The organism is Burkholderia sp. YHN3-13, from assembly GCF_055810675.1.
Window position 1 is genome coordinate 284,320 of the sequence record NZ_JBVVNQ010000003.1, and the last position, 46,503, is coordinate 330,822.

Sequence of the window (46,503 nt, forward strand, 5' to 3'; positions counted from 1 at the left end):
AGCTGCCGCGTGGAATTCAGCCGGTCGCCGCCGCCGAGCGTCGGGCCTTGCGCGAGCGCCGCCTGCAGCACGGCGGGGTCCGGGCGTGCCAGCAGCAGGCCGGTCGGCCGCCCGTGGCGGTCGCGCCGAAGCTCGCCGCCGGGCGGATCGGGCGTGTCGCGCCCGTAGCCGAGCGCGCGCACCGCGGCCGCATTCAGCCACGCGCTGTCGTCCAGATGCTGGATGAACACCGGCGTATCGGGCGCGATCGCGTTCAGTTCGGCCACCGTCGGGCCGCGCTTTTCCGCGAACTGGAAGGCGGTCCAGCCCGCCGCGACGCGCGCCCACTGCGGCGCGGGCGTGCGCTGCACCTGGCGGCGCAGCAGGTCGAGCGCATCGGCGAGCGACGTCACGCCGTCCCAGCGCAATTCCATGTTGAAGCTCAGGCCGCCGCCGATCGCGCCCAGATGCGCGTCGTTCAGGCCGGGGATCGCGGTGCGCCCGTTCAGGTCGATGCGGGTCGTGCCGGCACCCGCGTGACGCAACACGTCGCGATCGCTGCCGGTCGCGACGATGCGCCCGCCCGCGACCGCGATCGCGCTGACGAACGAACGCGTGTCGTCCTGGGTCGCGATCTTGCCGTTGAAGACGACGAGGTCCGCCGCACGTGCGGAGTCCACGGCCCTAAGCACCCTGCGCCCTCCCGAGCGGCTCGGCGGGCGCGCGGCGCCCGCGTGCCGGCATGCCGTCCGGCGGCACGCGGCGAGCCCGACGTCGCGCGTCCGTATGCCGGCACGCGGGCGCCGCGCCCCCGTCGAATGCGCCGTTGCGTGCCGCGTGAGTGCGCGGCCTGTCCGCCCTGCCATTCTCGCGCATCGTCATGCCACCGGCTGCGCCGCGTCGACGGCATCGCGCCGCCCGCGCGCCCGGCTTGCCGCGGGCATCGCGTCCGGGCGGACGAAATTCTGCACGCGCAGCAAGCGGCGCACGTCGTTCGCGCGCGAATGCGGATCGAAGTGCCGCGTGAGGCCCGCGACCAGCGTCGATGCCTGCCCGGTACGTCCGCGCTCGATCAGGTGATCGGCGAGATCGAGCGTGCTGCGCAGCGCCCACATCGCGGCGCCCTGCGCGTTCGCGGTCTGGATGGCCAGCTGCAGATGACGATGGCCGTCCGCTTCGTATGCCGCCGCGAGACTCGCGGTGGCGGTGCGCGCCTGTTCGAGCGTCGCCACGCCCCTGACGCGCAGCAGTTCGGGCACGAACAGATGTTCGCCGTGCGCGCGGCAGCGCGCGAGCGTCGCGTCGAGCCGGGTGCGCGCCTCGGCCGCGCGGCCGGTGCGCGCGAGTCCTTCCGCATGCGCGGCGGTCAATGGCGCGAGCAGGCGCCGGAAGCCGCTTGCCTCGAGGCGCCGCAACGCGGGTTCGAGCCGCGCGAGCCCCGCGCCCGGATGGCCGGTCTGAATATCGAACTGTCCCGTCAGGCATTCCGCATGGGTACGCCAGATGTCGAACCCGTGCGTGTCGGATACCGATCGCAGCGTCGCGAGATAGTCGGTCGTCGCGTCGTGGTCGCCGTAGCGCATGGCGATCGGCACGGCAGCCGTGCCGAGCACGAAGCACAGCGCCAGGGCCGACGGGCCGCGGCGCGCGCCCTCCACCGCTTGCGCGGCCAGCCGCATCGCGTGCTCGGGGTCGCCCTGCAGCCACGCGAGCCGCGTGAGCATCGTGCCGCCGAACGTCGCCATGTCGACACCCAGCGCCGCCTGCGCGCACGGCGGCTCGCCCGCGCCGGCCAGTTCGGCCGTCGCGGCCTCGAGCCGCTCGCGCGCCTGCGCGTGCTCGCCGAAGTAATGCAGCGACGTCGCGACCATCGCGTTCGCCAGCAGGCACTGCGCGCGGTCGCCGCGCCGCTCGGCGGCCCGCTCGAAGCGCGTCGCGTAGCGCAGCGATTCGTGAATGTCGGACAGCGCCAGCATCGTGTGCCACAGCCCCATCAGCGCGCGCGCGTCGTACGCGTCGTCGCCGGCGCGCGCCGCGAGGTCGAGCGTCCGGTCCCACATCGCGGCGGCGGCGAGCGCGTCGCCGTCCGTGTGCAGCAGCGCGGACGCATACGCCGAGCGCAGCCGCATCTCGCCGCCCGCATCGGCCGTCCCGGCGTCGATGTCGCCGAGCATCCGTCGCGCCTGCACGGTACTTTCGCGCATCCGCGCCGGCTCGAGCAGCGCGCGCGCCAGCGCGTCCGGCCCGGCCACGTCCGGCGCGGTGCCCGCCGGCTCGCCGGCGGCCGGCGGACTCACCGCGACCGCCGCCGGCGACGCAGCCGGCACGTGGGCTTGCGCTTGCGTCCGCGCGCGTTCGTAGTGCGCGTGGCGTTCGGCGACGAGGTCGAACTCGCCCTCGTTGCGGAGTTTTTCGAGCGCATACGCGCGTGTCGATTCGGTCAGCCGGTAGCGCGCGGAAGCGCCGTGGAATTCGACCGTCACGAGCGATTTCGCGACCAGTTCGCCGAGCACGGCGATCATGTCGGCGGCCGACGAACCGGGCTCGGCCGCGACGGCGCGCGCCGCATCGAACGTGAACGGGCCGACGAAGCACCCCATGCGCCGAAACAGTGCGCGTGCCGCCGGCTCCAGCAGCACGTAGCTCCAGTCGAACGTCGCGCGCAGCGTCTGGTGACGCGGCAGCGCCGACCGCAGCCCGCCCGTCAGCAGGTTCAGGCGGTCGTCGAGGCGCGACGCGACGACCGCGAGGCCGAGCGTCGCCACCCGCGCGGCCGCCAGCTCGATCGCGAGCGGCAGCCCGTCGAGGCGCCGGCAGATGTCGGCGATCAGCCGCATGCCGGCGGCGTCGATCCGGCAATCGGGCGCGGCCGCGCGCACCCGTTCCAGAAACAGTTCGACCGCCGGGCTGCGGACGATCGCGTCGTCCGCCGCGCCGCTGTCCGGCACCGCGAGCGGGCTCACGCGCACCACGGCTTCGGCCGAAATATGCAGCGGCTCGCGGCTGGTCGCCAGCACGCGCAGCGAACCCGCGCCCGCGGTCAGCGTGTCGGCGAGATCCGCGACCACGTCGACGATATGTTCGGCGTTGTCGAGCACGAGCAGGCAGCGCGCATCGGCGAGCGCTTCGCCGATGCGCTCGACGGCGGGCGCCCGGTACGTGTCGACGCCGGGCGCGATCCCGAGCCCGGCGGCGAGCGCGGCGAGCACGTCGCCGCGCGTCGACGTGCGCGCCAGCTCGACGAACAGGACACGCTCGCGCGACCGGCTGCGGACGTCGTGCGCGACCCGCGCGGCGAGACTCGTCTTGCCGATGCCGCCGGCGCCGACGAGCGTGACGACCGCCGTCCCGTCGAGCATGTCGACGATCTGCGCGATGTCGGCCTCGCGCCCGATCAGGCGGGCCGGCAGGGACGCCGCGGCCGCCCCTGCGTCGGGTGCCGCCGCGGCGGGCGGCGGCTCGGCCGCCGGCGCGTGCGCCGCGCCCGCCACCAGCAGATAACCGCGGCCGGGGACCGTCTTGATCAGGTCGCGACTCGCGCCGAGCGCCTTGCGCAGCGTCGCCACATGCACCTGAAGGCGGTTCTCCTCCACGATCAGGCCCGGCCAGACCGCGTCCATGATGTCGTCTTTCGACACGACCGAACCGCCCGCGCGATGCAGGACCTCCAGAATGTCGAGCGCACGCGCGCCGATGCGCAGCGACGCGCCCTGGCTGCGTATGTCGCGCTGCTCGAAATCCACCGACAACGTTCCGATCTGGATCATGGCCGCCTCCGGGTACCTCGGGATGACAGCCCGGTGAACGCGGCAGCTCACCGGGCAGGAAGTCCGCGTCCGGCCCGCTGGGCGCGCCGGACGAAAAATGTCGAATTCGGGATCGAGTGTAGACACACGTGTCACGAAAATCTTGAAAGATAATGCGCTGTCCGGCGACTGCCGCCGGACCCCGTGCGGCCGGCCGCCGGCGACGCGCTATACTCCGCCGGGCCGCGTGTACGGGCGTTGCAACGGGGCGTGCAACGACCGCGTGCGGTCGCTTCGCCCCCGGGCGGCAGCGGACGTTTGTGCAAAATCATTTTTGAACGATCGCGCGCCCCTCTAAACTGGACCCGACATTTCGCGTGCCGAGTCCCTCCAGGAAAGCTTCATGCCAGAGCCCGCCCTCGCGCCGCCCGCCCCGTCGCCGGCGCCCATCCCGAAAGACACGCTCGGATGCGTGTCGAGCCTGCTGTCGAAGGATATCGAGCAGACCGTCGGCGGCCTGCGGCTGCATCGCAAGTGCATGCGCGACGCGTTCGTCGAGCACATCGACATGCCCGCGTGCGACCGCGGCTTCCTGGTCGGCGTCTCGCTGAACGGCGGGCACTCGCGCACCATTTACAGCCGCACGGGCGCCTCCGAGCGCCGGTTCCAGCCCCATTCGATCTACATCCGCGATTTCTCGCGGAATTTCCGGGCGGACCTGCACGGCCGGTTCGACTTCCTGCTGGTCGAGCTGCCGCACACGTATCTCGCCGGCCTCGGCCCCGAGCACGACGGCAGCGCGACCGGCGGCCTGCGCTGCCGCCCGGACGCGTGCGACCCGGTGCTCGGCCACCTCGCGCTCGCGGTGGCCGAGGGCCTCGACGCGACGGGGCCGTTGAACACGCTGTTCGTCGAGCAGGTCGGGCTCGCGATCGGCACCCACGTCGTGCGCCGCTACGGCAATCTGCGCGCACGCGACCTGCAGCGCACGGGGAACCTGTCGCCGGCGAAAGTCGCGCGCGCGCAGGAACTCCTGATGGAAAAGGCCGATCTCGGCGTGTCGATCGAGGAAGTGGCGGCCGAGTGCGAGCTGTCGCGCGGGTATTTCATCCGCGCGTTCTCGCGCACCACCGGCCGCACGCCGCACCAGTGGCTGCTCGAACAGCGCGTGATGCGCGCGCGGGACCTGATCGAAACGTCCGACATGACGCTCGCCGACATCGCGATGGCGTGCGGTTTCTCGGACCAAAGCCATCTCAGCCGCGTCTTCGTCAGAATCGTCGGCCATCCGCCCGGCGCCTGGCGGCGCGCACGGTCGCGCTGACGGGTGAAGCCGCGCTCGCGGCGCATCGCCTGAATCGTTCTGAAATCGTCCTGAAAGCCCGGCCCGCGCGCCGGCGGGCGCGCCGCCCGGCGCTAGAATGCGCACGGCATGCAACGCGACGTTGCATCCCGCATACGAGGCGATGACATGGACAAGCTCTCCGCGCTGCGCGCGTTCGTGGAAGTGGCGGAAGCCGGCGGCTTCTCGAGCGCCGGGCGGCGCCTGTCGCTCGCGGCGTCGTCTGTCGTGCGCGCCGTGGACGCGCTCGAGGCGTCGCTCGGCACCGTGCTGCTGAACCGCACGACGCGGCAGGTGACGCTGTCCGACGCGGGAGCCGTGTACTACGGGCGCGCCCGGCGCGTGCTCGAGGAACTCGCCGAGGCCGACGCGCTCGTCGCCGATCGCGGCGACACACCGTCCGGGCCGTTGCGCGTGTCGGTCCCGGTCGCCTACGGGCTGCGCTGCATTGCGCCGCACATCGCCGCGTTCGTCGCGGCCCACCCGAAACTCGACGTCGACCTGCAACTGACCGACGAGCGGGTCGACCTCGTCGCGAACCGGATCGACGTGGCGATCCGCCTCGGCGACGCGGCGCCGTCCGCGGACGTCGTCGCGCGGCCGCTCGGCACGTTCCGCCGCTACGTCGTCGCGAGCCGCGCCTACCTCGAGGCGCACGGCACGCCGTCGACGCCGGGCGAGCTCGTCGACCATGCGTGCCTGCGCTTTCACTTCGGCGTCGACCAGCAGACCTGGACGTTTGCCGACGCGCAGCGCACGACGCGGGTGATCGTCACCGGGCGGCTGAAATCGAATCACAGCGAGGTGCTGCGCGAGGCCGCGCTGGACGGCGCCGGCATCGCGCTGCTGCCCGACTGGCTGATCGGCGCGGATGTCGAGTCGGGCCGGCTGTGCCGGCTGTTCGATCGCCACGACGTCACGCCGGGCACGGCCCGCTCGGTCGTCACCGCGCTTTACCTGCCGAACCAGCGCGGCTCGAAACGCGTGGCCGCGTTCATCGATTTCGTCGCCGCGCTGGCGCGCGAACCGCGCTGACACGCGCGGCCGCACCCGGCGCGTCACCACCCGAACTTCGCCTCCATCCCGACGTAGTCGGCATTGCGGCCGCCGAGCGCACGGATCGAGCGACCGAGCTGGAAATGCACGGCTTCCACCGCCAGCGCGACGTTCGCGTTGACGAGCCAGTCCACGCGCGCCTGCGCGTACATGCCGGTCCACGCGTCACCGCGGCCGGCCGTGCCCGGCACCGCGGCCATGCCCTGCCCGTAGATCGCGTCGGCCGTCGTCGCGCGCCACTGGAAGCCGAGCGCCGTCAGCACCGTGACGCTGCTGGCCGGCTTGAACGTCAGCGAAGGCTTCACGTGAACCAGGTTGCTGTACCCGGTATAGCCGGCCAGCGTGAAGTAGTACCCGTTCGGAAACAGCGGGTTGAAGGTGCCCACGCGGCCGTCGCCGGGGTGCGTGTCGCCCGACGCGCCGTCGATCTGGATGCCGATGCGCGGCGTGCCGGCCGTCTTCGCGAACGTATAGCCGCCGAGCATGCCGAACGCCCACGCGCCGATCGTCGCCTGCCCGACGTGCCCGGTCTGCAGCATCGCCTCCGCGTCCCAGTCGAATCCGGCGGCCTTGCCCGCGTAGCGCATGTCGAACACGTCGCGCCGCTCGGTGCCGGACGCGCCGGGATAACGCGCGTTGTCGCGCGTATAGCGCGACCAGTACGCGGACAGATCGCCGGGCCCGGTGCCGTTGCGCTCGATGCGCACGCCGTCGAATCGCAGGTGCCGGTTCGACACGTCGTCGAACACCGCGTCGTCGCGGTATTGCACCGGGCGCGTCGCATAGCCGATCAGCCGCCATGGGCCGATTTCGTAATCGGCCCATACCGCATCGAACGCCTGGCGCACGTTCGGGCCGTCGCGCACCGACACGAAGCGCTGCAGGTCGAACGCCATCTCCTGCCGGCCGACCCGCGCCTTGAACGTGCCGGTGCCGAACTGGCCGACGTACGCGACGAACGCCTGCTCGATATCGAGCAGGTTGCGGTCGACCGTGCCGACCGTGTCCTTGCCGAACGGACGCGCATCCGCGAACTGCACGAATGCCTGCAGATGCTCGCGATAACGCAGGTCCGCATGCACCGTCGCACGCTCGATCACGTAGTGGTCGTCGTGCGCGGCGCCGAGGCCGAACAGCGGCGCGTTGTTCAGCTCGAAACGCTCGCGCAGGTTCGCGCCGAGCGACAGATAGGTCGACGGGTCGCCGCCGATCGGCAGGTACTTCAGCGCGTCGAACGGCTTGCGCGGCACGCACGGCGCGGCGAGCGCCGACCAGTCCTCCTGCCAGCGGTTGAACAGCACGGCCGGCCGCTTCGCGCCGCACGACGTGCCGGCGGCGTCCGTCGTCGCGGGCGCCTCCGCGCCGGACGCCGCGCCCGCGCACGTCGCGATGCCGCCGGCGAGCACGACGGACGGCAACGCGTTGCGCCACGATCGACCGATCGATCGCCGCACGCTCATTTCGACCGCGCGTGGATCTCGGCGACGTAGCCGCCCGGGAACTGCACGAGCGCCGCATCGCGGCCGTCCGACGCGAACGGCGGCACGAGCACGGTCACGCCCGCGGCCTCTGCCTGCTTCAGCGTCGCGGCGAGATCGGCCACTTCGTAGCCGGTCATCTCGCGGCCGAACGGGTAAGGCAAATGGCCGTCGGTGGCGAGCACCGTCATCTTGCCGAAGCCCGATTCGATGCGGATGCGCCGGTACGTGTCGTTCGGCCGGCCGATCTCGACGCCCGGCGCGCGGCGCACGTCGGACACGATCTTGCCGTGCGAGAACGCGACGAAGTCGCGCGCGAGCTTGCTCGCGCTTTGCGGCGACACGTACACGCGGTTTTCCGGCACCGTCTGCAGCGCGTCGTAGTGCGGCGGCTCGTTGTGCCAGTACAGCTGCATGTTCACGCCGCCCGGCCAGCGGACGATCGCGTCGCGGCCGATCGGATCGGGGAACGTGTCGACCACCACGTCCGCGCCGTGCGCGCGCGCCGACTTCATCGCGACGTCGAGATCGGCGACGAGATAACCGGTGCGCTCCGCGCAGAACGGATACGGGATCGGCGTCTTGAAGCCGAACACCGAGATCGTGCCGACCGGCGTGAGCACGAGCTGCGACATCGTCTGGCTCGGCGTGGGCGTGACCTGGAACACGCCCTGCTTCGACTTCTTGCCGCCGAAGGTCGCGACGAAGCTGTCGGTGAAGCGGTCGAAGTCCTCGGGTGCCACGCATACGTGCGTCGTGTCGTACTGCGGGCCGACCGAGACGTTCGGCGAGCGCGCGGCGGCGGTCTGGCGCGCCGTATCGTCCAGGTGCGTCTCGTCGGCGCGCGACGGCGCGGCGGCCAGCAGCGCGGCCAGCACGGCCGTCGACGCGGCCGTCATGCGCAGCACCTGGCGCAGGTTCAATGCATTCATCGGATTCTCCTTCGTTGAGGGTGGCGGGCACGGCGGCACGCCGCGCCCGGATGCAGCGTTCGGCGTCAGGCCGGTTGCCCGGCGCGGCGGCCGGAACGAAACGCGAGGAAGCCCAGCACCGCGAGCGGCAGCGCCAGCGCCCAGAACGCGGCGTACAGATAGGCGGTCGCGCCGGCGCCCGCCCCGAGCGCGAAACTCGCGACCGGCGGCAGCGTGCGGCGCAGCCGCGCACGCGCGGCTTCCCGTTCGGCGGGTGCGGCGATCGGCACGAGCCAGTCGAACGCGTCGATCACGGCCTGCGTGACGTTGCCGGTCATGACCGTGTTCGCGACGACCGCGCGTGCCGTCAGGCGCCCGTGCGCGTTCTGAACGCCCATCGCCGCGGCGCCGAGCAGGCCGCAGACGATCGTCGCCGGCGCATCGGCGTCGGCGATCGGCGACGCGATCACGCCGGCGAGCATGAATCCGCCCAGCAGCACCGCCTGCAGCGCATACAGCGAACACGCCCGCGTGCCGTGCCCGTATGCACGGATCCGGTGATCCAGCACGCGCGCCGCCACGATCCCCGCGATGAACGCCGGAAACGCGAGCAACTTGATCGCGAGCCCTTGCCCGACCCCGGCCAGGCCGGAGCCGATCAGGATGAAGTTGCCGGTGACGTGCGCGGTGAACAGGCCGAACAGCGCGACGAAGCCGAGCGTGTCGACGTAGCCGGCGATCGATGCGAGCAGTACGTCCTCGCTCCACGCGGCGCCGGGCGCGGCCGCGCCGCTCCCCGTTACTTGCCCCGGTTGCATGACGCGGGGTCCTGCGCGGGGTTGGCGGCGCTCGCGTCCTGCACCTGCGCGGCGGGCGGGCGCATCTGCGCCTGCACGAACGGGATCGCGTGCTCGCCGACGACGATGCCGAGCAGCCCCGCCAGCGCGATCAGCGGCGGCGCGGGCGACTGCACGCGCACGAGGTAGTACAGCAGGCCGACGGCGATGCCGGCCCCCATCGAGATCAGATAAGGCATGGTCCGTTCCGGTTGCGCCGCGCGGCCCGGCGCGGCCGAATGGCGCCCGGCCCGTGCGGCGGTTCGGAAGCAAGACTAGGGAACGGGGATCTGAAAGTCATGGCGGCGAACTGAATTGTTCTGAACGCGCCGCACGGGACTGCTTTCGAACCACGGATCATGCGCGCATCGCTCGCCGACCATGGCGTCGATATTCGTCAGGGGGAAAGAGGAACGAATGATGAGAACGCCGGGCTGCTTGCGGAACGGAAGCACCCGCGCCCGCGATGCCGGCGGCCTCCGCGGCGGCCGTCGACGAGTCGCATGGCGATCTGCCTGCCGGCGGTTGCCGGATGCCGCGCAACGCGCGGCCCGTCGCGGCGAAGCCCCGGCTCGACCCAAGTCAGGCCGGTGTCGGGCAGGCGCCCGCCGCGCCGACATTCCTGCGGCACGAAACGGCGTGCCGGCATCCCCTGCATCGACGCGCTGAAGAAAGGCACGGTGACGGAACGCGAATCGACGCAACGGCGGGCGCGCGTCCCGCCGTTTTCGTCACCCCCGCACGCGCCGCATCCTGAGCGTCGCCGACGGCGATTCGCCGAACGCCCGCTTGTACTCGATCGCGAACCGCCCGAGATGCGCAAAACCCCATTTCAGCGCGATGTCCGTCACCGACGCGAGCCCCGGCGTCTCGTCGGCCAGCAGTTCCTCGCGCACATGCTGCAGCCGCAACTGCCGCACGAAGCCCATCGGCGTGATCCCGTGGCGATTCCGGAACCCGGCGAACAGCGTGCTCGGGCTGACGCCGGCGAGTTCGGCAAGCCGCTCGATCGTCAGCGGCTCGTCGAGATGCGCGCGGATGTATTCCTCGACGCGCCGCACGTAGAACGGCGCGAGCACCACCGGCACGTGCCGCGTGCCGGCGCGCGCGCTGTTCGGGTGGCCGTGCAGCAGCAGGTTGAGCAGCGTCGATTCGAGCTGCTCGAACGCGAGCGGATGACGCAGCGGATGCGCGTCGGTCGAGATCGCGCCGGCGAGGATCGGCAGCAACTGCGCGAGGCACGTCCCCTGCGACGACGACAGGCTGAACACCGGCTCGAATTCGACCGGCGCACGCCGGTCGTCGCCGAAATGCCGCTGCGCATGACGCTCCATCACTTCGCGCTCGATGCGCAGGATCACCTGCGGACAGGCATCGCCCCACCGCATCTTCAGCGGCAGCGTCGGCGAGATCAGCGACGCGATGCCGGGCGCCGACACGAAGCGCGTCGAACCGCATTCGATCTCGGCGTCGCCGCGCAGCGGGATCTGCAACAGGAAGAAGTGTTCGAGCGGCCCGGGCTCGATGCTGACGCCGCCGCCATAATCGAGCAGGTTCAGCGACAGGTTGCCCCAGCGCGCGTGATGCATGCAGCTGTGCAGCGCACGCGATTCGCCGGTCGGCGTGAGCCGGTGCGGCTTGAACACGTCGGCGACGCGTGCGCGCACCTCGTCGACGTCGTTCGACTGCAGCATCAGGTTGTCGTGATTGAAACAGGCGGCGTCGGCCAGCCAGCCGGTTTCGGAAAATTGCGCCATCGAAGTTCTCCCGTCATGCTCGATCGCACTCGCGCCGTGCATCCGTTCCCCGGATCGGGGAATCCGCCGCACGATCCGGACAGCGCCCGGAGTATCCGGACAGTCCGGCCGTCAAGACACGCAAGTCCCGCGCAAACGACGCAAGAAGCGGACCGTCCGCGCATCGTAGAAAACTGTGCGGGGATTCCGCATCCGCACATACCCGCAGTCAGCCGCGCGCCTGCCCACGCGCGGCGGCCGGTGCAACAGGTTTCCGGAATTCGCGGATACCGGCCGAAGAAAGCGGATAGAAGCGCCCGTTTCGTCCGCCAATACTGGGCCCGTCACCGAGATGAACCGAATGGAGGGACACATGAAAGGACGTCACATCGAGATTCCGTCGCCGGACGGCGGCGCGTTTCGCGCGTACCTGAGCACGCCGGCCGGCGGCGCGGGGCCGGGCATCGTGCTGTGCCACGAGATCTTCGGCGCGAACGCGACGATGCGCGAAACCGCCGACTACTACGCGGAGGAAGGCTATACGGTGCTCGTGCCCGACCTGTTCTGGCGCCAGGCGCCGGGGCTCGAGCTCGGTTACGCGGCGGCCGATGTCGAGCGTGCGATGGCGCTGTATCGCGAATACGACGAGGACAAGGGCGTCGAGGACGTCGGCGTCGCGCTGGACGCGCTCCGGCAACGGCCGGAATGCACGGGCGAGGCCGGCGTGCTCGGCTACTGCCTCGGCGGCAAGCTCGCGTACCTCGCCGCGTGCCGGCTGCCGGGCGTGGCCGCGGCGGTCAGCTACTACGGCGTCGGCATCGAGCACGCGCTGGACGAGGCCGCGGCGCTGCGCGGGCGGCTCGTGCTGCAGATCGCGGGGCAGGATCGCTTCTGTCCGCCCGACGCGCAGCAGCGCATCGCCGACGCGCTGTCCGCGCGCGACGGCGTCGAGGTCTACGTGTATCCGGGTGTCGATCACGCGTTCGCCCGCCCCGGCGGCGATCATTTCGACAAGGCCGCCGCGATCATGGCCCACCAGCGCGCGATCGCCGCGTTCCGCGCCGCGCTCGGCCCGCACTACGACCTGTCCACCCTGTGGGAAACCCATCTGAAGCACGAATTCGACACGCGCAACGTCGACGCGACGATGGCCACGATGGTCGCCGAGCCGTACGTCAACCATATCCCGACGCTGACGGGCGGCGTCGGCCACGACGAGCTGAAGCGCTTCTACACCCACCATTTCGTGCATGCGAATCCGCCCGACACGACGATCACGCCGATCTCGCGCACGATCGGCGCGAGCCAGATCGTCGACGAGCTGCTGTTCTGCTTCACGCACACGACCGAGATCGACTGGATGCTGCCGGGCGTCGCGCCGACCGGCAGGCGCGTCGAGATCCCGCTCGTCGCGATCGTCAAGTTCCGCGGCGACAAGCTGTATCACGAACACATCTACTGGGACCAGGCGAGCGTGCTCGTACAGGTCGGCCTGCTCGAACCGGCCGGACTGCCGGTGGCCGGCGTCGAAACGGCCCGCAAGCTGCTCGACGAAACCGTGCCGTCGAACGGCCTGATGCGCCGCTGGCAGGACAGCGAACCGTCGGCGGGTGCGCGCTGACGCGGCCCGTCCCCCACTCACTCAACGATTCCGGGAGACACCCCATGACCGCCCTTGCAGGCAAAGTCGCAATCGTCACCGGCGGCGCCACGCTGATTGGCGCCGCGGTCGCGCAGGACCTGATCCGCGCCGGCGCGCACGTCGCGATCCTCGATCTCGATGCGCAGAACGGCGCGCGCGTGGCCGATTCGCTCGGCGAGCAGGTGCTGTTCGTCGCGCTCGACATCACCGACGACCGCGCGATCGCGCATGCGGTATCGGCCATCGTCGAACGGTTCGGCGCGATCGACGTGCTCGTCAACCTCGCATGCAGCTACGTCGACAACGGCATCCAGGCGACCCGCAACGACTGGCTGGCCGCGATGGACGTCAACGTCGTGTCGGCCGCGATGCTGGCGAAGGCCGTCCATCCGCACATGGCCCGGCGCGGCGGCGGCGCGATCGTGAACTTCAGCTCGATCTCGGCGCAGTGCGCGCAGACGGGCCGCTGGCTGTATCCGACCTCCAAGGCGGCGATCCGCCAGCTCACGCGCAGCATGGCAATGGATCTCGCGCCCGACCGCATTCGCGTCAACTCGGTGTCGCCGGGGTGGACGTGGTCGCGCGTGATGGACGATATGACGCACGGCGACCGCGCGAAGACCGACCGCGTCGCCGCGCCGTTCCACCTGCTCGGCCGCGTCGGCGATCCGTCCGAGGTCGCGCAGGTCGTCACGTTCCTGTGCAGCGACGCGGCGAGCTTCGTCACCGGCGCCGACTACGCGGTGGACGGCGGCTACGCCGCGATGGGCCCCGAACAGGCGGTGCCGGCCATTCCACGCCTGGCGGAGTGACCGCGCGTCGCCACCGCTTCCCGCAACCTTCCGGCCGTCACCCGGCCAACCAAGGACATTCCATGAGACACATCGCTATCGTCGGCGCCGGCCAGTCCGGCCTGCAACTCGCTTTCGCCCTGCTCGACCAGGGCTATCACGTCACGCTCTCGACCAACCGCGACGCCGAGCAGATCCGCACGGGCAAGGTCATGTCGAGCCAGTGCATGTTCCACACGTCGCTGCAGATCGAGCGCGACCTCGGTCTGAATGCATGGGAGGAAGCCTGCCCGGCCGTCGAAGGCATCGGCATCGCGGTGCCGCATCCGGACGGCAACGGCCGCAAGGCGATCGACTGGTCGTCGCGGCTGACGCGTTATGCGCAGTCGGTCGATCAGCGCGTGAAGATGGCCGACTGGCTCGACGGCGTCCGGCGCCGCGGCGCGGACGTGCGGATCGGCGACGTCGGTGTACCCGAGCTCGAGGCACTCGCGCGCAGCCACGATCTCGTGCTGCTCGCGGCCGGCAAGGGCGACATCGTCAACCTGCTGGGCCGCGACGACGCGCGCAGCGCGTTCGACCGCCCGCAACGCGCGCTGGCGCTCACCTACGTGAAGGGCATGGCGCCGAGCCAGCCGTATTCGCGCGTGCGCTTCAACCTGCTGCCCGGCATCGGCGAGTATTTCGTGTTTCCCGCGCTGACCACGACGGGCCCGTGCGAAATCATGGTGTTCGAAGGGATTCCGGGCGGCCCGCTCGACTGCTGGGCCGACGTGAAGACGCCCGAGCAGCATCTGGACCGGAGCCTGTCGTTCCTGCGGCAATACGTGCCGTGGGAATTCGAGCGCTGCCGCGACGTCGAGCTGACCGATCCGAACGGCACGCTGGCCGGGCGCTTCGCGCCGACGGTGCGCAAGCCGTTCTTCCGGCTGCCGTCGGGCCGTACGGTGTTCGGAATGGCCGATGCGGTGGTCGTCAACGATCCGATCACGGGCCAGGGATCGAACAACGCCGCGAAGTGCGCGCACGCGTATGCCGGCGCGATCGTCGCGCGCGGCGCCGCGCCGTTCGGCGAAGACTGGATGCAGCAGACGTTCGACGGCTACTGGGCGTACGCGCAGCATGTGGTGCGCTGGACCAACTCGCTGCTCACGCCGCCGCCGCCGCACATCCTCGAACTGCTCGGCGCGGCCGGCCAGCTGCCGTCGCTCGCGAAGGCGATCGTCGACGGCTTCGACGATCCGCGCCGGTTCTCGCCGTGGTGGTTCGAGCCGTCGGCCTGCGCGGCGACGATCCGCGAACACAGCGTGCGGGCGGCATGAACGACATGGAAACGCTCATGACCGACCGTTCCGTCCTCGACCCGATGCAACTGCGCGCCGCGTTCGGCCAGTTCCCGACCGGCGTCACCGTGATCACCACCTGCGCGCCCGACGGGCGCAAGGTGGGCCTCACCGCCAATTCGTTCTCGTCGCTGTCGCTCGATCCGCCGCTCGTGCTGTGGAGTCTTCGCAAGGTCGCGCCGAGCCGGCCGGATTTCATCGCGGCCACCCACTTCGCGATCAACGTCCTCGCGCACGACCAGATCGACCTGTCGCGCCGCTTCGCGACACCGAGCGCCGACAAGTTCGACGGCGTGCCGCATGCCGAATCGGACAGCGGCGGCGTGCCCTGCCTCGACGGCGCGAGCGCGCGCTTCGTGTGCCGCAACGTCGGCCACTACGAAGGCGGCGATCACCTGCTCTTCATCGGCGAGATCGAGCAGTTCGACGCATTCGGCAAGGCGCCGCTCGTGTTCCATGCGGGCCAGTATCGCGCGATCGCCGATCATCCCGATCTTTTACGCACTATTTGATTAGTCATCCATAAAAATACCCAGGAGGTGGTGAACATGAAACTCGGCTCTCGCCTGCTCGTCGTCGCAGGCCTCGCGATCGCCGGCATCGCCGGCAGCGCGCCGGCCCACGCGGCCGACCTGCCGTCGGTCAACCTCGGCATGACCAGTTTCCTCGACGGCATGCCGCCGGCCGGCTCCGGCTGGTACGGCACGCAGTACCTGCAGTACTACACGGCCGGCCGCGTCAACGACAATGCGGGCAACAAGGTCGGGCTGCCGAAGCAGGACATCGACCTGTTCGCGGGGCTGAGCCAGCTCGTCTACCAGTCGCCGCTGACGTTCGCGGGCATGCACCCGGGGCTCGACGTGATCCTGCCGTGGATCGCATCCGCGCGGACCGACGACGGTATCGGCAACGTCGCGCTGAATGCGCGCGCCGGGTTCGGCGACCTGCTGATCGGCCCGTTCATCCAGTTCGACCCGGTGATGGGCGCGCAGGGCCCGCGTTTCGCGCAGCGCGTCGAGTTCCAGTTCATCGCGCCGACCGGCGCGTACGATCCGGCGCGCGCGATCAACCCGGGCAGTCATTTCTGGTCGTTCGATCCGTACTGGGCGGCCACGCTGTGGCTCACGCCGAAATGGACCGTGTCGTGGCGGCTGCACTATCTGTGGAATGCGACCAACCATCGGCCGGCCGCGTCGCTCGGCCCCGACGTGACGTCGACGCGGGCCGGCCAGGCGATCCACGTGAACTTCGCGACCGAGTATGAAGTGCGTCCGGGCCTGCGACTCGGGCTCAACGGCTACTGGCTGCGCCAGACCACCGACATGCAGGCAAACGGACAGGACGTGCCCGGCACGCGGGAAGCCGTGTTCGCGATCGGGCCGGGCGCGATGTATAGCTTCTCGCCGCACGACCACCTGCTGTTCAACACGTACTTCGAGACCCATGCTCGCAACCGGCCGCAGGGGACGCGGCTGGTGCTGCGCTACGTGCATCACTTCCAGTGACGTAGGGCGCCCCGGCGCGTCGATGCGCGACACGCCGCTTCAATGGTTAGCAGTAGGGGGCAACCGTGAAGGCGGTGGACTACGGCTTGTTCCATGGCCGACCATGGGTCCAGGATGCGTTGACGCCGCTATGGTCGACCTGTCTCGCGGCGCCGCCTGGGGAGGGAGCCTCCATGAAGCCTGTTGCCGTGCCGGCCGACGGCGGTGTCGGGGCCGGCACGTTCATCCTGTGCAGCGCGGCCGGCGTCATGCCGGCTCGCCGCTCACTGCGCGATGCCCACGAACGTCGGCAGCAGCACGCGATAGACGTGGATCATCGCCGGCCCGAGCAGCACCAGCATCAGCGCGGGGAAGATGCAGAAGATCAGCGGAAACAGCAGCTTCAGCGCGATCTTCGCGGCCCGCTCCTCCGCGCGCATGCGCCGCCGCGTGCGCAGCATGTCCGACAGCACGCGCAGCGATTCGCTGATGCTCGTGCCGAAGCGATCGGCCTGGATCAGCATCGCGCAGAACGACTCGATGTCTTCCACGCCGGTGCGCAGCGCGAGATTGCGCAGCGCGGTTTCCTTCGTGAAGCCGGAGCGCATCTCGAGCAGCAGCAGGTCGAGTTCGCTCGCGACCACCTCGCTGCTGAACCGCAGCTCCTCGCTCACCTTCATCAGCGCCGCGTCGAGCCCGAGCCCCGCTTCGACGCACACGGTCAGCAGGTCGAGCGCATCGGGGAAATCCTCGAAGATCTTCTGCTGGCGCACCTTGATCCGCTGCGACAGCACGATGTTCGGGATGTAGTAGGCGATACAGGCGAGCACCACGAGGATGGCCGACAGCAACGCGCGCTCGTCGCCGAGCGACGTCGTGATCAGCACCGGCAGCACCGCGCACGGCAGCGCGAGCGCCGCCACCGTCTTCGCGGTGAAATACAGCGCGGCCGCACCGGGGTTGCGCCAGCCGGCATTCATCAGCCGGATGCGCAGCGGCGAATTCTCCCAGCCCTCCTTCGGCACCGACAGCTTCGAGATCGGGGTGGACAGCTCGACCAGCTTCGCGACCCAGCGCGACGTCAGGTCGTCGTCGCCGCCCGTGCCTGTACCTGGGCCTGCGACGGCGCCCGCACCGGCGCCGCCGGCCTGCTGGATCCGGCGCTGCAGGTTGCGCGGCGCGAACAGCAGCATCGCGACGAGCACACCGCCGGCTACGAAGATGAACAAGCCGCCCAGCATCACGGCCTGGACCACGCTCAGGTTTTGCATGACAGCCTCGCTACGGTTCGTTATTCGGCTCGCGCGTCAGACGCGAATGCGGACGATGCGGCGAATCCAGAACAGGCCGAACGCCATCGACACCAGCATCGTGCCGACCATCCGGATCCCGGCCGGATCCTCCCAGAGCACCGACAGGAATTCGCGGTTCAGCAGCGCCATCACCGCGGCGGTACCGAACGGCAGCAGCCCGAGAATCCACGCGGACAACCGCCCTTCCGCCGACAGCACCCGCACCTTGTCGAACAGCTTGAAGCGTTCGCGGATCAGCGCGCCGATGCTGTCGAGCAGCTCGGCCAGGTTGCCGCCCGTCTCGCGCTGGATCAGCACCGCGATCACGAAATAGCGCAGGTCCTGCACCGGCACGCGCGTGGCGAGGTTCATCAGCGCGTCGTGCAGCGACACGCCGTAGTTGACCTCGTCGAACGTAACGCGGAATTCGCCGCCCATCGGATCGGGAAACTCGTCGCCGACCATCCCGAGCGTGCTCGTGAACGAGTGGCCGGAACGCAGCGCGCGCGAGATCATGTCGCAGATGTCCGGCAACTGCCGCTCGAGCTTGCGCAACCGGCGCCCGCGGCAGCGCATCACGTACATCAGCGGCAGGCAGCCGGCCAACAGCGCGACCGGCAGCGCGGCGAGCTGCATGCGCGTGGCGACGCTCGTCGTGAACCATGCGAACGCCGCGAACACGGCACTGAGCACGATCAGCTTCGGCAGCGTCCAGTCGAGGCCCGATTGCTGGATCACGAGATCGAGCGCGTGCACGCGCGGCACGCGCAGCAGCATCCGGTCGAACGGCCTCGACTCGTCGAGCATCCGCTTCTTCAGGATCGACAGCCGCTCCTGCTGCACGCTGCCGCCTGCCGACATCGCGCGAATGCGCGATTCGATCCGGCGCGCGGCGGAGCCGTGCCGCGCGTTCCACCATTGATACGCCCCTTCGATGGTCAGCACGACCGCGACGAAGGTGAGAATCACAAAACCGTAAAAGATCGTGTTCATGAAGCCTCCCCGGCAGCAAACGGCGCGCTGTGATCAGTTCGTCTCGTACCGCTGGGACGGGTCGTAAAGCGAATCCGGCAGGTTGATGCCGAACGCCTGCAGCCGCTCGACGAACTTCGGCCGCACCCCGGTCGCGCAGAAGTGGCCGCGTACCGAACCGTCGCGGTCCACGCCCGTGCGCTTGAACGTGAAAATCTCCTGCATGTTGATGATGTCGCCTTCCATCCCGGTCAGTTCCTGGATGCTGACGATCTTGCGCTTGCCGTCGGTCAGCCGCGCGGCCTGCACGACCACCGAGATCGCCGACGCGATCTGCTGGCGCATCGTCTTCGGCGGCAGCGACAGCCCCGCGACGCTGATCATGTTCTCGAGCCGCGTCAGCGCGTCGCGCGGCGTGTTCGCGTGGATCGTCGCGAGTGAACCTTCGTGGCCGGTGTTCATCGCGTTGAGCATGTCGAGCGCTTCGGCGCCGCGCACTTCGCCGAGGATGATCCGGTCGGGCCGCATCCGCAGCGCGTTGCGCACCAGCGTGCGCTGCGTGATCTCGCCCTTGCCCTCGATGTTCGGCGGGCGCGTTTCGAGCCGCAGCACGTGCGGCTGCTGGAGTTGCAGCTCGGCCGCGTCCTCGATCGTCACGATGCGCTCGTTGCGCGGAATGTAGCCGGACAGGATGTTGAGCAGCGTCGTCTTGCCGCTGCCGGTGCCGCCCGATACGAGCACGTTCACCTTCGCGCGCGACAGCGCGTCGAGCAGCTCGGCCATCGGCGGCGTCAGGCTGTGGAAGCGCACCAGATCGTCCATCTTCAGCGGATTGACCGCGAAGCGCCGGATCGACATCAGCGGCCCGTCGATCGCGGACGGCGGGATGATCGCGTTCACGCGCGAGCCGTCGGGCAGCCGCGCGTCGACCATCGGGCTCGATTCGTCGATGCGGCGCCCGACGCGCGACACGATCTTCTCGATCACCTTCATCAGGTGCGCGTCGTCGTAGAACGTCACGTCGGTCAGCTCGAGCTGGCCGCAGCGCTCGACATACACCTGGCGGTACGTGTTCACGAGGATGTCGGAGATCCCGGGGTCGCGCAGCAGCGCTTCGAGCGGGCCGAAACCGAACATTTCGTCGTACACGTCGATCGCGAGCTGCCGGCGCTCGATGTCGTTCGCGGGCAGCCGCTCCTCGTCGAGGATGCGCGCGATCAGCGCGCCGATCTCCATGCGGACCTGATCCTGCGGCATCCGCGACAGGCGTTCGAGTTCGACGCGCTCGAGCACGGTCAGGTGAATTTCGCGGCGCAGCTTCTGGTAGGCGTCGCGTACCGACGAATGAGCCGGACCGGCCGGTTCGCTGCCTGCCGACAGCGGCTGGGCCCGGTGCAAGGACATCTGTTCGCGCAATGACATGATGGTTCCCCGGAAGAATTACATGGACTTGAGCTTCGGCGTGGCCTTGCGGCCGAACAGCCGGGACATCAGCGGTTCGCTGGGCGCCACGCTGCGTCCCGCGCGCGTTTCGCCGTCGACGAGTTGTTTCGCGCAGGCCTGCAACGCGCGCGCGACCGCCGTGCCGCGCGCGAGCCGCGACACCGGATGGCCCTGGTTGATCGCTTCGAGCACGGTATCGGCGTCGTCCGGAATCATGCAGGCGGCATGCAGGCCGAGCACTTCCTCGAGCGCCGTGCGGGTCCGGTCGCTCGCGCGCGTCGCGCGGTTCACGATCAGGCGCAACTGGTCGGTCGAGTAGCCGAGCGACACGAGGATCTCCAGCAGCCGGCGGCCGGCGCGCACGTGCGGCATCGCGGGCTGCAGCACGATCTGGATCTGGTCGCTGCGATCCAGCGCGACCATCGACAACGGATTGATGCCGACCCCGACGTCGAAGATCACGAAGTCGTAGCGCGGCGCGGCGACGCCGAGGATCCATTCGAGTGCATCCTCGCGCATCTCGGCGGCCTTGACCGGGTCGCCGGCGCCCGCGAGCACGTGAAAGTTCTCCGTCACGTGCGCGACGCTCGCGTCGAGAAACGCGCTGTCGAGCCGCTCGATCTGCGCGCATAGCTGCGGCAGCGTCGACGGCGGGGTTTCGTCGCTGACGAGGAAAGCCGCATCGGCGAACTGCTGGTTCAGGTCGATCAGCAGCACGCGGCGCTTGAAGCCCTCGGCGATCTCGAACGCGACGTTGCTGGCCGCGAAGCTCGTGCCGGCCCCGCCCTTGCACGACATGAACGACACGATCCGCGTATCGTCGCTGTCGCACCGCGTGCTTTGCGCGGCGGCGCGTTCGAGCGCGTTGCCGAGCGCCTGAGGATCGATCGGCCATTGCAGCACGTCGCGCGCGCCGGCGCGCATCGCGTCGAGCAGCACGTGCGGCGACGCATCGGCCGTCACCAGGATGCAGGTCAGGTTCGCATGCGCGCGGCAGATCCGCTCGATCGCCGACAGCTCCGACGGATCGAGCAACGTGCCGTCGACCAGCAGGATGTCGAACGCGTCGAGCCCGTCGGTACGATGCTCGATCTGGGACGGGCGCCCGGTCGCGCGCGTCGCGCGATAGCGTCCGCAGTCGGCCACGAGACGCGCGATCTGCGTGAGCCGCGCGGTATCGTCGGAAGCTACGAGGATGTTGATCATGTCGTGTGCCTCGTTTGTTCGGTCAGTTGCAGGCGGTGCCGCCCGTCGAGGAGGTCAGGCTCTCGCGCGGCAGCGTCGTCGTGAACGGCGGCATCCTGACCGTGACGTTCACGAACGGGATCATGGTCTTGACGGTGACGTTGGTGACGCTGACGGTCACGAACGCGCACGAGTTCACGTCGCAGCTCGCCGGCGAGTAGTTCACCGACACGTTCGCGTTCGACAGCAGCGGCATCAACGACCTCACGCGCTTCGTGACGCCGGCCGCGTTCACGTCGCACACCACCGCCGTGCGTGCGCCCAGACGCACGGCCTCGCTCGCGGTGTTCCAGTAGAACAGCACGCGGCCGAATTCGAAGATGCCGATCAGCAGCATGATCAGGACCGACGCGATGAGCCCGAACTCGACGATCGCCGAGCCGCGTTGACCGCGCCGGCGCGACAGCGAAACATGGCGCGCGTTCATGACACTTGCCTCATCACGGTGACGATGTTGTTGAAGGTGATCGACGGCAGCCACGGGTACGCGGGAATCGGCTGGTACCGGTAGCCCTTGATCTTCACTTCGACGACGTTGATCGCGCCCGTCGCCGTCCCGCTTGCCGCGTTGTTGTTCGAGTCGTAGGTCGGCAGGTTCGCGAACTGCGCCGGATCGGATGCGTCGCCGCAGCCGGTCGTGCGCTGCGCGTCGCAGATGGTCACCATCGACGTCGTGAGCCCCGGCACCAGCTCGGTGCCCGACGAACCGCACGTCGTGCTGCCGTAGACGACGAGACACTGCGCCTGCGACACCGGATACGCGCTGTCGGTCGGCAGCCAGACCGACAGGTAGCGCGCCGCGTCGCGCGTCGCCTTGGTCAGCGTCTCGTACTGGTAGATCGCGCGGCCGAACTCGGCCACGCCGGTCGCGAGCATGACCATCGGCATCAGCACGAGCGCGAACTCGACGGCAACGACGCCACGGGTACGCGAACGGCGCAACGGGAGCTTGTTCATGATCGCCTCGCTATTGAACGAGCATCGGAACCTGGGTCCCCGATGCACTGCCGCTGCCGGGTAATCCATGCGTCGCGCACGGGCTGTTGCCGGACACCGACGAGCCGAGGTATTCGAGGTGCGCCACGACGGCGCCGCTGCCGGCGCTGAACGGCAGCGGATCGAGCATCAGCACGCAATCCCATTGCGTGACGTGTACCTTCCCGCTGTTTCCCTTCAGCGTCGAGCAGTCGCCTTCCGGCGCGAGCGCGACGCGGCGGTCGCCGCCGTAGGTCGGGTAGTTGCTCGCCGTGACCGTGCCGTTGGTGGAAATCCCGCTTCCCGACGGCGGCGCGCCGTCGCCCTGGTACGGCTTGAAATTCGCGCGGTCGGTAACGAACTGCGTGTAGGCGTCACCCTTGATGCCCGCCGTTCCCGGCGGCCCGTAGTTCGGCCCGACGTACGCATAGCCGCTGAAGTCCGGCTGACCGCTCGAGCCGTTCGCGCCGTTCGTGTAGATCCCGAAGCGCGTATTCCACGCGCGCAGCGACGCCGACTTCAGGCCGGTGGTGCTCAGGTCGGGCGGGCTCGTGATGTTGCAGGTGTTGCCCGACAGCTCGCCCGCGAGCGTCGTCTCGTTCGTCGAGCCGTCGAGCGCCGCCCAGCCGAAGTTGCCGGGCCCGTAGGTCGACGACGAACCGGACGGCGACGAGATCCAGTCGCCGACCTTGTAGGCCGGATCGGACGGGCCGCGGCACACGAACACCGGAATCGCGCAGGTGGTCTGCCCGCCGCCGACCGTCGCGATCGCGCTCGCCGAGACTTCCGCCGCGTTCGCGAGCTTCATGCCCGGCAGCACGTTCAGCACCTCGATGAACCAGTGCGCGATGTTGCTCAGCTTGGCCGTGCATTGCACGTACTTCATGTTCGCCGGCGTCGTGACGGCGTTCTTCGTCAGGAACGGGTTGGTCAGCGAATCGCTGAACGTGACGTTCGCGTTCGTCGACATCTGCACCGCGTTGTTCTGGAAGAACACCAGATTGAGGTGGCCGGCGGCGATGCCATCGGCCTCGGCCACCGACAGGCTGATGGCCGACGTCAGGTCACGCGCAGCCGACAGCGCGCACGCATCGGCGCTGTTCTGCAGCTCGCTGCGCGTGACGTACAGCTTGCCGAGATCCAGCGCGAGACCGACGAACCCGATCATCACCGCCAGCGCGAGACCGACGATGATCGCGACGGCACCGCGCTGGCGATGCGGGCCGCGACGCGTGACTTTCGGATGACGTGCTGCGCTGTTCATGGCGTTCTCCCTGAGCATGCCGTCGTTACTGGGTGGCCTTGCCGATGCCGATCACGAACGCATTGGCGGGCGGCACGGTCTGCTTGAACGACCTGTCGTAGTTGTCGAGCGCGGCCGCGGCGGCGCTGCCGTCGACGCCCGACACCGAGGCCGCGTGTTCGGCGGCATGCGGGTCGATGATCTGGGCCTGCATCACGGTGCGGACCGAGTCGCCGAAGCGGCTGTCCCACACCGGTGTCGACGACATGCAGCCGGCAAGCGCGAACGCGAGCGGGACGGCGAGCGCCGCGCGGCGCACGAATACGAGGTAGGCGGTTTTCATGAGTGTCCCCTTGACGAGTTTCAACGATCGGTGGACTCGGGTGCCGCGCTCACGCGCGCAACCTGCGCCCGCGCGGCGGCCGGGATCCGGTGCCTGGGCCGCGCCGCCGGCTGGGCCGGCGTGTCGGGGCCGGCCGTCGCGAGACGCGCGGCGGCGGCCTCGATGCGCGCGATGCGCGCGGCGTCCGACGTGCCGGACAACGGTGCGGCGGCCACCACCGGCGCGGGCACCTGCTGCGGCTCGGCCAGCACCGGCTGCTGCGCATCGGCGCCTTGCGGCGCGCGCGGTGCGGGCAGCGCGGCGGCCGGACCGGCGGGCGCTTCCGATTGCGGCGCCGGTGCGGGTGCCGGCGCCTGGGCCGGTGACTGCGGTGCGGCGGCTGCGCCGTTCGCGGGTGGCGTGCCTGCCTTGCGAACCCCGCCGCGGCCTTCCATGTTGCCGGTCGCATAGACGTCGGCTTCGTTCGGCTTCGAGAAGCTGTCGGTCGGCAGCGCGACGTCCGCGGTCTGCAGCGGCTTCACCAGGTGCGGCGTGATCAGGAAGATCAGCTCGGTGCGATCCTGCTGGAACGACGTGCTGCGGAACAGCGCGCCGAGCACCGGCACTTCGCCGACACCCGGGATCGCCTTCAGCGCACCGGTCGCGTTGTCCTTGATCAGCCCGCCGATCGCGAACGATTCGCCGTCGCTCATCTGCACCGTCGTCGACGCGCGCCGCGTCGTGATCAGCGGCAGGATCGACGTGCCGCCGATGTTGGTCGCGCTCAGCGTGACGCCCGTCTGCGACAGCTCCGACACTTCCGGCGCGACCTTCAGGCTGATCCGGCCGTTCGCGAGCACCGTCGGCGTGAACTTCAGCGCGACGCCGAACTCCTCTTCCTGCAGCGTGATCGACGACGTGCCGTTGCCGCTGCTTTGCGGGATCGGGATGAAGATCTTGCCGCCCGCGAGGAACGTCGCTTCCTGGCCGCTGATCGTCACGAGATTCGGCTCCGCGAGGATCTTGACGAGGTTGTCGGTGTTCTGCGCGTCGGCCGCGATGCTGAACGGCTTGTTGTTCGCCTTGTTGAAGACGGCCCCGCTGGCGACGCCCGCGAGCAGGTTGCTGACCAGCGCGCCGCTCCACGAACCGAACCCGCCCTGGATGTTGAACGCGCTGCCCATCTGGTTGATCAGCGTCTTCGACACCTCGGCTACCTTCACCTCGAGCATCACCTGCTGCGGGGACGTGACGTTCAGCATGTTCAGCACGCCGCCGCCGCCCTTGCCGCCCGCGGCGGGATCGCCGGCGCTGTCGCCGTAGGCGCGGGCAATCTGCACGGCCTGCTGCGCGGCCTGCGAGCTCGACACGGTGCCCGCCAGCACGATCGTGCCGGCCGCGGTCGAGACGTGGATGTCGCGCTCGCCCGGCATCAGTTGCAGCAGCGACGCCTGCAGGCCGCCCGCATCCGCGCCGACCGCGACGTCGATCACGCGGCACGCGCCGCTCTTGCCCTGCACGATCATGTTGGTCGTGCCGACCGCAAGCCCGAGGATGTACAGCGTCTGCGGCGACACCATGGTGGCCTGCGCAACGGCCGGATTGCCGATCGTCCGATTGCGGACCGGCTCCGGCATCGGCACCAGCAGCGACTTGCCGAGCGGCACGCTGACGCTGGTCGACTCGCGCACGGCGCCGACGCAGTTCGGCCCGCGCAGCGGCCCTGCCGATGCGGCGGGCGCGGCGGCCGGCACCGGCCCCATGCTGATCGTCATCTGCATCGGCCCCTTGCCGACCGCGGCCGGCGCGCTGGCGCCGCCCTTCGTCAGCGCGGCCGACTCGACGCCTTCCTGCGCGAGTGCGCCATAAACGGTCAGCCATCCCGAACAGAGGATCGCGGCCATCATCGTGCCCCGTGCGACGCGCGTCCGCAGTGGGCCGGTACCTGTGCATTGCGGTTTGATCTTCATTTCGTCTGATCCCCCGAGAGACCGGCGCCGTGCCGGTTATCGACTTCCCAGGCCGCCGCGCGTGGCCGGCGGCCAATCTGTTGGTCTGGCTGGTTTGATCTGCTTCAGAAACACTCGACGCTGCCCTTCACGCCCGTCAGCACGCCGACGCAGTCGCGCCGTGCTTCCGGCGCCGCGTGCGATGCGACGTGCACGCGCACCGGCCGCACGTGGGCGGGAGGCGGCGGCGCGTCGGGCACGGGTTCCTTGCCCAGCAGCGTCAGCTTGGTCGCGCCGCCGGTGTTCAGCGTCTTCTGGTCGACCTGGTTGCGCAGCACGAGCGACAGCGTGCCGACGCTGCGCGCGAGGTCGAGCCGTTCGGCCTGGTCGGGCGTGACTTCCAGCGTCACCGCGTTGACGACCTTCGGTGCGGTGTCGTCGCGGCTGACCTGCTGCGCGACGGCCAGCACGAGGATGTGCTCGAGCACGATCTTGGAGATGCTCTGCCCGTCGGTCTTGCCCTGTTGTTCCTGCGTGTTGACGATCACGTCGACGTAGTTGCCCGGCAGCGCGAAGCCCGCGACGCCGACCACGTCGTTCACGCGCACCGTGATCGCGCGGCTGCCGTCGGCGATCACCGCGGACAGGCCGCCCTTGGTGCCGACGGGCGCGAGCTTCGACTCGATCACCGGCTCGCCGCGCGCGAGGCTGGTGCGCACGACGCGCCCTTCGAGCGCCTTCGTGTCGGTGAACGCGCCGGTCGGCACGCTGCCCGCCGGCCAGCTGACCATGTGGATCTGGTTCGGCCCGAGCGGTTCGCCCAGGTTCAGGTCGGTGGTGGCCACCGCGACCGGCGTGACCGAACTCGTGGATGTCTGCACCAGCCAGTGGGACGCGAAGACGACCGCGGCAAGACCCGCGACCATCGCGACGACCAGCATCATGACCGCTCGACTGTTTTTCATGGCAATGCTCCTCGACGAATCGTGAAAGGATCGGCTCAGCCGGTAATGAACGTGCGGCCGCCGCGCTCGATGGGCGGCGGATGGCCGCCGTCACGTTCGGGGGCCGCGCCGAAATAGCTCGCCCAGGCGTCGTACAGCGCGTCGTGCGTCACTTCGGGCGGATCGCCGCGATACCGCGCGCCGGCGGCCACGAGTCGCAGCAGGTCCGCCGGGAAACAGGCGAGAAACGCCTTGCCGGTCGGCAGGTGCAGCCGATGCAGCAGGTAATCGAAGGCATCGCTCGCCGACACGAGCCCGAGCGACGCGCAGGCCGCTTCGTACACGGCACGGTAGTCGTCGATCGACATCGGGCCGACATGCAGCTTCGATCCGAGGCGGCGCAGGAACGCGTCGTCGCAGAACTGTTCCGGCGCCAGGTTGCTCGAGAACACCGGCCACACGTCGAACGGCATCACGAAGCGGTTGCCGGATTCGAGCGTCATGAAATCGACGCCGCGGTCGAGCGGGCGCAGCCAGCGATTGAGCAGGTCGCGCGGCTCGACGCGCTGGCGGCCGAGATCGTCGACAACGTACATGCCCATGTTGGCTTTCATGTGCGGGGGCGCCTGATAGAAGCCGGCGGCCTCGTCGCGGCGCAGGTCGAGCTCGTCGAGCGTCAGCTCGCCGCCCGACATCACGACCGGCCGCGCGCACAGGCGCCAGCGACGATCGACCGACCGGCTGCCTGGCGACTGCCCCGCCTCGACATGCACGAGCGGGTCGTAGACCTGGATCACTTCGCCGGCCGCGCAGATCGCATGCGGCACCGGCACGCGGCCGTGCATCAGCGAGCCGAGCCGCTCGGCGAGGAAGGTCTTGCCGCTGCCGGCCGGGCCGTAGATCAGCAGCGGACGGCCGGCGTTCAGCGCCGCGGCCGCCGCATCGAGCACCGACGTGTCGATCACGATCCCTTCGAACGCGGCCCACACGTCGCTCTGGCCGATGTGCAGCTTGCGGACCGAATGCGCGCTCACGCATTTGAGATACGCGTCGAGCGTCACCGGCGCGGGGCCGCTGTAGCCGCTGCGTGCCCGTTCCTCGAGCGCGAGCACGCGGCCCGCGTCGGTCAGGCGGAACGTCACGTCGAGATCGGTCGCGCCGCGATGGGTCAGCTCGACGAGATGCTCGCGCACCAGGAACGCGAAGACCTCGTCGAGCACCGCGAGCGGCAGGCAGTGCCGCTCGACCAGGTCGCCGTACGACGGGCGGCCGAGTACCAGCGTCGACTTCAGCACGAGCCCGGCGACGAACGTCATGCTCAGCCCGGTTTCCTCGAGCGTGCGCGGCGCCGCCGGCAACTGCGTGCCCAGTTTCGTATGGGCCTCCCGCGACGGCAACGGATCGGGCAGGTGCGCCACCTGCGCGTCGCGTCTCGGTTCGGTATGGTTCGTGTTCATGATCGCTCCGTCCTCGTTGCCTGTGCGTCGCGCTATGCGCACGACGCGAACAACATGCCCAGCGTGCCGGCCGCGATCGCGACGCCATACGGCAGCGTGCCGACCGAGGCGATTTCCACGGAGCCGCCGGCGGCCTCCGCGTGCGCCCCCTGCGAACGGCGCGCGATCAGCACGCGGACGTTCGCCCACATCTGGCGCATCCGGCCGCGCAACAGCGCGAACGCAACGGCGCCGATCCCGCCGGCCAGGAACGTGGCCAGCACGATGTAGAACGTCATTTCCGCCCCGACCCACGCGCCGATCGCGAGCATCAGCTTCACGTCGCCGGCCGCCATTCCGCGCAACAGGTAGAACGGCAGCAGCAGGCCGAAACCGGTCGCGGCACCGGCGAGCCACGCGAGTGCGCCGGCCGGCAAGCCGTGCAGCATGCACTGCGCAACCAGCGCGCCGACGAGCCCGACCGCGACGAGACGGTTCGGAATGCGGCGAGACGCGATATCCGTGCTGGCCGCCGCCACCGCGAGCAGCGTCACGCACAACGGAATCGGGTAAGGCGGCGCAACAGGTAGCATGGCGAACCTCTCGGGTCGAATTCGTCGAATCAGGAAACCATTGCCAGCGCGGTGGTGACCGCGGCCGTCACGGCCGCTGCAATCACCTCGTACGTATCGGCAAGCGAGCCTTTCAGCGTGACGACGCTGCCGAGCACCGCGGTGGCGAACATCGCCGCGAGCAACGCGTATTCGATCGACGTCACGCCCTGCTCGTCGACGATCCAGCGACGGACGGCACGCATCGTGGCTGCCATGATGGTCTCCGGTTCCAGGTTGACTGAATGGCCGGGGACGGCTCGAGCACTGCACCGGCCGAGCCGTCCGCGGCACGGTCCATCAGATACCGGCAACCGCGGAATCCAGGTCGGCCGCGATCGTGCTGAACACGGTCTTCAGGTCCTTCCCGATGGTCGACAGTGCCAGGATGATGCCGACGGCGATCAGTGCGGCGATCAGGCCGTATTCGATGGCGGTCACGCCGTCCTCGTCGCGAACGAAACGGCCGGCTTGTTGAATGAACTTGGACATGGTGAATCTCCTTTCGTGGTGACTTTCAAAACCCTCGAGCACCGGCTGGTCGGATGACCGTGCATCGATACGTCGAGGCAGGTTGTTGATGCCGTGTGGTGCCGACGAACGAAGCGGACGAGCCGTTCGCCGTACCGTCCATCAGATGCCCGCTACTATCGAGTCCAGATCCGCCGCGACCGTGCTGAACACCGTCTTCAGATCCGTACCGATCGTCGTCAGCGCGACGACGATGCCGATCGCGATCAGCGCGGCGATCAGGCCGTATTCGATGGCCGTCACGCCTCGCTGATCCTGGATCAACCACGCGATCTTTTCGATGACTCTTGACATGAGTACTCTCCTTTCGGACTGCTATTGAATTCCCTTCGTCGATCGCGACGTCGGGGACGGGCACCACCGGCACTACAAGAAAATCGAAACGCGACGCTCAGCGGCGGGAACGGGGATGCACACCGTCGTCCGTGCGAACGGGAATCAGTGAAGCGGAGCGCGAGAGAGGCGGATACGGAGCGACCATCCGGATGAACCGGGCTGGCCGGGCGACCGGAACGGCACGACGGCCATTCGACGCATGGAATCCAGTTGACCGGGAAACGAATGCCCGGCAAATCCGCAATATGTTTTTAACGCGGATTGCGAGCCGCGATGTGCTGTGGTCTTTCATTTTTATTCCCCGTCTGCTGCCATGCCGATGTCTTATTGCCCTGAAGATTCCGGGTCTGATAAGTCGATCGACGATCGTTTGCGCGGTTCGTCGACCTGGCGCTGTGTATTCCCCTGCGCGCTCCGGTCATTTTTTCCGCATGTGGCGCCGAGGCCGGTTCCATGTGTCTGCCTTCAGAACCGCCGGTCGCCACATCGTCGACTGCCGTGCCAACGCTTACGCAAAGAGCAGGCCATGCTCAGCGAAATCGAGGCTTGTCAAGGGTTCCAGCGATGTCGGCCTTCCCCTGACCCAGGCCCGATGACCGATATGTTTCAAATTTGAACGATCCGGGGACGCCGGTGCGGCTGGTCCGAATGTCGGTCGTCGCGCTGCACAAAGGCCGGAAAAAATTTCGTTGGGACTTTCCCGGACGCGGTAAGCCGGTCGCGTGCCGCGCGTTCGGCGGGCTGCAACGCCGGTAAAAATCGCGGAATGTTTCACGCCGGAAACATGAAACCCGATCGCGTGGATTTCTCATACCTGAAAACGGGGTTTTCAAGCCCGTTATTCGACAGTCCCTATATCGTCTGCCAGTGCGTGGTTTGCATCGCGCGATTTTTTCTTCAACAATGAATTCACCGGACAACGCGGTTTCAACGCGATTCGATCCGCAGGCACGACAACATCAGACGGCCGCGACAGACCACGCAGCCACCACGACATACGGGGCATCATGTACACAGCCAATCGTGAAACGCGCGATCGCGCCGTCCGCTGCGCTCAATGGCTGACGGCGGACCGGATCATTCCGTACAGCTGCGTCATGCTGATGCTCTTCGCCGCGCTGCTGGTGGTGTGGGGCGTCGTGACCGACGGCTTCACGTCGAGCGCCATCGCCCGTCCGGGCACCGACTTCTCAGTCTTCTGGACTGCTTCCCATCTCGTGTTGCAAGGCCATGCCGCATCGGCCTACGACCCTTCGTCATTCGTGCAGGCCGAGTTCGCGCACTTCGGTGCGTTTCTTCAACACCGGCCGCTTCCCTGGCTCTATCCGCCGACGATGCTGCTGTTCATCGCGCCGGTTGCCCTCGTGCCTTTCCTGCCCGCTTACTTCCTCTTTTTCGCGGGCAGTCTTTTATGCTATGCGTTCGCCGTCTCGAGACTGTCGGGATTGCGCGCGCACCTTCCCGTGCCGCGCGCCGCGGCGCTCGTCGTGGTCGCGTACTCGGCCGTATGCATGTCCGCGCTGTTCGGGCAGAACAGCATCCTGACCGCCGGCCTCGCCGCGCTGGCGCTGCACCTGCTCGGCAAGCGCCCCGTCGTGGCCGGCGTGCTGATCGGCCTGCTCGCGATCAAGCCGCAACTGGCCGTGGTGTTCCCGTTCGTGCTGATCGCGACGCGCGCCTGGCGCACGTTCGCGGCGGCGGCGATCAGCGCGGCGCTGTTCGCGGCGGCCGGTGTCGCACTGGCCGGCCCGGCCGCGCTGCACGGGTTGTCGCATGCGATGTCGACGGTACGCGAGCAGCACTTCATGCTCGCGTCGTACTGGCTCGCGTCGCCGACGCCGTTCGCCGCGTTGCGGCTCGCGGGCGCACCGGTGGCCGCCGCGCTCGCGGCACAGGCGGCGGTGGCCCTGCTCGCGATCGCCGCGGCCGTCGGCGTGTGGCGCCGTACGCGCGACATGCGCCTGCGCGGCGCGGTGCTGGCGGTCGCCACGCTGCTGACCACGCCGTATCTGTGGAACTACGAACTGACGTGGCTCGGCATCGCGGTCTTCTGCCTGATCGCGCATGGTCTCGACGAGGGCTGGCTGCCGGGCGACCAGGGCATCCTCGTGCTCGCGTGGCTGCTGCCGATCTTCGAGATGCTGAACCGGTTGATGAAGCTGCCGCAGATCGGGCCGATCGTGCTGCTCGCGGTGCTGTTCGTCGTCGTGCGCCGCACGGCGCTCGCATCCGGGAGCGCACGATGAAAACGCCTGCGTTCGCCCGCCACCTGCATGCATCCGTCGACGTGCATCCGGAGCTGCCGATCGCCGGCCCGCGCCGCTACCCGCACTGGCTCAATCGCGACCGCGTGCGCCTCTACGCGGCCGCCGCGCTGCTGACCGAACTGCTGTTCATCGTGATCTACGTGACGCGCGTGCTCCTGTCGCACAACGGCGCGCTGGAACCGCTGTCGCAGGACTTCTCGCCGATCTGGAGCGCCGCGTGGCTCGCCGCGCACGGCCACGGCGCCGACGCGTGGCATTTCCCCGCGCTGTTCGCGGTCCAGAAGCTGGCCGTCCCGACGATGACGCTCGCGGGCGGCGCGCTGCCGTGGCTTTATCCGCCGACGATGCTGCTGCTCGTGCTGCCGCTCGGCTGGCTGCCGTACACGCTTGCGCTCGTGCTGTGGCTCGCCGTCACGTATGCGCTGTTCGCCGCGACGATCCACGCGATCGTCCAGCGCGATGCCGCCTGGCTGTGCGCGCTCGCGTTCCCGGGTGCATTCCTCACCGTGATCGTCGGCCAGACCAGCCTCTTCACCGCGATGCTCGCCGGCGTCGGCCTGCTCGCGCTGAACCGCCGGCCTGCGGTGGCGGGCATCTGCTTCGGCTTGCTGACGATGAAGCCGCAGCTCGCGGTGCTGTTCCCGCTCGCGCTGCTGTGCGCGGGCCAGTGGCGCGCGCTGGCCGCGTGGGCCGCGACGATCGCCGGCAGCGTCGCGCTCGCGACACTCGCGTTCGGCATCGGCCCGTGGATCACGTTCGCGCACGTGATCGGCAACGTCTACGCGGTCGTCGGCACCGGTCACGCGAAGCTCGCGCGCATGCCGTCCGTGTTCGCGCTCGCGACGATGGCCGGCTGGCCCGTGCTCGTCGCGCGCGGCCTGCAACTGCTGTCGGCCGCGGTCGCCGCGATCGCCGTCGTCTACGCATGGCGCGGCGCGTGCTCCTATGCGCTGCGCGCCGCGACGCTCGTATGCGCGTGCCTGCTCGTCAGCCCGTATTTGTACGACTACGACCTGACCTGGTATGGCCTCGTGATCGCGTGGTACGCCCGCTATGCATGGACCCACGGCTGGCGGCGCTTCGATCGCGAATGGCTGATGCTGCTGTGGCTGATGCCGTTCGCCGGCCTCGCGGTCATGCCGCATCTGCCGTTCCAGTTCATGCCGCTCGTCACGCTGGCGTCGCTCGCGCTGCTCGTCGGCCGGATCGCGCAGGAAAGACACGACGTGCCGTCGATGCCCGACGCGCACGACCACTCGACCGATACCGGATTCACGCATCCGGTCCGGCCGCACCACCGCCCGGCGTACGGAATGCGCCGCACCGGCCGCCCGACCATCGGCGCCGACCGGTGACGCGACATGACAAGGGGAGTCATCATGCGGGAACCACGCTACACACCGCTCGTTTCGCTGGTTGTGCCGTTCTATAACGAAGGCGAGGCCGTCGAGCGCTTCTTCGACGTCGTGATGCCGTTGCTGACGGCCATCGACGCGATCCGCTTCGAGATCGTCTGCGTCAACGACGGCAGCCGCGACGACACGCTCGAGCGCCTGGTCCGGATCGGCACCACCGAGCCGCGCGTGCGCGTGATCGACCTCACCCGCAACTTCGGCAAGGAAGCGGCGTTGACGGCCGGCCTCGACGAAGCCACCGGCGACGCGGTGATTCCGCTCGACGCCGACCTGCAGGATCCGCCGAGCCTGATCCCCGTGATGATCGAGCACTGGCGCGACGGCGCGGAAGTCGTCGCGGCGAAACGCAGCAACCGCGCGTGCGATTCGTTCGCGAAGCGCACCGCCGCCGCGATCTACTACCGTGTGCACAACATGCTGTCGGACGTGAAACTGCCGGAGAACGTCGGCGATTTCCGGCTGATGGATCGCCGGGTCGTGAATGCGCTGCGCAGCCTGCCCGAGCGGCACCGTTTCATGAAGGGGCTGTTCGCATGGGTCGGCTACAAGACCGTGATCGTCGAGTACCAGCGCGACCCGCGCAGCGCCGGGCACTCGAAGTTCTCCGGCTGGAAGCTGTGGAATTTCGCGCTGGAAGGCATCACCAGCTTCAGCACGGTGCCGCTGCGCAGCTGGACCTACATCGGCGTCGGCATCGCCGCGCTCGCGTTCCTGTACGGCACGTTCATCATCTTCCGCACGCTGCTGTTCGGCAATCCGGTGCTCGGCTACGCGTCGCTGATCTCGGTCACGCTGTTCATCGGCGGCATCGAACTGATCGGGATCGGTGTCGTCGGCGAATACATCGGGCGAATCTACGACGAGTCGAAGCAACGGCCCGTCTACCTGATCCGCCGCCGCTACCAGGTGCACGCCAAGGTGATCGAGCTGCCGGTGGCGCGCGACGCGCGCCGCCAGGCCGCCCGCCGCCGCACGCAGCCGACCCGCGCGCGGATCGGCGCCCGCTGACGCATGCGCGCCGCCATGATCGACCTGCTCCACGCCGAACGCACGCGGCTGGTGCGCTTCGGCGTGTCCGGGCTGTGTTCGACCGCGCTCCACACGCTGGTCGCCGCGGCGATGTTCGCGCTGTTCGACGCGACGCTGGTGGCCGCGAACGCGGTCGCCTTCCTGTGTGCGACCGCGTTCTCGTATCTCGCGAATACGCTGTGGAGCTTCGCGTCGACGGTGCGCACGCGCAACCTGGTGCGCTTTCTCGCGGTCACGCTGGTCGGCTTCGTCGAGACGATGCTGCTGGCGCGCGGCGCCGAAGCACTCGACCTGTCGCGCGGGATGAGCATCGTCGCGATCGCGCTGCTGATCCCGCCGACGACGTTCGCGCTGCACCGGCTGTGGACCTACCGGTAAACGGCCCGCCCGCGTTTCCTCCTCCCCGCCGATAATCGGTCAAACGATTAACAGATTCAATGTCGCCATATTTATGTGGCGTATCGAATCGATTGATTCCGATTTTAAAATTACTAATCGATTTAATCATAACGACCTGTTTACTTTTACAGCTTCCATAATTAACCGAACGGGATAATCTGCATTCGCCGTCGCTTCAGCACCTGCCGACTCCGGAGCAAATCCTTGCGGTACAAGGCGATGGCGGCCGCACGAAGCAATTCGCGCAACGATAAGTCCCATTACTTCAAACGGGAGCTTCCATGTCACGCGTTACCGATGTGCTCGTTTCGTTCGATACCGAAACCATTCTCAAAAAATATCCGAATCCCAGCAAAAACCCGGCCGCTCCGACGCTGATCGACTGGCGTTATGTTTATATGGTGACCAACCAGGACAACGTCATCTCCGGGCAGGCAGGCGGCGAGCTCGATCTGAAAGCGCAGGTCGGCGACCTGATCCGCTGGCGTGAAACGAGCCTGTCGCTGGGCTTCGAGAACCAGGTGGTGTTCTACAAGTTCATCGGCAACGTCGGCAACGACCTGATCTCGACGCCGACGCCGCGGGTGGCGGAAGCGTCGATCCCGGTGCCGAACACGAGCAAGCCGGAAGTGCCGACGTGCCAGAAAGTCGCGAACTACTACTGGTCGTCGGAATGCCTGAAGGTCGGCCGCGTGACCTACCACTTCCAGTTCCAGATCATCGATCGCAACTGCCAGAGCCAGGGCTGCTTCTCGTGGGATCCGTTCATCTCGATCCATAACTGATCGCGGCAGGCGGGCGGCCGCGCGACGGCCGCCCGTGCCGCCCCCTTGTTGCGCAGGAGGTGCTCATGTCTGGTCTTCGTTGCGATGTGCTCGCGGTCGTCGACGCCGTCACGCTGCTGTCGGCCCACCCCGATGCGAGCCGGAACGCCGATGCGCCGACCGTGATCGACGGCCGGCACATCTACGTGTTGAGCCCGGGCGACGCCGGGCAGGTCGGCCACAACGACAACCGGCTGTTTGCCGGCCTGTCTCCCGGCGACGAGCTTCATCTGCGCGAAACCGCGCTGGCGCTGCGCGCGGAGCTGAGCGTGCTGTTCATCCGGTTCGCGTTGAAGGACGCCGGCATCGTCGCGCCGATCGAAGCGGAAGTGCGCGATGCCGCCAAGCCGGTGCCGGACGGCGACGACCTGCTTCATCCGTCGTGCCGGCCGATGAAAGACCACGTGTGGCGCAGCGAGGTGCTGGCGGCCGGCACCACCACCTGCACGGCCGATTTCGCGGTGCTCGATCACGACGGCGCGGTGTCCGGTTACTTCCGCTGGGAAACGACGATCGAGATCGCCGGCAGCCGGCCCGACACGAAGCAGCCCGGTTTCCAGCCGTCGTCCGACCGCAACGGCAGCTTCACGCTGCCGCCGAATACCGATTTCAAGGCGACCTTCTACGCGAATGCCGCCGACCGGCAGGACCTGAAGCTGTTCATCGACGACGCACCGGAACCGGCCGCGTCGTTCGCGGGCAACGGCAACGACGGCGTCAGGCAGTTCACGCTGAACTCGCGCGGCGGCAGGATCCGGATCGACGCGTCGGCCAACGGCCGGCCATCCGCGACCGATGCGCGGCTCGCGCCGCTGTCCGCCGGCGATACCGTCTGGCTCGGCTGGCTCGGCGCCGAAGACGGCGCCGACCGCGACTACAACGACGGGATCGTGATCCTGCAGTGGCCGATCGCGTGAGCGGCGCGGCACATCCAGTACACCTGATCGTCGCACTTTCCGCCCGCACGCGCCGCTCTTTCCACTCGAGCTTGGATCACCCAAGCGGAAAATACGTGACGTCGAGGGCGGGCGGCGCAACGGGCGTTTGCGACAGCAACGCATGAACCTGACCGCGATGGTGCGCGTGATGAAGGAAAAGATGGGAAAGGACCAGCCCGAGCGGTTTGCGCTGCGGCGTTCCGTCCATGCCCGTGTAGTTCACGTCGGCGTTCAGGTCGTTGCGCGCGACAGCGCCGACGATGCGCGCGAGCCGCTCGTCCTCGGCTCGCCGTTCGGTCCGCAGGCTGTCGAAATCGTCGCAGACGACAAAGTCCAGGGCCGGGATGGCGTGGCCCTCCCCGGAGAGCCGGCCGAGCCAGATGCGGTCCGTGGCAAGCAGATGATTGAGCGTATGGTGGATCGAGCCGAACGCGCATGCGCGTGCGAGAAAATACTCATCCGATGAAAGGCCGGCGCATGCCTGATACATGCGCTCATTCGCCCAAGCGGTCCAGCGCGCCAGCATCTCGAACTGATTCGTCATCGCCGTTCCCTTGTCTTTTGATTCCGTCCGGGTAATCTATGGGTCCGGATGGTCGCTGTCGATCGCGTTTTTCTTATCAGCTATAAGGTCTGATGATGCCCGTACGCCGTGATCCGCCCCAAACGCACTTGCTTCGGGCCTTCGAGGCTGTCGCCCGGCTGAAGAGCTTCAGGCAGGCGGCTGTCGAAATAGGCGTGTCGCAGAGTGCGATCAGCCAGCGCGTGGCCGCGCTCGAAACGCGCCTCGGGACGTGCCTGATCCATCGAGAGCAGGGCCGCTTCGCGCTCACCCGTGATGGCCTGGCCTATCTGGCCACGGCGGAAGGCGTGCTGCGAACGCTCGCGAGAGCCGACAGCCGGCTCGCCGATCGCCGGGAAACGGTCCGCCTGTCCGTCGTTTCGTCGTTCGCGCACTGCTGGCTCGCTCCCCGGCTCGAAGCGCTGTCCCTGTCATTCGAAGACATCAGTCTCGAGGTGCACGTGTCGGACGAGATCGTCGCGATCGACGACGGCGAATTCGATCTCGCGATCCGCCTGCATCCGAAGGCGGGCATGCCGGGAGAACGGATGACGGCAGCCGATGACGTGCTCGTACCGGTCCACGCGCCGGGTAGTCGGCCAAGCCCTGCGTGTCGCGCGGAGCCGTTCGCGGGGATGAGGTTGCTCGAGGACGACTGCAGCCGTCTCGGCGGATCGCGCCACCAGTCGTGGGACGCGTGGCATGAACTCAACGGATGCGAGATCCGGCAACCGCGCAGGCGGATCGTGTTCAACGACGCAGGGTTGATGATCGAGGCTGCCCGCCGCGGCGCCGGCGTCGCGCTCGCGCGCCAGTCGCTGGTTGCGGACCATCTGGCTGCCGGCGAGCTGGTGAAATTCGACGCGATGCCGCTCGCATGTCTCGCGCAAACATCGTTGATCCAACGACGCGCGAGCAGCCGCAGCCACGCGAGCCGGCGCGTCGCAAGCTGGCTGCTCGATGCCGTATCCGGCACGATCGCCTAGCATCGCTCGTCGAGGCTCGCGCGAGCGGCGCCCACCGTCGCACCGCGCTTCTCCGCCCGATCCGTCCAGCTCGAGCGAAGTCACCGGCGCTCACCGCCCGGTCGGGAAATCGCGGCAATACAGCCGGCGCGTGACCGATCGGCGCACGGCCCCCAAAACGGCCTGCGCCGGCGGCGCGTTCAATGCAACGGCGACCACGCCTCCGGCACCGCGATCGTCGACGTCGCCCTTTCGATCTGTTCCGGGCCGCCGGCCGGTGGCCAGAGACCCGCCGCGTAGTGCCGTTTTCTCAACGCCATCCGCTCTTCCAGACTCGAGAATCCCCAGATGTGCACGATACGCGGCGGTCCATCGAGCGCGTACATGTTGCAAACGAGATGCGACGTATAGTCTTTGGCCGGGCCCACCGCCCGTTCCCACGCGGAAATGGTCGGCGCGATACCGCCGGCTTTCAGCCAGTAGCGGCGAATCTCGTAGAAATCGCCGAATACCCGCGGTTCGATCTCGGGTAGAAAAGGAAACAGCGCATAGCTTTCCATCGTCAATCGAACGGACGCGCTTTCAATCCCGAAAGGTTGCCCGGCGCTCAAGGCCCGGTTGCGTTCGTGTTGCAATTCATCCGTCGTGTCGAAGCCCCTCAGCACGACGATCCGCGACAACTCGCCAATCTCCGTGCGCCATGCGCCCAGTAGCCTCCCTGGCGCGCCGGCATCGGATACCCAGCGATGCGCGCGGCGCGACACCCCATCCTGGTCTGTAAGCGGACACGACAACGTCGTGAGTTCATACAGCATGGCTGCCCTCCTTTCGCGTGGATGTCGCAATGTATGACCGAAGCGGCGGCCGATCAACGCGCGTCGCCTTGAAACAGAATCCAGTACCATTGCGCAATGGATCTCCTCAAGGCGATGGCCGTATTCGTCCGTATCGTGGAAACGGGTAGCCTGACCGCGGCCGCGCAAGCGTCCGATCTGTCGCCGACCATGGTCGGCAACTACCTTCAGGCGCTGGAAAGCCGCCTGGGCACGGTCCTCGTCCACCGCACGACGCGCAAGCAGAAAGTCAGCGCGTTCGGCCACGCCTACTACGCGCGATGCGTCGAAGTCCTCGGTCTGGTCGACGATACGGAGCGGCTGGCGCTCGATCATCTGCAGCAGCCGCGCGGGCGCTTGCGCGTGACGGCGCCCGTGGTGTTTACGAACGAGTGCCTGATTCCCGCGCTCCCGGACTATTACCGGCGCTACCCCGAGATCAAGCTCGATATCGTCGCCACCGATTCGCTCGCCGATTCGCTCGCCGATTTGTTCGATGAAGGTTTCGAGGCAGCCATTCGCATCGGCGCGTTCGCCGGCGCGGACGTGGTCGCGCGTCCGCTCGCGCCGTACCGGCTGGTGCTCTGTGCATCGCCCGCGTACGTTGCCGAACATGGCGCACCGACCGCCCCGCACACGCTTGGCGAGCATCAATGCCTGACGTATGCCTATCCGCCTCGATCGGCGTGGCACGCGGCGCAATCGCGATGGATGCTCGAAGGTCCGGACGGGCCGATGAGCGTCGCCGTGGACGGCAGACTGAAGACCGACGGTGCGGATGCGTTGCGCCGGGCGGCATTGAGCGGGCTCGGTATCGCGATGCTTCCTTCGATGTTGATACGCGACGACATTCGCGAGCAGCGCCTCATCGAGATCCTGCCGGACTTCGCCGCTCCCGAACGATCGATGACGCTGCTTTATCTGCGAGAGACGCGGAAATCACCGAAGCTTCGCAGCTTCACCGAATTCGTGGTGGACCGCTTCGGCGCCGAAACGATGGATCCGGCCTGATGCGGCTATCGCCCGAAAACCGCCGCGCCACCGCCGCGCGACGTCCTGCGTCGATCCCGAACGCCGAAGCCGCCGGTCAAGGCGCCGCACCGAACGGTCGAATCACGACGCCGCGCAGCCACCGGTCGCCGGCCTCGTGGTGATCGCGCGCCTGCCAATGCTGCCGTACCGCGAAGCCTTCGACCGGGACCGGGCAGGCATGAACCGCCAGGTCGCTCGCCAGAGCCAGGGTCTGGCCGACATGACGCGGCAACGCCGTGATCAGGTCGGTCGTCCGGACGATCGCCCCCAACCCGGGAAACCCGGCAACGCCAGCACGACCTCTCGCTCGGCAAGCCTATACAATCGGCACGATGCATCGAAGCCATGAAGCGCTGACCGACCACGCCCGTCCGCCACCATGAATGCACCCGCCGCCCCCTCCTCCGCGCCGCCGGTACTCGGCGTCTACCGGCACCCGGCCGACCCGTCCGCCGGACAATGGCTCGTCAGCCGCTCCGAGCGCGCGCACCTGTTCCGCATCCAGCATCGCCGGCCCGACGGCAGCACGTCGGTCGACACCGTCGTCGATGCCGACAATCTCGACGCGAAGCTGCACAAGTGGCTTCGGGAAGGCTTCGTGCGGCACGCGTCCGACGACCGCGCACCGCCCGCGCATCGCGACGGATTCATGCAGGACTTGCGTCGTGCGCATGCGTCGCGACCGGCCGCGGCCCCCGATGCGGCCCACCTCGTGCGCGTAGGCGGCGTGCCGATGCCGCGCGGCCCCGGCGGCCCGCTCGTACCGCCGCCGAATCCGGCCTACCTGTTTACCGCGCGGGCGACGAGCGCGCTCGAGGATGTCGTCGAGAACCGCCGCATCCTGCTGATCGGCCACACGGGCACCGGCAAGACGAGCCTGATCGAACAGACCGCCGCGCGGACCGGCCACGGCGTGCTGCGCTCGAACATGAACGGCCAGACGACGGTGGGCGACTTCGTCGGCTTCTGGACCGTCAAGGGCGGCGAGACGGTCTGGATCGACGGTGTGCTGCCGACCGCGATGCGCGAAGGGCTGTGGCTCATCGTCGACGAGATCGACTTCGCGGAACCGGCGATCCTCGCGGTGCTGACCGCCGTGCTCGAGCCGGGCGGCAGCCTGCTGCTGAAGGAGAAAGGCAACGAGATCGTCGCCCCGCATCCGTCGTTCCGGCTGTTCGCGACCGCCAACGCGGTGGGCGCGATGGGACGGTTCCGCCACCTGTACCAGGGCGCCAACGTGATGAACGAGGCGTTCCTCGACCGCTGGCGCGTGTACCACCTCGACTACCTGCCGCCGGCCGACGAGGCGCACGTGCTGCGGCGGACCTTCGGCGCGGCGATGTCGGCGGCGATGGCCGACACGCTCGCCGCGATCGCGGCCGACTGCCGCGCCGCGTTCGTTCGCGAGGATCTGGCGAGCGCGTTCTCGACACGGCGCCTGCTCGACTGGGCCGAACTGATGCTGCGTACCGGCGACCCCGAAGCCGCCGCCGGCCCGACGATCTACGCGAAAGTCGACACGGAAGACGCCGACCTGATTCGCACCATCATCCGTCACTACATCGACGTGGACGGGTGAAGCCGATGGAGCGGGACGACGACGCACGCACGCAGCGTCTGGGCCGCCTGGCGCGCACGCTCGCGCAACGGCACGGCATCGACGTGCGGTTCGCGAGCCACGGCCCGGCCGTCGAGCACGACGTGCTGGTGCTGCCCGACGGATGGCTCGCCGGCGAGATCGACGACGCTGCCCTCACCGGCTTCGTCGACCTGTATGCGGCCCGTCTGCGCTTCGGTGCCAGCGACACCGTGGCCGCGCTCGCGTCGCCCGCCGTGCGCGCGCTCGCGCAGGCGATCGACGACCGCCGTGCAGCCGCTTGCCTCGTCGCGCGTTATCCCGGCGCGCCGGCGTTCCTGCGCCGGATGCGGGCCGTGGCCGCCGCCGATATGCGGCACCGGTGGCCACGCGTCGCATGGCGCGACAAGCTGCTGTGGCGCATCGAGCGCGCGTTGTGGGACGAACGGCCCGCAGCCGTCGAGCGCCTGCCGTCGCTCGACGCGACGCTGGCCGCCTGCGACGATGTCGTCGACGAAGCGCGCGCCGCGACGTCGACGGCCGACAGCATCCGCGCGGCGCGGCGCATCGTCGAACGCGTGCGCGCGCTGGCGTCGGCCGGCGCCAACAACATGATGTTCACGGCCGATCCGGGCAGCACGATCGACAGCGACGCGATCGCCGCCGAGTTCGACCCGGACGGCCAGGGCGCGCAGGACGATGCGCGCGCGCCTGCCGCCGCCGAATCCGGCGCCGCGACGATCGCCGACACGGCAACGTCGGCGCAACCGCCGACGCCGGGCGATGCGTCCGCCGGCGCGATCCGCCTGTCGACGGAGAACCGGCCGCTGCTGTCGGTCCCGCTGACCACCGCATTCGACACGGTGGCGGACTTCACCGGCCGCGGCGAACCGGCGCGCTGGCATCGTCTGCTCGGCGCGGCCCGCGCCCAGACCGGGGCGCTCAAGCGGCAGCTCGAACGGGCGCTGAAGGTGGACGAGCACACCCGCTGGAAGCGCGAACAGGAACGCGGCGATCTCGACCGTGCGGTGCTCGCCCGCGTCGCGACGTCCCCCGGCTACCGCACGCCGTTTCGCGTCAGGCGTGCGACGCCCGGGCGCGACGCGGCGGTCAGCCTGCTGATCGACTGCAGCGGCTCGATGGCGGGCAGCAAGATCGAACTCGCGACGCTCTGCGCGGCCGCGCTGTGCGACGCGCTGATTCAGCTCGGCTTCGCGTGCGAAGTGCTTGGCTACAGTTCCGCCGAGGATGCGGCGATGCGCACGCACTACCAGCGCTGGATCGACGACGGTCACAGCGCGTTCGGCTACAACCGGTTCGTCGAACGGCTCGACCTGCGGGTCTACAAGCGGTTCGATTCCGACAACCCGAGCGGCATCGCGTGCCTCGAATGCGGCCACGAGAATCCCGACGGCGAGGCATTGAGCTGGGCCGCGGAACGGCTGTTGTCGACGCGCGCACGCCGGCGCATCCTGATGGTGCTGTCCGACGGCTCCCCGGCCACCGGCGACGGCCACCCGGCGATCCTGCGCACCGACCTGCACGCACGCGTCGACGCGTTGCGCGCACGGCGCGTCGAACTGATCGGCGTCGGCATTCTCGACGATGCGGTCGAGTCGTTCTATCCGGTCAGCCGCGTGGTCGAACATCTGAATGCGTTGCCGGGCGCGGCGTTCGCGGTACTGAGCGACACGCTGCTGGATCGCCGGTAGCGCTGCGCGCGGCAGGGTGGAAGCGGACTTCGGCATTGCGGTTCGCACACAAGTCACATCGGACGGTTACCATTCCGCTTGGCCGGGTCGAATCGCCGCCGCGACGCAGGATCGCGTTTTTCCGTTGCATGCACTCGGCCGCCCGGTTCCGCTGCGGTCGCGGCCGGCAGCACGAACCTTGCTCCGCAGCCGGTCGACTTTCATCCCGACGGCGAATCCGGCCGCCTCGCACTGCCGCGGCCGGCAGCCGGCACGAAACTGCATATGCCCAGGAAACGATCCAGCCTCTGGCTGCGGCCTCTCGAACTCCTCTCAATCGCGACCGGTGCGCGGCCGAAGAAGGTGGCCGGCAGGGCGCGGCCGGCCGCCAAAAAGGCCGCACCGAAAGTCGCTTCCGCCAAGACGCCGCAAAAAGCCGCCGGGAAAATCACTCGACGGGCCTCCACGCCGGCGGCCAGCGTCCGTTCCGCCAAGCGCACGCGCACCGCGCATGCCGCACGCGCGGCGTCCGACACGCCGCCCGGCACGTGGCTGCGCTCGTTTCACTCCGCTGGCCCGAGCGCCGGCCGCCTCGTCAATCATCTTGCGTACGCGCTCTATCTTCCCGCCGCGCCGGCCGCGACAGCCGCGCTGCCGGTCGTCGTCATGCTGCACGGCTGCAAGCAGACCGCCGAATCGTTTGCAGCGGGCACGCGCATGTGCCGCCTCGCCGAGCGTGCGGGGTTCGCCGTGCTGTTTCCCGAGCAGGCCAAGACCGCGCATGCGCACCGCTGCTGGCACTGGCATGGTGATGCGACGCAGTCCGAAGCCGCGGCCGTCGTGTCGCTGGTCGATGCGATCGTGCGGCACCATGGCTTCGATCACGACCGGATCTACGTGGCGGGCCTGTCGGCCGGCGCGGGGCTCGCGGCGGCACTGGCGATTCGGTATCCCGACCGTTTCGCGGCGGTGGGCCTGCACTCGGGGCCGGCCATTGCCCCGCCGTCGTCGGCGATGGCCGCGATGAGCCTGATGCGACGCGGCATCCGCGACGACCCGCTCGATGCGCTCGACGCCTGCGCCGACGTCGCGTCCTATCCGGGCATGCCGGCGCTCGTCGTGCACGGTGCGCTCGATACGGTCGTCACCGACCGGAACGCGACGCAGCTCGGCATCGCATTCGCGCGGCTCAACCGGCTCGTCGACGAACACGGCGCGATCCGCGTCGGCGAACAACACAGCTACGCGCGAGACGATGCCGCTTACGTCGATTATCTGAAGGCCGGGCGGCTCGTCGTCAGGGTGTGCATCGTCCACCGGCTGCCGCATGCATGGAGCGGCGGCGACCCGCGCGAGCCGTTCCATTCCGCGACGGGGCCGGACGCGAGCGCGATGTTCTGGCATTTCTTTCGTCGTCAGCGCCGCAAGCGACCGGCGTGACGCACGACGCGCGCGGCGGGTTCCCGCGAGCGGTGGGCGGCGATCGCGTCACGCGCGTTGCTCCAGCGCCGCCGCACTCGCGCGGTCGACGGCACGCCGGACCGGCAAGCGGATCCGGAAGGTGGTCCCGCGCCCCGGCGCGCTCGTCACGTCGATCGTGCCGCGATGGCGCTCGACGATCCCGTGCGACACCGACAGCCCGAGCCCCGTGCCCTGCCCGACCGGCTTCGTGGTGAAGAACGGATCGAAGATCCGCCGCATGACGTCGGGCGTCATGCCCGCGCCGGTATCGCTGATTTCGATCGACACCTGATCGCCGTCGCTCGACGTGCGGATCGTGATCACGCCATGCTCGGGAATCGCCTGCGCCGCGTTGACCAGCAGGTTCATGAATACCTGGTTCAATTGCGACGGCAGGCACTCGACGGGCGGGATATCGCCGTAGTCGCGCACGACGTCGGCCTTGTACTTGAGTTCGTTGTGGACGACGTTGAGCGTGCTCTCGAGCCCCGCGTGCAGATCGACGACGCGCCATTCGTCGCTGGCCGGGCGCGAGAAATCGCGCAGGTCCTGCACGATGCGCCGCACCCGCAGCGCGCCGTCGATCGATTCGTCGATCAGCGTCACGATCTCGTCGCGGACGTAGTCGAGATCCGCGGCCCGGCGCACGGCTGTCAGCGTGTCGCGGGTGGTCGGATCGAGCTGCGGCAGCGCGGCTTCGTGCGCGGCGATCACGTCGAGCAGGTTGCGCACCCATGCCTTCAACGTATTGAGGTTCGCGCTGACGAAGCCGATCGGATTGTTGATCTCGTGCGCGACACCGGCCGCGAGCTGGCCGATCGACGCGAGCTTTTCCGACTGCAGCAACTGCTCGTGCGTTTCCGCGAGCGCATGCAGCAGGCGCCGCTGTTCGTCCTTCTCCTGTTCGAGCTGCGCGTGCGCGGCCTTGCGTTCGTCGATCTCGGCCGCCATGTTCTCGCGCGTGCGCTGCAGCATCTGCGTCGTTTGCTCGTAGCGGCGCAGCGCGCGTTCGAGTTCGTCGGTTCGCAACCGCACAAGCCGCTCGAGCGTGTCGGTCATGCCGCGCAGGAAGGTGGTGCGCGCATCGAAACGGCACAGCATCAGCGTGACGACCAGCGTCGCCATCGTAAACAGCGCGACCGTCGTCGCGAGCCACGGCGCGTCGACCCCTTGCGCGGCGCCGCACCGTGCATCCGGCGCGAAATGCGCGGCGGCCATCGCCGTGTAGTGCATGCCGGTGATGGCCGCGCCCATGACGACGGCCGCGCCGATGCGCTGCACGGTCGCGTGGCGCGCCTGCCGCGCGCGCAATGCCTGCGCGATCCATAACGCGGCCGTCGATGCGATCACCGCGATGCCGATCGATGCGGCGAACAGCGCGGCATCGTAACGAATGGCCGGCTGCATGTGCATCGCGGCCATGCCCGTGTAATGCATGCCGGCAATCCCGCCGCCCATCAGCACGCCGCCCGCGCACAGCCGCCGCCAGCCGAGCCGCGCGCGCGTGACGACGTTCAGCGCGAAGTACGACACGAGCACGGCGATCGCCAGCGAGATGCCCGTGCCCTGCCATGCATAGCCGAGCGGGATCGGCAGCGAGAACGCGAGCATGCCGACGAAATGCATCGACCAGATGCCGGTGCCCATCGCCGCCGCGCCGCCCGCCAGCCAGGCCCGCTTCAGCTTCGGGTTGTCGAGCAGCGAAATGAACGCCGCGAGGTCGAGCGTCGTGTAGGAGGCCAGCGTCGCGATCGCGAGCGACAGCAGGACAAGCGGGACGTTGTAGGTGCCGTGCATGGTCGGGCGCCCGAGGCTGGGTGAAAGCATCGTCGCGGTGCGCGGTCGAACACGCCCCACAACCATCCCGC

General features: G+C 68.8%; 43 protein-coding genes and 1 pseudogene (1 of these 44 only partly in view). 18 read left to right on the forward strand and 26 right to left on the reverse strand.

Annotated elements, in window-relative coordinates; all coding sequences use genetic code 11:
* Together AC0KUR_RS09555 and AC0KUR_RS09560 are read right to left on the reverse strand one after the other, a co-directional pair.
* Positions 1–671, reverse strand: the start of a protein-coding gene (locus AC0KUR_RS09555) for an amidohydrolase (RefSeq protein ID WP_473375772.1). It extends 1,210 nt beyond the left edge of the window; the window shows 671 of its 1,881 coding nt (coding positions 1–671); it begins with the start codon at positions 669–671; its stop codon lies off the left edge, out of view.
* A gap of 186 nt (positions 672–857) precedes the next feature.
* Positions 858–3,746: an ATP-binding protein gene (locus AC0KUR_RS09560; RefSeq protein WP_473375773.1), complete on the reverse strand. Its 2,889-nt coding sequence runs from the start codon at positions 3,744–3,746 to the stop codon at positions 858–860.
* Between the two features lie 382 nt (positions 3,747–4,128).
* On the opposite strand from AC0KUR_RS09560, the gene AC0KUR_RS09565 reads away from it, so the two are divergent.
* Entirely contained in the window at positions 4,129–5,049 is a 921-nt protein-coding gene (locus AC0KUR_RS09565) for an AraC family transcriptional regulator (RefSeq protein ID WP_069245802.1), read from the forward strand.
* 147 nt (positions 5,050–5,196) lie between these two features.
* Entirely contained in the window at positions 5,197–6,102 is a 906-nt protein-coding gene (locus AC0KUR_RS09570) for a LysR family transcriptional regulator (RefSeq protein ID WP_473375774.1), read from the forward strand.
* 23 nt (positions 6,103–6,125) lie between these two features.
* On the opposite strand, the gene AC0KUR_RS09575 is transcribed toward AC0KUR_RS09570, so the two are convergent.
* From AC0KUR_RS09575 to AC0KUR_RS09595, 5 genes are all read right to left on the reverse strand, one after another.
* Entirely contained in the window at positions 6,126–7,583 is a 1,458-nt protein-coding gene (locus AC0KUR_RS09575; RefSeq protein WP_124608315.1) for an alginate export family protein, read from the reverse strand.
* Positions 7,580–8,533, reverse strand: coding sequence for a VOC family protein (locus AC0KUR_RS09580; protein ID WP_473375775.1), 954 nt, complete (start codon positions 8,531–8,533; stop codon positions 7,580–7,582). The genes AC0KUR_RS09575 and AC0KUR_RS09580 overlap by 4 nt, the downstream gene beginning before the upstream one ends.
* Before the next feature lie 65 nt (positions 8,534–8,598).
* On the reverse strand, positions 8,599–9,330 hold the full coding sequence (locus AC0KUR_RS09585; protein WP_069245800.1) for a YoaK family protein: 732 nt from the start codon (positions 9,328–9,330) through the stop codon (positions 8,599–8,601).
* Positions 9,312–9,548: a DUF1427 family protein gene (locus AC0KUR_RS09590; protein WP_034191750.1), complete on the reverse strand. Its 237-nt coding sequence runs from the start codon at positions 9,546–9,548 to the stop codon at positions 9,312–9,314. Before AC0KUR_RS09590 ends, AC0KUR_RS09585 begins: the two co-directional genes overlap by 19 nt.
* Positions 9,549–10,079: 531 nt before the next feature.
* Positions 10,080–11,105, reverse strand: a complete 1,026-nt coding sequence (locus AC0KUR_RS09595; RefSeq protein ID WP_473375776.1) for an AraC family transcriptional regulator — start codon at positions 11,103–11,105, stop codon at positions 10,080–10,082.
* A 352-nt stretch (positions 11,106–11,457) separates the two neighbouring features.
* Between AC0KUR_RS09595 and AC0KUR_RS09600 the strand changes: the two genes are divergently transcribed.
* From AC0KUR_RS09600 to AC0KUR_RS09620, 5 genes are all read left to right on the forward strand, one after another.
* Positions 11,458–12,705 (forward strand): dienelactone hydrolase family protein, encoded by a 1,248-nt coding sequence (locus tag AC0KUR_RS09600; RefSeq protein WP_059560822.1) that lies wholly within the window; start codon positions 11,458–11,460, stop codon positions 12,703–12,705.
* A gap of 44 nt (positions 12,706–12,749) precedes the next feature.
* On the forward strand, positions 12,750–13,538 hold the full coding sequence (locus AC0KUR_RS09605) for an SDR family oxidoreductase (protein ID WP_473375777.1): 789 nt from the start codon (positions 12,750–12,752) through the stop codon (positions 13,536–13,538).
* 62 nt (positions 13,539–13,600) lie between these two features.
* Positions 13,601–14,839 (forward strand): styrene monooxygenase/indole monooxygenase family protein, encoded by a 1,239-nt coding sequence (locus tag AC0KUR_RS09610; RefSeq protein ID WP_473375778.1) that lies wholly within the window; start codon positions 13,601–13,603, stop codon positions 14,837–14,839.
* Between the two features lie 5 nt (positions 14,840–14,844).
* Positions 14,845–15,372: a flavin reductase family protein gene (locus AC0KUR_RS09615; RefSeq protein ID WP_124608317.1), complete on the forward strand. Its 528-nt coding sequence runs from the start codon at positions 14,845–14,847 to the stop codon at positions 15,370–15,372.
* Between the two features lie 36 nt (positions 15,373–15,408).
* A complete protein-coding gene (locus AC0KUR_RS09620; RefSeq protein WP_034192010.1) occupies positions 15,409–16,365 on the forward strand; it encodes a SphA family protein in 957 nt (318 codons plus the stop codon).
* A gap of 263 nt (positions 16,366–16,628) precedes the next feature.
* Here the strand turns inward: AC0KUR_RS09620 and AC0KUR_RS09625 are convergent, their stop codons facing one another.
* The 15 genes from AC0KUR_RS09625 to AC0KUR_RS09695 all read right to left on the reverse strand — a co-directional run bounded on the left by AC0KUR_RS09625 (position 16,629) and on the right by AC0KUR_RS09695 (position 29,601).
* Positions 16,629–17,615: a type II secretion system F family protein gene (locus AC0KUR_RS09625; RefSeq protein WP_034191755.1), complete on the reverse strand. Its 987-nt coding sequence runs from the start codon at positions 17,613–17,615 to the stop codon at positions 16,629–16,631.
* Between the two features lie 36 nt (positions 17,616–17,651).
* Positions 17,652–18,629: a type II secretion system F family protein gene (locus AC0KUR_RS09630; protein ID WP_175029203.1), complete on the reverse strand. Its 978-nt coding sequence runs from the start codon at positions 18,627–18,629 to the stop codon at positions 17,652–17,654.
* Positions 18,630–18,662: 33 nt separating this feature from the next.
* Positions 18,663–20,030, reverse strand: a complete 1,368-nt coding sequence (locus AC0KUR_RS09635) for a CpaF family protein (RefSeq protein WP_034191757.1) — start codon at positions 20,028–20,030, stop codon at positions 18,663–18,665.
* Positions 20,031–20,048: 18 nt separating this feature from the next.
* The gene (locus tag AC0KUR_RS09640; protein ID WP_473375779.1) at positions 20,049–21,257 is read right to left on the reverse strand and encodes a CpaE/TadZ family protein; all 1,209 of its coding nucleotides are present in this window, start codon (positions 21,255–21,257) and stop codon (positions 20,049–20,051) included.
* Between the two features lie 22 nt (positions 21,258–21,279).
* Complete coding sequence (locus AC0KUR_RS09645; protein WP_034191759.1) at positions 21,280–21,723, reverse strand: TadE/TadG family type IV pilus assembly protein; 444 nt, start codon at positions 21,721–21,723, stop codon at positions 21,280–21,282.
* Positions 21,720–22,253 carry a TadE/TadG family type IV pilus assembly protein gene (locus tag AC0KUR_RS09650; RefSeq protein WP_034191760.1) on the reverse strand — a complete coding sequence of 178 codons (534 nt, stop codon included), beginning with the start codon at positions 22,251–22,253 and terminating at the stop codon, positions 21,720–21,722. The genes AC0KUR_RS09645 and AC0KUR_RS09650 overlap by 4 nt, the downstream gene beginning before the upstream one ends.
* A 10-nt stretch (positions 22,254–22,263) precedes the next feature.
* A complete protein-coding gene (locus AC0KUR_RS09655; protein WP_069704809.1) occupies positions 22,264–23,535 on the reverse strand; it encodes a pilus assembly protein TadG-related protein in 1,272 nt (423 codons plus the stop codon).
* A gap of 25 nt (positions 23,536–23,560) precedes the next feature.
* Positions 23,561–23,857: a hypothetical protein gene (locus AC0KUR_RS09660; protein ID WP_473375780.1), complete on the reverse strand. Its 297-nt coding sequence runs from the start codon at positions 23,855–23,857 to the stop codon at positions 23,561–23,563.
* A gap of 20 nt (positions 23,858–23,877) precedes the next feature.
* On the reverse strand, positions 23,878–25,806 hold the full coding sequence (locus AC0KUR_RS09665) for a type II and III secretion system protein family protein (protein WP_059560793.1): 1,929 nt from the start codon (positions 25,804–25,806) through the stop codon (positions 23,878–23,880).
* Between the two features lie 104 nt (positions 25,807–25,910).
* Positions 25,911–26,750, reverse strand: coding sequence for a Flp pilus assembly protein CpaB (gene cpaB / locus AC0KUR_RS09670; RefSeq protein ID WP_034191764.1), 840 nt, complete (start codon positions 26,748–26,750; stop codon positions 25,911–25,913).
* Positions 26,751–26,785: 35 nt separating this feature from the next.
* Positions 26,786–28,186, reverse strand: coding sequence for a P-loop NTPase family protein (locus AC0KUR_RS09675; RefSeq protein ID WP_034191765.1), 1,401 nt, complete (start codon positions 28,184–28,186; stop codon positions 26,786–26,788).
* Positions 28,187–28,218: 32 nt separating this feature from the next.
* Positions 28,219–28,758 (reverse strand): A24 family peptidase, encoded by a 540-nt coding sequence (locus AC0KUR_RS09680; RefSeq protein ID WP_175027737.1) that lies wholly within the window; start codon positions 28,756–28,758, stop codon positions 28,219–28,221.
* 29 nt (positions 28,759–28,787) lie between these two features.
* Positions 28,788–28,994: a Flp family type IVb pilin gene (locus AC0KUR_RS09685; protein WP_034191767.1), complete on the reverse strand. Its 207-nt coding sequence runs from the start codon at positions 28,992–28,994 to the stop codon at positions 28,788–28,790.
* Between the two features lie 82 nt (positions 28,995–29,076).
* A complete protein-coding gene (locus tag AC0KUR_RS09690; RefSeq protein WP_034191768.1) occupies positions 29,077–29,268 on the reverse strand; it encodes a Flp family type IVb pilin in 192 nt (63 codons plus the stop codon).
* Positions 29,269–29,409: 141 nt separating this feature from the next.
* Positions 29,410–29,601, reverse strand: coding sequence for a Flp family type IVb pilin (locus AC0KUR_RS09695; RefSeq protein WP_124669435.1), 192 nt, complete (start codon positions 29,599–29,601; stop codon positions 29,410–29,412).
* Between the two features lie 1,049 nt (positions 29,602–30,650).
* On the opposite strand from AC0KUR_RS09695, the gene AC0KUR_RS09700 reads away from it, so the two are divergent.
* From AC0KUR_RS09700 to AC0KUR_RS09725, 6 genes are all read left to right on the forward strand, one after another.
* Positions 30,651–31,889: a glycosyltransferase family 87 protein gene (locus AC0KUR_RS09700; RefSeq protein WP_226229907.1), complete on the forward strand. Its 1,239-nt coding sequence runs from the start codon at positions 30,651–30,653 to the stop codon at positions 31,887–31,889.
* On the forward strand, positions 31,886–33,265 hold the full coding sequence (locus AC0KUR_RS09705) for a glycosyltransferase family 87 protein (RefSeq protein WP_069704814.1): 1,380 nt from the start codon (positions 31,886–31,888) through the stop codon (positions 33,263–33,265). The genes AC0KUR_RS09700 and AC0KUR_RS09705 overlap by 4 nt, the downstream gene beginning before the upstream one ends.
* A 24-nt stretch (positions 33,266–33,289) precedes the next feature.
* Complete coding sequence (locus AC0KUR_RS09710) at positions 33,290–34,333, forward strand: glycosyltransferase family 2 protein (RefSeq protein WP_059560781.1); 1,044 nt, start codon at positions 33,290–33,292, stop codon at positions 34,331–34,333.
* 15 nt (positions 34,334–34,348) lie between these two features.
* Positions 34,349–34,732, forward strand: coding sequence for a GtrA family protein (locus AC0KUR_RS09715; RefSeq protein WP_473375781.1), 384 nt, complete (start codon positions 34,349–34,351; stop codon positions 34,730–34,732).
* A 302-nt stretch (positions 34,733–35,034) separates the two neighbouring features.
* Complete coding sequence (locus AC0KUR_RS09720; protein ID WP_006483191.1) at positions 35,035–35,538, forward strand: inclusion body family protein; 504 nt, start codon at positions 35,035–35,037, stop codon at positions 35,536–35,538.
* A gap of 65 nt (positions 35,539–35,603) precedes the next feature.
* Positions 35,604–36,494 (forward strand): AidA/PixA family protein, encoded by an 891-nt coding sequence (locus AC0KUR_RS09725; protein WP_473375782.1) that lies wholly within the window; start codon positions 35,604–35,606, stop codon positions 36,492–36,494.
* A gap of 76 nt (positions 36,495–36,570) precedes the next feature.
* Here AC0KUR_RS09725 and AC0KUR_RS09730 read toward each other — a convergent pair whose 3' ends face one another.
* The gene (locus tag AC0KUR_RS09730) at positions 36,571–37,059 is read right to left on the reverse strand and encodes a DinB family protein (RefSeq protein WP_473375783.1); all 489 of its coding nucleotides are present in this window, start codon (positions 37,057–37,059) and stop codon (positions 36,571–36,573) included.
* Positions 37,060–37,154: 95 nt separating this feature from the next.
* Between AC0KUR_RS09730 and AC0KUR_RS09735 the strand changes: the two genes are divergently transcribed.
* Positions 37,155–38,063 carry a LysR family transcriptional regulator gene (locus AC0KUR_RS09735; RefSeq protein ID WP_473375784.1) on the forward strand — a complete coding sequence of 303 codons (909 nt, stop codon included), beginning with the start codon at positions 37,155–37,157 and terminating at the stop codon, positions 38,061–38,063.
* Positions 38,064–38,242: 179 nt separating this feature from the next.
* Here AC0KUR_RS09735 and AC0KUR_RS09740 read toward each other — a convergent pair whose 3' ends face one another.
* Entirely contained in the window at positions 38,243–38,857 is a 615-nt protein-coding gene (locus AC0KUR_RS09740) for an NIPSNAP family protein (protein ID WP_473375785.1), read from the reverse strand.
* A gap of 96 nt (positions 38,858–38,953) precedes the next feature.
* Between AC0KUR_RS09740 and AC0KUR_RS09745 the strand changes: the two genes are divergently transcribed.
* Positions 38,954–39,886, forward strand: coding sequence for a LysR family transcriptional regulator (locus AC0KUR_RS09745; RefSeq protein WP_473375786.1), 933 nt, complete (start codon positions 38,954–38,956; stop codon positions 39,884–39,886).
* A 76-nt stretch (positions 39,887–39,962) separates the two neighbouring features.
* Here the strand turns inward: AC0KUR_RS09745 and AC0KUR_RS09750 are convergent.
* Positions 39,963–40,216 (reverse strand): annotated as a pseudogene (locus AC0KUR_RS09750) (type 2 periplasmic-binding domain-containing protein); the annotation flags it as partial.
* A gap of 70 nt (positions 40,217–40,286) precedes the next feature.
* On the opposite strand from AC0KUR_RS09750, the gene AC0KUR_RS09755 reads away from it, so the two are divergent.
* The 3 genes from AC0KUR_RS09755 (at position 40,287) to AC0KUR_RS09765 (ending at position 44,614) form a co-directional block, all read left to right on the forward strand.
* Positions 40,287–41,486, forward strand: coding sequence for an AAA family ATPase (locus AC0KUR_RS09755; RefSeq protein ID WP_473375787.1), 1,200 nt, complete (start codon positions 40,287–40,289; stop codon positions 41,484–41,486).
* A gap of 5 nt (positions 41,487–41,491) precedes the next feature.
* Entirely contained in the window at positions 41,492–43,195 is a 1,704-nt protein-coding gene (locus AC0KUR_RS09760) for a cobaltochelatase CobT-related protein (RefSeq protein ID WP_473375788.1), read from the forward strand.
* 264 nt (positions 43,196–43,459) lie between these two features.
* Positions 43,460–44,614, forward strand: coding sequence for an extracellular catalytic domain type 1 short-chain-length polyhydroxyalkanoate depolymerase (locus tag AC0KUR_RS09765; protein ID WP_473375789.1), 1,155 nt, complete (start codon positions 43,460–43,462; stop codon positions 44,612–44,614).
* A gap of 48 nt (positions 44,615–44,662) precedes the next feature.
* Here the strand turns inward: AC0KUR_RS09765 and AC0KUR_RS09770 are convergent, their stop codons facing one another.
* Positions 44,663–46,432, reverse strand: a complete 1,770-nt coding sequence (locus tag AC0KUR_RS09770; RefSeq protein ID WP_473375904.1) for a histidine kinase — start codon at positions 46,430–46,432, stop codon at positions 44,663–44,665.
* Positions 46,433–46,503 lie beyond the last annotated feature (71 nt).

Excerpts from the sequence above, each read along its gene's own strand:
- AC0KUR_RS09590 (WP_034191750.1), bottom strand. The coding sequence starts at position 9,548 with ATGCCTTATCTGATCTCGATGGGGGCCGGCATCGCCGTCGGCCTGCTG.
- AC0KUR_RS09560 (WP_473375773.1), bottom strand. The coding sequence starts at position 3,746 with ATGATCCAGATCGGAACGTTGTCGGTGGATTTCGAGCAGCGCGACATA.
- AC0KUR_RS09570 (WP_473375774.1), top strand. The coding sequence starts at position 5,197 with ATGGACAAGCTCTCCGCGCTGCGCGCGTTCGTGGAAGTGGCGGAAGCC.
- AC0KUR_RS09630 (WP_175029203.1), bottom strand. The coding sequence starts at position 18,629 with ATGAACACGATCTTTTACGGTTTTGTGATTCTCACCTTCGTCGCGGTC.
- AC0KUR_RS09705 (WP_069704814.1), top strand. The coding sequence starts at position 31,886 with ATGAAAACGCCTGCGTTCGCCCGCCACCTGCATGCATCCGTCGACGTG.
- AC0KUR_RS09770 (WP_473375904.1), bottom strand. The coding sequence starts at position 46,432 with ATGCACGGCACCTACAACGTCCCGCTTGTCCTGCTGTCGCTCGCGATC.
- AC0KUR_RS09575 (WP_124608315.1), bottom strand. The coding sequence starts at position 7,583 with ATGAGCGTGCGGCGATCGATCGGTCGATCGTGGCGCAACGCGTTGCCG.
- AC0KUR_RS09580 (WP_473375775.1), bottom strand. The coding sequence starts at position 8,533 with ATGAATGCATTGAACCTGCGCCAGGTGCTGCGCATGACGGCCGCGTCG.
- AC0KUR_RS09655 (WP_069704809.1), bottom strand. The coding sequence starts at position 23,535 with ATGAACAGCGCAGCACGTCATCCGAAAGTCACGCGTCGCGGCCCGCAT.
- AC0KUR_RS09720 (WP_006483191.1), top strand. The coding sequence starts at position 35,035 with ATGTCACGCGTTACCGATGTGCTCGTTTCGTTCGATACCGAAACCATT.
- AC0KUR_RS09690 (WP_034191768.1), bottom strand. The coding sequence starts at position 29,268 with ATGTCCAAGTTCATTCAACAAGCCGGCCGTTTCGTTCGCGACGAGGAC.
- AC0KUR_RS09620 (WP_034192010.1), top strand. The coding sequence starts at position 15,409 with ATGAAACTCGGCTCTCGCCTGCTCGTCGTCGCAGGCCTCGCGATCGCC.
- cpaB (WP_034191764.1), bottom strand. The coding sequence starts at position 26,750 with ATGAAAAACAGTCGAGCGGTCATGATGCTGGTCGTCGCGATGGTCGCG.
- AC0KUR_RS09645 (WP_034191759.1), bottom strand. The coding sequence starts at position 21,723 with ATGAACGCGCGCCATGTTTCGCTGTCGCGCCGGCGCGGTCAACGCGGC.
- AC0KUR_RS09735 (WP_473375784.1), top strand. The coding sequence starts at position 37,155 with ATGCCCGTACGCCGTGATCCGCCCCAAACGCACTTGCTTCGGGCCTTC.
- AC0KUR_RS09765 (WP_473375789.1), top strand. The coding sequence starts at position 43,460 with ATGCCCAGGAAACGATCCAGCCTCTGGCTGCGGCCTCTCGAACTCCTC.
- AC0KUR_RS09635 (WP_034191757.1), bottom strand. The coding sequence starts at position 20,030 with ATGTCATTGCGCGAACAGATGTCCTTGCACCGGGCCCAGCCGCTGTCG.
- AC0KUR_RS09745 (WP_473375786.1), top strand. The coding sequence starts at position 38,954 with ATGGATCTCCTCAAGGCGATGGCCGTATTCGTCCGTATCGTGGAAACG.
- AC0KUR_RS09755 (WP_473375787.1), top strand. The coding sequence starts at position 40,287 with ATGAATGCACCCGCCGCCCCCTCCTCCGCGCCGCCGGTACTCGGCGTC.
- AC0KUR_RS09595 (WP_473375776.1), bottom strand. The coding sequence starts at position 11,105 with ATGGCGCAATTTTCCGAAACCGGCTGGCTGGCCGACGCCGCCTGTTTC.
- AC0KUR_RS09680 (WP_175027737.1), bottom strand. The coding sequence starts at position 28,758 with ATGCTACCTGTTGCGCCGCCTTACCCGATTCCGTTGTGCGTGACGCTG.
- AC0KUR_RS09610 (WP_473375778.1), top strand. The coding sequence starts at position 13,601 with ATGAGACACATCGCTATCGTCGGCGCCGGCCAGTCCGGCCTGCAACTC.
- AC0KUR_RS09660 (WP_473375780.1), bottom strand. The coding sequence starts at position 23,857 with ATGAAAACCGCCTACCTCGTATTCGTGCGCCGCGCGGCGCTCGCCGTC.
- AC0KUR_RS09675 (WP_034191765.1), bottom strand. The coding sequence starts at position 28,186 with ATGAACACGAACCATACCGAACCGAGACGCGACGCGCAGGTGGCGCAC.
- AC0KUR_RS09665 (WP_059560793.1), bottom strand. The coding sequence starts at position 25,806 with ATGAAGATCAAACCGCAATGCACAGGTACCGGCCCACTGCGGACGCGC.
- AC0KUR_RS09760 (WP_473375788.1), top strand. The coding sequence starts at position 41,492 with ATGGAGCGGGACGACGACGCACGCACGCAGCGTCTGGGCCGCCTGGCG.
- AC0KUR_RS09600 (WP_059560822.1), top strand. The coding sequence starts at position 11,458 with ATGAAAGGACGTCACATCGAGATTCCGTCGCCGGACGGCGGCGCGTTT.
- AC0KUR_RS09715 (WP_473375781.1), top strand. The coding sequence starts at position 34,349 with ATGATCGACCTGCTCCACGCCGAACGCACGCGGCTGGTGCGCTTCGGC.
- AC0KUR_RS09695 (WP_124669435.1), bottom strand. The coding sequence starts at position 29,601 with ATGTCAAGAGTCATCGAAAAGATCGCGTGGTTGATCCAGGATCAGCGA.
- AC0KUR_RS09650 (WP_034191760.1), bottom strand. The coding sequence starts at position 22,253 with ATGAACAAGCTCCCGTTGCGCCGTTCGCGTACCCGTGGCGTCGTTGCC.
- AC0KUR_RS09625 (WP_034191755.1), bottom strand. The coding sequence starts at position 17,615 with ATGCAAAACCTGAGCGTGGTCCAGGCCGTGATGCTGGGCGGCTTGTTC.
- AC0KUR_RS09585 (WP_069245800.1), bottom strand. The coding sequence starts at position 9,330 with ATGCAACCGGGGCAAGTAACGGGGAGCGGCGCGGCCGCGCCCGGCGCC.
- AC0KUR_RS09725 (WP_473375782.1), top strand. The coding sequence starts at position 35,604 with ATGTCTGGTCTTCGTTGCGATGTGCTCGCGGTCGTCGACGCCGTCACG.
- AC0KUR_RS09710 (WP_059560781.1), top strand. The coding sequence starts at position 33,290 with ATGCGGGAACCACGCTACACACCGCTCGTTTCGCTGGTTGTGCCGTTC.
- AC0KUR_RS09730 (WP_473375783.1), bottom strand. The coding sequence starts at position 37,059 with ATGACGAATCAGTTCGAGATGCTGGCGCGCTGGACCGCTTGGGCGAAT.
- AC0KUR_RS09565 (WP_069245802.1), top strand. The coding sequence starts at position 4,129 with ATGCCAGAGCCCGCCCTCGCGCCGCCCGCCCCGTCGCCGGCGCCCATC.
- AC0KUR_RS09640 (WP_473375779.1), bottom strand. The coding sequence starts at position 21,257 with ATGATCAACATCCTCGTAGCTTCCGACGATACCGCGCGGCTCACGCAG.
- AC0KUR_RS09685 (WP_034191767.1), bottom strand. The coding sequence starts at position 28,994 with ATGGCAGCCACGATGCGTGCCGTCCGTCGCTGGATCGTCGACGAGCAG.
- AC0KUR_RS09740 (WP_473375785.1), bottom strand. The coding sequence starts at position 38,857 with ATGCTGTATGAACTCACGACGTTGTCGTGTCCGCTTACAGACCAGGAT.
- AC0KUR_RS09615 (WP_124608317.1), top strand. The coding sequence starts at position 14,845 with ATGGAAACGCTCATGACCGACCGTTCCGTCCTCGACCCGATGCAACTG.
- AC0KUR_RS09605 (WP_473375777.1), top strand. The coding sequence starts at position 12,750 with ATGACCGCCCTTGCAGGCAAAGTCGCAATCGTCACCGGCGGCGCCACG.
- AC0KUR_RS09700 (WP_226229907.1), top strand. The coding sequence starts at position 30,651 with ATGTACACAGCCAATCGTGAAACGCGCGATCGCGCCGTCCGCTGCGCT.